49 protein-coding genes are annotated in these 57,671 nt (G+C 65.7%); 19 read left to right on the plus strand and 30 right to left on the minus strand.

What is annotated here, in order from left to right; genetic code table 11:
- A partial coding sequence (locus KF785_13225; protein ID MBX3147721.1) for a hypothetical protein occupies positions 1 to 672 on the minus strand: 672 nt, incomplete at its 3' end.
- Positions 673 to 732: 60 nt separating this feature from the next.
- Here KF785_13225 and KF785_13230 point away from each other — a divergent pair.
- The gene (locus tag KF785_13230; GenBank protein ID MBX3147722.1) at positions 733 to 1,590 is read left to right on the plus strand and encodes an alpha/beta hydrolase; all 858 of its coding nucleotides are present in this window, start codon (positions 733 to 735) and stop codon (positions 1,588 to 1,590) included.
- A 129-nt stretch (positions 1,591 to 1,719) separates the two neighbouring features.
- Here the strand turns inward: KF785_13230 and KF785_13235 are convergent, their stop codons facing one another.
- Positions 1,720 to 2,106, minus strand: a complete 387-nt coding sequence (locus KF785_13235) for a VOC family protein (GenBank protein ID MBX3147723.1) — start codon at positions 2,104 to 2,106, stop codon at positions 1,720 to 1,722.
- Between the two features lie 209 nt (positions 2,107 to 2,315).
- On the opposite strand from KF785_13235, the gene KF785_13240 reads away from it, so the two are divergent.
- Entirely contained in the window at positions 2,316 to 3,737 is a 1,422-nt protein-coding gene (locus KF785_13240) for a serine hydrolase (GenBank protein MBX3147724.1), read from the plus strand.
- A gap of 16 nt (positions 3,738 to 3,753) precedes the next feature.
- Here KF785_13240 and KF785_13245 read toward each other — a convergent pair whose 3' ends face one another.
- Entirely contained in the window at positions 3,754 to 4,911 is a 1,158-nt protein-coding gene (locus tag KF785_13245) for a membrane dipeptidase (protein MBX3147725.1), read from the minus strand.
- The gene (locus tag KF785_13250; protein MBX3147726.1) at positions 4,908 to 5,549 is read right to left on the minus strand and encodes a TetR family transcriptional regulator; all 642 of its coding nucleotides are present in this window, start codon (positions 5,547 to 5,549) and stop codon (positions 4,908 to 4,910) included. The genes KF785_13245 and KF785_13250 overlap by 4 nt, the downstream gene beginning before the upstream one ends.
- 82 nt (positions 5,550 to 5,631) lie before the next feature.
- On the opposite strand from KF785_13250, the gene KF785_13255 reads away from it, so the two are divergent.
- On the plus strand, positions 5,632 to 7,146 hold the full coding sequence (locus tag KF785_13255) for a serine hydrolase (GenBank protein ID MBX3147727.1): 1,515 nt from the start codon (positions 5,632 to 5,634) through the stop codon (positions 7,144 to 7,146).
- Positions 7,147 to 7,185: 39 nt separating this feature from the next.
- Here the strand turns inward: KF785_13255 and KF785_13260 are convergent, their stop codons facing one another.
- A complete protein-coding gene (locus KF785_13260) occupies positions 7,186 to 8,667 on the minus strand; it encodes a DASS family sodium-coupled anion symporter (protein MBX3147728.1) in 1,482 nt (493 codons plus the stop codon).
- A gap of 149 nt (positions 8,668 to 8,816) precedes the next feature.
- Here KF785_13260 and KF785_13265 point away from each other — a divergent pair, with 149 nt between their 5' ends.
- Complete coding sequence (locus tag KF785_13265) at positions 8,817 to 9,896, plus strand: AI-2E family transporter (protein ID MBX3147729.1); 1,080 nt, start codon at positions 8,817 to 8,819, stop codon at positions 9,894 to 9,896.
- A 28-nt stretch (positions 9,897 to 9,924) separates the two neighbouring features.
- On the opposite strand, the gene KF785_13270 is transcribed toward KF785_13265, so the two are convergent.
- Both KF785_13270 and KF785_13275 read right to left on the minus strand, forming a co-directional pair.
- Positions 9,925 to 10,824 (minus strand): Ig-like domain-containing protein, encoded by a 900-nt coding sequence (locus KF785_13270; protein ID MBX3147730.1) that lies wholly within the window; start codon positions 10,822 to 10,824, stop codon positions 9,925 to 9,927.
- A 92-nt stretch (positions 10,825 to 10,916) separates the two neighbouring features.
- The gene (locus tag KF785_13275; protein ID MBX3147731.1) at positions 10,917 to 12,893 is read right to left on the minus strand and encodes a serine hydrolase; all 1,977 of its coding nucleotides are present in this window, start codon (positions 12,891 to 12,893) and stop codon (positions 10,917 to 10,919) included.
- 389 nt (positions 12,894 to 13,282) lie between these two features.
- Here KF785_13275 and KF785_13280 point away from each other — a divergent pair, with 389 nt between their 5' ends.
- Positions 13,283 to 14,131, plus strand: a complete 849-nt coding sequence (locus KF785_13280; protein MBX3147732.1) for a heme-binding protein — start codon at positions 13,283 to 13,285, stop codon at positions 14,129 to 14,131.
- 12 nt (positions 14,132 to 14,143) lie between these two features.
- On the opposite strand, the gene KF785_13285 is transcribed toward KF785_13280, so the two are convergent.
- Both KF785_13285 and KF785_13290 read right to left on the minus strand, forming a co-directional pair.
- Entirely contained in the window at positions 14,144 to 15,223 is a 1,080-nt protein-coding gene (locus KF785_13285) for a DUF3500 domain-containing protein (GenBank protein MBX3147733.1), read from the minus strand.
- Between the two features lie 15 nt (positions 15,224 to 15,238).
- Positions 15,239 to 16,186 carry an aldo/keto reductase gene (locus KF785_13290; protein ID MBX3147734.1) on the minus strand — a complete coding sequence of 316 codons (948 nt, stop codon included), beginning with the start codon at positions 16,184 to 16,186 and terminating at the stop codon, positions 15,239 to 15,241.
- A gap of 231 nt (positions 16,187 to 16,417) precedes the next feature.
- On the opposite strand from KF785_13290, the gene KF785_13295 reads away from it, so the two are divergent.
- The 3 genes from KF785_13295 to KF785_13305 all read left to right on the plus strand — a co-directional run bounded on the left by KF785_13295 (position 16,418) and on the right by KF785_13305 (position 19,447).
- Entirely contained in the window at positions 16,418 to 17,545 is a 1,128-nt protein-coding gene (locus tag KF785_13295; protein ID MBX3147735.1) for a histidine kinase, read from the plus strand.
- Positions 17,542 to 18,336: a winged helix-turn-helix domain-containing protein gene (locus tag KF785_13300; GenBank protein ID MBX3147736.1), complete on the plus strand. Its 795-nt coding sequence runs from the start codon at positions 17,542 to 17,544 to the stop codon at positions 18,334 to 18,336. Before KF785_13295 ends, KF785_13300 begins: the two co-directional genes overlap by 4 nt.
- A 103-nt stretch (positions 18,337 to 18,439) precedes the next feature.
- Positions 18,440 to 19,447, plus strand: a complete 1,008-nt coding sequence (locus tag KF785_13305) for an aldo/keto reductase (GenBank protein ID MBX3147737.1) — start codon at positions 18,440 to 18,442, stop codon at positions 19,445 to 19,447.
- 33 nt (positions 19,448 to 19,480) lie between these two features.
- On the opposite strand, the gene KF785_13310 is transcribed toward KF785_13305, so the two are convergent.
- The 7 genes from KF785_13310 to KF785_13340 form a co-directional block, all read right to left on the minus strand.
- Complete coding sequence (locus tag KF785_13310; protein ID MBX3147738.1) at positions 19,481 to 20,827, minus strand: protein kinase; 1,347 nt, start codon at positions 20,825 to 20,827, stop codon at positions 19,481 to 19,483.
- Positions 20,828 to 21,003: 176 nt separating this feature from the next.
- Positions 21,004 to 21,675, minus strand: coding sequence for a hypothetical protein (locus KF785_13315; GenBank protein ID MBX3147739.1), 672 nt, complete (start codon positions 21,673 to 21,675; stop codon positions 21,004 to 21,006).
- A gap of 40 nt (positions 21,676 to 21,715) precedes the next feature.
- A complete protein-coding gene (locus KF785_13320; GenBank protein MBX3147740.1) occupies positions 21,716 to 22,198 on the minus strand; it encodes a hypothetical protein in 483 nt (160 codons plus the stop codon).
- 122 nt (positions 22,199 to 22,320) lie between these two features.
- Positions 22,321 to 23,058, minus strand: a complete 738-nt coding sequence (locus tag KF785_13325; protein ID MBX3147741.1) for a methyltransferase domain-containing protein — start codon at positions 23,056 to 23,058, stop codon at positions 22,321 to 22,323.
- 78 nt (positions 23,059 to 23,136) lie between these two features.
- Positions 23,137 to 24,366, minus strand: coding sequence for a hypothetical protein (locus tag KF785_13330; GenBank protein MBX3147742.1), 1,230 nt, complete (start codon positions 24,364 to 24,366; stop codon positions 23,137 to 23,139).
- A 21-nt stretch (positions 24,367 to 24,387) separates the two neighbouring features.
- Entirely contained in the window at positions 24,388 to 26,151 is a 1,764-nt protein-coding gene (locus KF785_13335; protein MBX3147743.1) for a gamma-glutamyltransferase, read from the minus strand.
- 37 nt (positions 26,152 to 26,188) lie between these two features.
- On the minus strand, positions 26,189 to 26,686 hold the full coding sequence (locus KF785_13340; protein ID MBX3147744.1) for a hypothetical protein: 498 nt from the start codon (positions 26,684 to 26,686) through the stop codon (positions 26,189 to 26,191).
- Positions 26,687 to 26,925: 239 nt separating this feature from the next.
- Between KF785_13340 and KF785_13345 the strand changes: the two genes are divergently transcribed.
- Together KF785_13345 and KF785_13350 are read left to right on the plus strand one after the other, a co-directional pair.
- Positions 26,926 to 27,327 carry a hypothetical protein gene (locus KF785_13345; GenBank protein MBX3147745.1) on the plus strand — a complete coding sequence of 134 codons (402 nt, stop codon included), beginning with the start codon at positions 26,926 to 26,928 and terminating at the stop codon, positions 27,325 to 27,327.
- A gap of 459 nt (positions 27,328 to 27,786) precedes the next feature.
- Positions 27,787 to 28,062: a hypothetical protein gene (locus KF785_13350; GenBank protein ID MBX3147746.1), complete on the plus strand. Its 276-nt coding sequence runs from the start codon at positions 27,787 to 27,789 to the stop codon at positions 28,060 to 28,062.
- Between the two features lie 124 nt (positions 28,063 to 28,186).
- On the opposite strand, the gene KF785_13355 is transcribed toward KF785_13350, so the two are convergent.
- Positions 28,187 to 29,743 carry a serine protease gene (locus tag KF785_13355; protein ID MBX3147747.1) on the minus strand — a complete coding sequence of 519 codons (1,557 nt, stop codon included), beginning with the start codon at positions 29,741 to 29,743 and terminating at the stop codon, positions 28,187 to 28,189.
- A gap of 1,723 nt (positions 29,744 to 31,466) precedes the next feature.
- Here KF785_13355 and KF785_13360 point away from each other — a divergent pair.
- Both KF785_13360 and KF785_13365 read left to right on the plus strand, forming a co-directional pair.
- Positions 31,467 to 31,967, plus strand: a complete 501-nt coding sequence (locus tag KF785_13360; GenBank protein MBX3147748.1) for an outer membrane beta-barrel protein — start codon at positions 31,467 to 31,469, stop codon at positions 31,965 to 31,967.
- A 215-nt stretch (positions 31,968 to 32,182) separates the two neighbouring features.
- On the plus strand, positions 32,183 to 32,923 hold the full coding sequence (locus KF785_13365; GenBank protein MBX3147749.1) for a DDE-type integrase/transposase/recombinase: 741 nt from the start codon (positions 32,183 to 32,185) through the stop codon (positions 32,921 to 32,923).
- Positions 32,924 to 33,551: 628 nt separating this feature from the next.
- Here KF785_13365 and mgtE read toward each other — a convergent pair.
- From mgtE to KF785_13380, 3 genes are read right to left on the minus strand one after another with little or no spacing between them, the layout of a single operon-like run.
- Positions 33,552 to 34,853 carry a magnesium transporter gene (gene mgtE, locus KF785_13370; protein MBX3147750.1) on the minus strand — a complete coding sequence of 434 codons (1,302 nt, stop codon included), beginning with the start codon at positions 34,851 to 34,853 and terminating at the stop codon, positions 33,552 to 33,554.
- Positions 34,843 to 35,703, minus strand: coding sequence for a magnesium transporter (locus KF785_13375; protein MBX3147751.1), 861 nt, complete (start codon positions 35,701 to 35,703; stop codon positions 34,843 to 34,845). The genes mgtE and KF785_13375 overlap by 11 nt, the downstream gene beginning before the upstream one ends.
- Positions 35,700 to 36,521 (minus strand): mechanosensitive ion channel, encoded by an 822-nt coding sequence (locus KF785_13380; protein ID MBX3147752.1) that lies wholly within the window; start codon positions 36,519 to 36,521, stop codon positions 35,700 to 35,702. The genes KF785_13375 and KF785_13380 overlap by 4 nt, the downstream gene beginning before the upstream one ends.
- Before the next feature lie 194 nt (positions 36,522 to 36,715).
- Between KF785_13380 and KF785_13385 the strand changes: the two genes are divergently transcribed.
- On the plus strand, positions 36,716 to 38,344 hold the full coding sequence (locus KF785_13385; GenBank protein ID MBX3147753.1) for a D-aminoacylase: 1,629 nt from the start codon (positions 36,716 to 36,718) through the stop codon (positions 38,342 to 38,344).
- Between the two features lie 7 nt (positions 38,345 to 38,351).
- Here the strand turns inward: KF785_13385 and KF785_13390 are convergent, their stop codons facing one another.
- Positions 38,352 to 40,373 carry a TonB-dependent receptor gene (locus tag KF785_13390; protein ID MBX3147754.1) on the minus strand — a complete coding sequence of 674 codons (2,022 nt, stop codon included), beginning with the start codon at positions 40,371 to 40,373 and terminating at the stop codon, positions 38,352 to 38,354.
- A gap of 62 nt (positions 40,374 to 40,435) precedes the next feature.
- Here KF785_13390 and KF785_13395 point away from each other — a divergent pair, with 62 nt between their 5' ends.
- Positions 40,436 to 43,579 carry a glycosyl hydrolase gene (locus KF785_13395; protein MBX3147755.1) on the plus strand — a complete coding sequence of 1,048 codons (3,144 nt, stop codon included), beginning with the start codon at positions 40,436 to 40,438 and terminating at the stop codon, positions 43,577 to 43,579.
- Entirely contained in the window at positions 43,576 to 45,465 is a 1,890-nt protein-coding gene (locus tag KF785_13400) for a CocE/NonD family hydrolase (protein ID MBX3147756.1), read from the plus strand. The genes KF785_13395 and KF785_13400 overlap by 4 nt, the downstream gene beginning before the upstream one ends.
- A 104-nt stretch (positions 45,466 to 45,569) precedes the next feature.
- Here KF785_13400 and KF785_13405 read toward each other — a convergent pair whose 3' ends face one another.
- Positions 45,570 to 46,997, minus strand: a complete 1,428-nt coding sequence (locus tag KF785_13405) for a serine hydrolase (GenBank protein ID MBX3147757.1) — start codon at positions 46,995 to 46,997, stop codon at positions 45,570 to 45,572.
- 171 nt (positions 46,998 to 47,168) lie between these two features.
- Here KF785_13405 and KF785_13410 point away from each other — a divergent pair, with 171 nt between their 5' ends.
- The 3 genes from KF785_13410 (at position 47,169) to KF785_13420 (ending at position 49,491) form a co-directional block, all read left to right on the plus strand.
- A complete protein-coding gene (locus tag KF785_13410; protein MBX3147758.1) occupies positions 47,169 to 47,375 on the plus strand; it encodes a type II toxin-antitoxin system VapB family antitoxin in 207 nt (68 codons plus the stop codon).
- On the plus strand, positions 47,372 to 47,731 hold the full coding sequence (locus tag KF785_13415) for a type II toxin-antitoxin system VapC family toxin (protein ID MBX3147759.1): 360 nt from the start codon (positions 47,372 to 47,374) through the stop codon (positions 47,729 to 47,731). The genes KF785_13410 and KF785_13415 overlap by 4 nt, the downstream gene beginning before the upstream one ends.
- Before the next feature lie 119 nt (positions 47,732 to 47,850).
- On the plus strand, positions 47,851 to 49,491 hold the full coding sequence (locus tag KF785_13420; GenBank protein MBX3147760.1) for a beta-lactamase family protein: 1,641 nt from the start codon (positions 47,851 to 47,853) through the stop codon (positions 49,489 to 49,491).
- Positions 49,492 to 49,542: 51 nt separating this feature from the next.
- Here the strand turns inward: KF785_13420 and KF785_13425 are convergent, their stop codons facing one another.
- The 5 genes from KF785_13425 to KF785_13445 all read right to left on the minus strand — a co-directional run bounded on the left by KF785_13425 (position 49,543) and on the right by KF785_13445 (position 54,237).
- Positions 49,543 to 50,034: a hypothetical protein gene (locus KF785_13425; protein MBX3147761.1), complete on the minus strand. Its 492-nt coding sequence runs from the start codon at positions 50,032 to 50,034 to the stop codon at positions 49,543 to 49,545.
- A 35-nt stretch (positions 50,035 to 50,069) separates the two neighbouring features.
- The gene (locus tag KF785_13430; protein ID MBX3147762.1) at positions 50,070 to 50,522 is read right to left on the minus strand and encodes a hypothetical protein; all 453 of its coding nucleotides are present in this window, start codon (positions 50,520 to 50,522) and stop codon (positions 50,070 to 50,072) included.
- 96 nt (positions 50,523 to 50,618) lie between these two features.
- Entirely contained in the window at positions 50,619 to 51,074 is a 456-nt protein-coding gene (locus KF785_13435) for a hypothetical protein (GenBank protein MBX3147763.1), read from the minus strand.
- A gap of 147 nt (positions 51,075 to 51,221) precedes the next feature.
- Positions 51,222 to 52,682, minus strand: a complete 1,461-nt coding sequence (locus KF785_13440) for an amidohydrolase family protein (GenBank protein ID MBX3147764.1) — start codon at positions 52,680 to 52,682, stop codon at positions 51,222 to 51,224.
- Between the two features lie 124 nt (positions 52,683 to 52,806).
- Complete coding sequence (locus KF785_13445; protein MBX3147765.1) at positions 52,807 to 54,237, minus strand: beta-lactamase family protein; 1,431 nt, start codon at positions 54,235 to 54,237, stop codon at positions 52,807 to 52,809.
- Between the two features lie 160 nt (positions 54,238 to 54,397).
- On the opposite strand from KF785_13445, the gene KF785_13450 reads away from it, so the two are divergent.
- Positions 54,398 to 55,747 (plus strand): amidohydrolase family protein, encoded by a 1,350-nt coding sequence (locus KF785_13450; protein ID MBX3147766.1) that lies wholly within the window; start codon positions 54,398 to 54,400, stop codon positions 55,745 to 55,747.
- 12 nt (positions 55,748 to 55,759) lie between these two features.
- Here the strand turns inward: KF785_13450 and KF785_13455 are convergent, their stop codons facing one another.
- The 3 genes from KF785_13455 to KF785_13465 are packed head-to-tail and all read right to left on the minus strand — an operon-like array spanning position 55,760 to position 57,352.
- On the minus strand, positions 55,760 to 56,194 hold the full coding sequence (locus KF785_13455) for a type II toxin-antitoxin system VapC family toxin (protein ID MBX3147767.1): 435 nt from the start codon (positions 56,192 to 56,194) through the stop codon (positions 55,760 to 55,762).
- Complete coding sequence (locus KF785_13460; protein MBX3147768.1) at positions 56,191 to 56,484, minus strand: type II toxin-antitoxin system prevent-host-death family antitoxin; 294 nt, start codon at positions 56,482 to 56,484, stop codon at positions 56,191 to 56,193. The genes KF785_13455 and KF785_13460 overlap by 4 nt, the downstream gene beginning before the upstream one ends.
- Positions 56,485 to 56,542: 58 nt before the next feature.
- On the minus strand, positions 56,543 to 57,352 hold the full coding sequence (locus KF785_13465; GenBank protein ID MBX3147769.1) for a helix-turn-helix transcriptional regulator: 810 nt from the start codon (positions 57,350 to 57,352) through the stop codon (positions 56,543 to 56,545).
- Positions 57,353 to 57,671 lie beyond the last annotated feature (319 nt).

Genomic DNA, 57,671 nt, shown 5'->3' on the forward strand with positions numbered 1-57,671 from the left:
CGTGATGTTGAGCGGCACATGGCCGATCAGTGGCACGCCGGCTTCGCGGCTTGCCTCGGCGATCCGGCGCAACGCATCCCACCCGACCCAGTTGTGGACTTTGAGAAAGTCGACGCCGTGCGCCAGCGTCTCGGCCAACTGGTCTTCGAGCGCCGAACCCGGGGTGAGGAAGCGTAGCCCGCTTCGACTTCCATCGAAGAGCTGTCCGCTCTGGAAGAGGCGAGGCAGCGCGGGCTCAGTGGTCATCCAGGCGCGGATGTCCCGAAGCGCCGCCAACGAGTTGCCGGTATCGCGGGCCCGCGTAACGCCATGGGCAAGCAGAGCTCGCAAGATCCATCGGGCGCGGACCGGCTCGTTCAGATGCACGTGCAGGTCTGAGAGGCCTGGGGTCAGCGTGAGACCGCGGGCATCGAGATGCTGCGCGCCAGCCCGTTCGGGGGCCGCCCCGCGACCCACGGCCGTAATCCGGTCTCCTTCGATCACGACCCAGCCATTGCGCCACGCCGGGGCCCCACTCCCGTCGATCACGGTGGCATTGCTGATGATCAGTGGGCCCTGCTGCGCAGCAAGTTGGGTGCAGAACCCAAGGAGCAACGTCAGGAGGATTGCCGCCGATCGGTAGCCCCAACCATGAGCTGCGCGGATCGAACAGTCGGCCGGTGATGTTATCATTAACGTAGTTTAGTTATAGTGAAGCCCGGACGTCCAGTCCATGCCAAACAGGAGACCACGATGGTCCGATCCGTTCCCATCTTCGCGCTGGCTTCGATCGTGGCCGCACCGGTCGCCGCTCAGACGCGGGCCATCGAATGGATCCAGACCCGCTTCGTCGAGCAGGGTGAACCGGTTCGTCTCGAGGTTGTGATCTACCGACCAGCGGGGCCGGGTCCGTTTCCGACGTTGGTTTTCAATCATGGATCAACCGGCAACGGTCGCGACACCACGCTCTTCCGGAACACCAGCGAGTACCCCTCGCTCGCCAACTACTTCAATCCGCGAGGTTGGATGGTGGTGGTGCCCCAGCGCCGGGGGCGGGGCCGCTCGGGCGGGCGCTACGGCGAAGGCGTTCGCTACGACGGCACGGGATACACCTGTGACGTGGGTCCGACGCTGGCGGGGTTCGAACGCGCCTTGGACGATCTCGATGAAGTGGTTCGCCACCTGGTGACCCGGCCTGACGTCGACACCACCCGGCTGCTGATCGGCGGACAGTCTCGGGGCGGCATTCTTTCCGTGGGCTATGCGGGAACGCGACCGGGGCGCTTCCACGGTGTGATCAACTTCGTCGGCGGCTGGATGAGCGATCGATGCCCCGAGATCGAGGCGATCAACACGGCGACGTTCCGGCGGGGCGCGACTTCAGGCGTGCCGGTCCTGTGGCTCTATGGCGAGCAGGACCCCTACTACAGTCTCCCGCACAGCCGTCGCAACTTCGATGCGTTTGTCGCAGCCGGCGGCATTGGTACCTGGCGGGAGTTCGCTCCCCGGCCCGAGACCAACGGCCATCAGATCCTCCGGACGCCGGAGCTCTGGGAGGCTGACGTGACTGCGTTGCTGGCCGATCTCGAGAAACGTCAACGGCGGAAGTGAGGCAGAAGCGCTCACCAAGGAGCTTCCCAGGCCGGAGCATTCCGAGCCGGCGGCCTGGTATGCAGCCTCGCCCCATCGAGTAACTCGACCCATACAACCTCCTTGCCGGGGTTCTGATTGCCGGTGCGCTCAGCTGCCTGGCTGCTTCTGCTCCAAGCCGGTAAAGTCATCGCCCGGCAACCAGAAGAAGATCTCGTTGCCGTCTTCGTCCCGGAGCCGAAGCGTCGGTCTCCCCCATTCGACCCGGTCGGTCTGGATCCCGTGGGCAATGAAGTGCTGGCGCACTGGCTCGCCCTGGTCGTCCTCGAGCCCGACGAAGACGCGCCCGTGGCCTGCTCGTGCGCGAGTTTGATCGCCCGTCTGATTGAGGATGAGTTCGAAGCCGAGCAGGCTCACCTGGAAGACGCCATCGTTGGAATCCCAGTCCAACGAAAAGCCCAGGCGCTCCGTATAGTATCGGCGCGATCGATCGGCGTCCGTAACGAAGAACACTGCCCTGGCGTACAAGTCAGCCATCGGCGCCTCCGCCCGTTCAGGTCGAGGTCTGAGAGCATCCACAATCTACGCCTTGGCATTCGGTTGGAGCAATCGATCTGCTTGAACGTTTACATTTTGCTGACACCCACACGTCACCAGCACTCTCAACGCGGTCTCACCGGACCGCGGTCATCGTGATTACCCGGGTCAGCGATCGCTGGCGCCTTTCAAGTAAGGAGATGGGGACAATGATGCGTCGAACCCTTCAGACGTTCGGATGGTTGCTTCTTGCGCTGGGCTCGAGCGCTCAGCTTGGCGCACAGGGACGCTTCGATCTCGAAAAAACCAAGACGATCGTCTCCGGTCTGGTCCAGAAGACGCTTGCGGAGAACGGGATTCCGTCGATGTCGATTGCGCTCGTCCGGGGCGACTCCATCGTCTGGGCTGCCGCGTTCGGCTACGCCAACGTCCGGACCAAGACACTCGCGACACCCGAGACGTACTACAGCACCGGGTCGTCGTTCAAGTCCGCCACGGCCACCGCGATCATGCAGCTTGTGGATCAAGGCAAGATCCGTCTCGACGATCCGATCAACCGCTATCTCGGCGATCATCGGGTCATGGATCGGATCCAAAGCGAAAAGCAGGTGACGTTTACTCACATCCTCTCGCACTGGTCCGGTCTTCGGGCCGGTGCGGAGACCAAGCCGATCTGGGGTCGGACCCTGCCGAAGACGCTCGAGGCGATGACCTCATCGCTCTATTCGATCCGGGCTCCGGAAGCCCGTTACGAGTACAACAACTTTGCCTACGGGATGGCTGGCCTCCTGGTCGAGAAGATCTCAGGCGTCGAGTACGAGAAGTACATCGTCGAGAACATCCTCAAGCCGATCGGCGTCACGACGCCGCACCCGGTGTACCCTTCGCCTGAGATGGTCGAGACCATGGCGCTGCCGTATAACGCGGGTGGCTCTCACGGTACGCCGCGTCCGGAGGTTCAGGTGCATTTCGACGTCTATCCGGCCGGCGACATCTATCTCACCGCCTCCGACATGGCCCGATTTCTCGGCGCGCACATCAACGGCGGCGTCTTCAACGGCAAGCGGATCCTGTCGGCCGAGTCGATCAAGGCAATGCATGAGCCGCGCTTCGGCAGCAACTATGGCTTTGGGTTTACGGTCACCAAGGACAGCGCAACCGGCAACACGCTGATTAACCATGGCGGAGCAATTCCCGGCCAACGCGCCTTCATGATCGGCGACGTCGATGCCAAGGTTGGCCTGTACTATATGACCAACTCGGACTTCCTCCCGGACAGCCCGACGCGCTACTCCGAGCTGGTCGAGGCGGCGTTGCGGTTGCTGCGCGGCCAGGACCCGCTGCCGCGAGCCGAGAAGAAGGAAATTGCGGTCGACGACCGGACCCTCAACCGCTACGTCGGTACGTACGAGCTGGAGAATGGAACGATCACGATCAGCCGGGTCGGCAGGGCGCTCGTCTTCCAGCAAGGCGAGAGCCTCGCTCGGCACGAGCTGCTCGCCGAGACGCCGACCCGGTTTTTCCGGCGCAACAGCAACGCCGTCGTCACCTTCGAAGGCGACGGCGGCGCAGTCGATCGCCTCGTCCTGGAGACCGGTAACCAGCGGCGTACGGCGATTCGGCGCAGGTAGCCCCGGTCGCCCCTCGTCAGATCCAGATCTGTCCGAGGACCCGCTGAAAGTTTGCGCCCAGAATGCCGAGGATCTGACCGTTCGTGTAGCCACGGCGGATCAGACCCTCGGTGACGTCGAACATCCGCTTCGGGTGGGCGATCTCGTCGATGTCGAGTTTCTCGCGAAATCGGTAGCTCGAGTCGTAGCTTGCCTTGGTCGCAGCCTGCTCAGCTGGCGAGAGGTCGTCATAGCCGTCGAGGTCGATGTCGCTGCCGATACCGACATGCTCCACCCCGATCATCCTGGCGATGTAGTCGATGTGGTCGAGGAAGTGCTCGATCGTCGTCGGCTCGCGGTCGGTCACGAAGTTGCGAACACCGGTCACGCCGAAAACGCTGCCGGCCTTGCCCACTGCGCGGATCACCTCGTCCGGTTTGCAGCGCGGGTGCCCCGCCGCAAGGTTCCGCACGTTCGAGTGGGTAACCAGGACAGGCTTGGTGGACACCTCGAACGCATCGAGCGTTGTCCGGTCGCCGCAGTGGGAGGTGTCGATGGCCATGCCGACCTTGTTCATCCGGGCGACGAGCTGGACCCCGAGCTCGCTGAGCCCAGGATCTCCACGGTCGGTCGCGCCGCTGCCGAACCAGGTGAGCGTGTTGTAGGTGAGCTGTGAGACCCTTTGCCCGTAACCGTAGAACTCGTCGACCGTCGCCAGCAGATCGCGGGGATCGAGACCCGGCTTGATGAAATGGTCCGAGTTCTGCGCGCCGAGCAGGATGCCGGTCTTGCCGGTTGCCTTGACGCGAGCGAGGTCGCCGGCGCTGTCGATCCGCAGAAACAGGTCCTCCCGCCCCGCAATCAAGGCGTTGTGACTCAGGAAGTACTTGAGCGCGTCGAGATACGCGTCCGGACCGCCCCAGCCTACGGCGGTATGGAAGACCGAGATGCCCGACGCCCGATACCGGGCGGCAACCTCGGCTGAAAGGGATTCTGGCTGCCTGGCCCACGCCGCCCAGGTCGATCGCCGGATGGTGAGCGGACTCAGCATGTCGATCACCAGGGCCTGTCGCATCAGGTCGAGGCAACGGACGGAGTAGCTCTGCCCTCCGAATCGGGTGAACCTGCCCCGGAGAATCCAAGGCCCAGCGGTTGAGGCGCCAACCGCACAGAGAAACGCGCGCCTGGTGGTCATCGAGCCCTCCCACGTCGTGGTCCTGCTGGTGCAACCATGCGTAGCGCGAGCGTTGCGTAGAGACCAGCAACGCGTTCGACCTGAGGCTTGCCGCGCAGTGTGAACCAGGCCGGGGTGAACTCGCCGAGCGCAATGATTCCCATAGCGGTGACCATTCGGTCCTCGATGTGGAACTCCCCCGTCGCGAGACCGCGCTCCAGGATGGCGTCGAGTCGTCCGCGGAACCGTTGTCGCAGCGCGGTAATTCTTGCCTGCTGGCTCCGCGAGAGGGCCGCGTACATCGTGCTCGTCCCGAGGAACATCGCGTTGTAGACCCGCGCCCCGGCCACACCCTCGAGCTGAAATCGGGTATGCTCCCGCACGAATGCCGTCAGCTCCTCGGTGGCCGTTGCCGCGGTGAGGCTCTCGATTCGGCTCACGATCCGAGCCAGGTTCGATTCGATCACCTCGAAAAGGAGATCCTGTTTCGAGTCATAGTAGTAGTAGAGGGCAGGGGCGGTCATTCCGATGCTGGCCGCCACGTCCTGCATCGTGGCGGCTTCATAGCCGCGCTCGGCAAAGAGCGCGACCGCCGCATCGAGAATCCGGGCCACGACGGTTTCGCGCGGCGGGCGGCGAAGGGTAACGGCGCGGGGCATGGGCTCGCTTGACAGGGAGTAATGTTGAACCTTCATTCAATGATAAGTGAATGACTATTCAACGGCAATTCGCGAGACTTACATGCGCCTTCGTTCGCTGGCGGCCCTTGGCCTGACATTGCTCTTCGGGTCCGGTACCACGTTTGCCCAGGGGGCAGGGCGGGAGCGGGCGCCGTTTGCCGGGTTCGATCAGTATGCTGCGTCCACGATGCGGACGTGGCAGGTGCCGGGGATGGCGGTCGCCGTCGTGCGGGGAGACTCGATCGTGTTGGCGAAGGGATACGGCGTCCGCACGCTTGGCGGGACCGATTCGGTCGGGGTCAGGACGCTCTTTGCCATCGGCTCGACCACCAAGGCCATGACCGGAGCCGCGCTGGCGATGCTGGCGGATGACGGCGTGCTCCGATTCGGGCAGCGGGTGACAGACTACCTGCCTGAGTTTCGGGTCGCCGATCCCTGGGTCACCCGCGAGCTCACCGTAGCCGACCTGCTGCTCCATCGCAGCGGTGTCGCGCGGGCCGACGGATTGTTCTACGGCACGACGCGGTCGCGAGACGAACTGGTCCGAGCCCTCGGGAACGTGCCGATGGCTCGAAGTTTCCGAAGCGAGTTCGAGTACCATAACCTGATGTACGTTGTGGCGGGCGAGGTCATCGCGAGGGTCTCCGGCACGTCCTACGATGACTTCCTGCGTCGCAGGCTGCTCGACCCGTTAGGCATGCGGGAGGCCACCCTGTCTGTCCGAGACCTCGTGGGTCGCCCGGATGTGGCCACGCCACACGCCGTCGTCGAGGGCGCCGTGCGGCCGGTACCGTGGCGAAACCTGGACGCGCCGGCCGCGTCCGGCGGGCTCAACGCCAATGTGATCGAGATGGCCTCATGGCTGCGGCTCTGGGTCAAAGGTGGCGTGGTGAATGGCCGCCGCCTTCTCAGCGAGGCCCGGGTGGCTGAGGCGTCCAGCCCGCACATCCTGATTCAGGACCCCGCCTTCGTGGCCCGGCTGATGGCGCAGGAATACCTCGGGTACGGCTACGGATGGTTCGTGACGATGCATCGTGGCCGGCGCTGGGTCACCCACGGGGGGCACATCGACGGAATGGCGGCGCTCGTGAGTTTCATGCCATCCGAGCGTCTCGGTGTCGTCATCCTGACGAACATGAATCAGGTGGACATCGGGGTGCCCCTGACCCGCTATCTGCTCGATCAGGCGCTCGGCCAGGCACCTCACGACTATTCCGCCGAGTACCGCGCTGCGGAGCTGGCATTCGAAGCCGGGTCGCGGAGCAATCCCGGTGTCTCCCGCGTCGAGGGCACTCGGCCCAGCCTGCCGGAGTCGGCCTACGCCGGCACCTATCGCAATCCGATCTTCGGCAGCATCGTCATTGCCGCCAGTCAGGCGGGTGGACTGACCCTCCAGGCAGAACAGGGGCCAACCATTCGCGGCCCACTCGAGCACTGGCAGTTCAACACGTTCACTGCGAAGCTGGAGGACATCATCTTCGGCCGGCCGCGCGTCAATTTTCAGCTCGGCGCCGATGGCAGGCCTCGATCGTTGACCTTCTCTCTGGTCGGCGACAGCGAGTGGATCCGGCAATGAGCCGCGATCGGGCAGGCATGATCCGGCCTGCCCGCCGCGTCACGCGCCGAAGACGAGCTCGACCAGGAGGTAGCCCAGCGTCGACAGCAGCCCGACGAACAGGATGTTGAGGGCCAGCCCCGCTCGCGCCATCTGCGGTATGGTGAGCTGGCCGCTGCCGTAGACCACCGCGTTCGGCGGCGTCGCAATCGGCAGCATGAAGGCGCAGCTGGCGGCCACCGCCACCGGCACCATCAGCACGAGCGGATTCAGGCCCATCCCGGTCGCCATCGAGGCGGCAATCGGCAGAAACGCGGCCGCGGTGGCCGTATTGCTGGCCAGCTCGGTCAGGATGATGATCGCGAGGCTCAGCAAGGCAACGACGACGGGGGCGGGCAGCGCGTCGAGACCGGACAGCGCCTGCCCGATCCACTCGGCCAGGCCGCTCCGGCTGATGGCCGCTGCCAGCGAGAGCCCGCCTCCGAAGAGCAGCAGCACGTGCCACGGCAGCCGCCGGGCCCAGTCCCAGTCAAGCGCGAAGACGCCGCGCCGGGCGTCGACCGGAATCACGAACAGCAGCACTGCCGCGGTAATGGCAATGCCGGCGTCCGACAGACCCGGAATCCAGGCCGATAGCAGCGGTCGAGTGATCCAGGCAATCGCGGTGACCCCAAAGACGCAGGCGACGATCAGCTCGCCCCGGGTCAGCGGGCCCATGGCCCGGAGATCCGCTTCGATCGGCTCGCGACCATCCAGCAGGGCGCCGTCGGCGTGGACGGGGTAGAGCCATCGAGTCAGCAGCAGCCAGGCGAGCGGCAGGCCGACCACGACCAGCGGTACCCCCAGCATCATCCAGGCGCCGAAGCCGACCTCGATGCCGTAGCGCTCTGCTGCGAAGCCGGCGAGGAGCGCGTTCGGCGGACTGCCGATCAAGGTGCCGAGCCCGCCGATGCTGCAGGCATAGGCAATGCCCAGCAAGAGCGCCACGCCGAAGTTCGAACTCGCCGGGGGAGCGCCGTCGAGCGCGGTGTCGCCCTGGACCCGCTGGATTACCGAGAGCCCGATCGGCAGCATCATCACGGCGGTGGCGGTGTTGCTGACCCACATGCTGAGAATGGCGGCGGCCGCCATGAAGCCGGCAATCAGCGGACCGGGCCGAGTGCCGGTTTGCCGAATCACGAGCAGGGCCAGCCGCCGGTGGAGCTGCCAGCGCTGCATGGCCTGAGCAATCAGGAAGCCGCCCAGGAAGAGGAACACGATCGGGTTGGCATACGGCGCGGCCGCGCCTTCGAGGTCTGCAACGCCGAGTGCGGGCAGCAGCACCAGTGGCAGGAGGGCCGTAGCCGGGATGGGAATGGCCTCGGTGACCCACCAGAGCACCATGAACGCGGCTACCGCCGCGACTCGCCAGGCCTCGGGGCTCAGCCCCGCGGGTTCGGGCAGGGCCAGGATCGCGACAAAGGCGGCGGGGCCGAGTGCCAGCCGTATCCAGGTCCAGCGTGGCCCGCCGCCGGTCACTGCGGGGCTGCGCGTCCCTTCCATTCACCACCTCGAGTCAGCAGTCGGTGCGGCCGGGTGCACGCCGCGAGGTCCCATGCCGCGAACCGGCGTACCAAGGTTGGCCCCGGGGCGCCGTAAGTCAACGTAAACAGACCACTTGTGGCGAAACGGCGCTGAGACAATACTCCGGCATGCGCAGCCCGAGAGACCTCGCCGAGGAACAGGCTCGGCTGATTGCCGTTTCGTTGATCCTGATCGCCACGGTGGCGGTCGGGGCGGGGCTTGCCTATATGCGACCGGCCCTGGTGCCGTTCGTGCTCGCGGTCTTCGTCTACTACCTCGTCTCCCCTCTGGCCGACCTCCTCGAGACCAAGGCGCGGTTTCCCCGCTGGGCCTCGACCGTTACCACGCTCCTGGTGGTGGCGGGGCTGATTGCCCTCATGGCGGTCCTCGTGACGACCTCGGTGCGCGGCCTCCTCAATTCGGCCGATCTGTACCAGGAGCGGCTGCTACGCATCACCCGGCAGGTCACCGAGCTTCTCGACCGTCGGGGGCTCGAAGTCGGCCAGGACGCTTTGCTCGAATCCATTCAGGCGTTTCCGATTTCCCAGGTCGTGCCGGCCGCTGCGGGAACTGCGCTGACGGTGGTGAGCAACGGCTTTCTCGTGATGATCTTCGTGATCTTCCTGCTGCTGGGCCGGCAGCCGGGACGGTTCCGGTCGCAGGTGTTTCGGGAAATCGACGCCGGAATTCGCCGGTTTCTGGGCATCAAGCTCGCGATCTCCGCGGCGACCGGTGTACTCGTCGGCGCGATCCTGGCGCTGCTGGGCCTCGAGCTCGCCCTGGTATTCGGGGTGCTCACCTTCCTGCTCAATTTCATTCCCTCGGTGGGGTCGATCGTGGCGGTGCTGTTGCCGCTTCCGGTCGCGCTGGTGCAGTTCGAGAGCTATTGGCCGGTGGTCGGTGTCTTCGTGCTGCCGGCCATCGTGCAGCTCGTAATCGGCAGCGGGATCGATCCCAAGCTGACCGGTCGCGGCCTCGATTTGAGCCCGGTGACGGTGCTGATTGCTCTGGTGTTCTGGGGTCTGATCTGGGGTGTGGTCGGGATGCTGCTCGCTGCGCCGATGACGGGCATTCTTCGGATCGTGCTGGCCCAGTTTGCCACGACTCGTCCGATGGGCGAGATCCTGGCTGGGCGGTTTCCTCAGGGCACCACGGGTACCTGGCCGGTGCCTGGGCAGGCAACGGCAGCCGAGAAAGAGCCCGCCTAACGCCGCCTGCGGGCGCGGTGGGGGTACCTCAGGGTGCGACTGTGAGCGGCATCGCGACCTCGAGCTCTCCCGCAGCGAGCTCGGCGGTGACTACGATCGTGGTCGTACCCGGGGCCACGGCCCGAACCAGCGCACCGGCAATATCGATCGAGACGACGGCAGGATCGAGCGAGCGCCATTCCGTGGGCCGGAACCCGATGGCACCACCGCAGGTGCGGATCGTGGCATCCATCGGAAACGTCATGCCGACTCGAAACGGCAGCGCCGGTGGTGTCGCCAGCTTCAACTGGAGTTCAGCGGTGCAGACGGCGACCATGCGCACCGAGTCGGCCAGCTCCCCGTACGTCGTGGTCGCCGAGGCGATGATGTACGCCTCGCCCGGGCCAACGGCCGAGACGGTGCCCCCGGCGTCGACCCGAAAGGCCGTGGTGTCGGTCGATCGGAGCGACACAGGCACTGGGGCGGCGATCGGGTTGCCGTTGCGGTCGAGCGTAGCAACCGTCAGCGGCCCTGATTGCGGTACGGTGTAGTGGTTGGAGCCCCCTGATAAGGACAGGCTGATCGTAAAGCCTGGGTCGATCCCGACGATGCGCACCGAGTCGGCCAAGGTCCGTCCCTCGATCTCGACGCTGGCAACGATGAAGCCGCTGCCCGAGTCCGCGACGGTAACCAGGCCCGCCCCGTCGACGGTCAGCGCCTCGGGTCGGGTCGAGCGAAAGGCGACTCGGCCGGCGACGTCTACCGCCAGGCCACTCTGGCGCGCCGCGGTCACCTCGAGCGCGACCGTGCGGCCCATCAGCAGGTGATCAGGCCCGGCGAGGTTGATCCGCAGTGAGGCTGGATCGACTGCGGCTGGCGGCTCCTGCGGAAGCGGGTCGCCTCCGCAGCCGATCAGTGCGGCGGTAAGGAAGACAAGGGGTCGGCGCATGGTCCAACATAGCCCCGACCGAGGTTTCGGGCTGTGAGGCAGCGCACAACTCGGTGCGCTGCCCCTGGCTCGGGACCCTCGTGGCCCGCCGGCTAGCGCAGGACTCGTTCGAACAGGATGCCGCGCGCCCGCCCGTTGCCGGCCTCGAAGCCGGTCACGTTGCCTTGCGCATCGCGGCGGAAGGCCACACTGCTCACCGGCATCGTCCCGGAGAAATTGTCGCCGCTGGTGTGCGTCAGCGCAGCTGGCCCGAAGCGGCGATGCCGAATGACGAGCTGGTCCTTCTCCACGCTCAGGTCGTAGTAGGTTTCCAGCTCTTCGCTGAAGTAGCGACCTGCGAAGCTGGCAAGGTCCACCTTCTGCTCTTCGACGCGCTTGCCCGGGTGTTCGCCACTCTGGTGGAAGGTGATGCCCTCGACCGCTCCGTCCGCGGCGGTGTTGAAGGTGATCGAGGCCGGCGCGCCAACCACTTCGAACGAGGTCGTCGAGGTGGGCCGGAGCGGCAGCGGCGGCTGACCGGGAACCTGGAGGCGGAGCTGACCGCCCTGCTGCTCGACGGTCAGCTGCATATCGCCGAGCGTGGTCATCTGATACTTGCCCGCGTAGCGCCGCAAGGTCGCGGGTGGAACCGTGACGCTTGAGCCTGCAGTCGCGGTCGGGCGAGGTGCCGCCGTCATGTGCTGACCGAAGTATGCATCCGCCACGACGCCGGCCAGGCCGCCCGGCACGCCCTGATAGTTGCTGAACACGACATACCCGGCGTCGAGGTCAGGGAAGTACACGAACGTCGAGCTGTGGGCGATGTCGTTGCCGCCGTGCTGCCAGCGTTTCACACCGCGGGTCGAGTCGATGAAGATGCCGTAGCCGTAGTTCGTGGCCGCGCCGCTGTTGAGCACGAACGACGTCGTCATCTCCTTGATGACGGCCGGCCCGCCCAGGGCGCCGGTCTTGAAGTTGTGCATCCACTTCGCCATGTCTCCCGGCGTCGTATAGATGCCGCCCGCGCCCGCGGAGCCATGGAGATCGCGCACCTCGCGGAAGCCGTAGGAGCCTGCCTGGTAGCCCACCGTTCGGTTCGGAATGATCTGGCCCGGACTCGCGCGAACCCAGGTCTTCGTCATGCCCAGCGGCAGGAATACCTCGTCACGCATCCACTCGGCGAAGGGGCGGCCGGTGACGCGCTCCACCACGATCGTGGCCAGGCTGAAGGCGGAGTTGTTGTAGTTGAACTCCGCGCCGGGAGCGTTCTGCAGCGTCGGCTGCCGGTTGAGCACCTTGATGACTTCATCCGGCGCGATGTAGTCACCCTCCATCACCTGACGCCCTTCGATGAGCAGCAGATTGATGAACTCGCGGTACCCGGTGGTGTGGGTCAGCAAGTGTCGCAGGGTGATCGTCGTGCCGAAATCCTTGAGCTCGGGAATGTGCTTCCGAACGTCGTCGTCCATGGAGAGCTTGCCTTGTGACGCCAGCACGGCAAGCGCAAAGCCCGTGAACTGCTTCGAGGTGGAGCCGATGTTGGTCGGCGTCTCGGCCGTGAACGGCAGGCTGTTGGTCAGGTCCGCAGCGCCATATCCCTTGACGAACGTCAGCTTGCCGCTCTGAATCACGCCGACCACAGCGCCCGGGGTGTCCTTGTACAATTGCGCGGCGGCCTGGTCGACCTTGCCTGCCGGCGTCGTTGCCGCTGCCTCGGAACGAGTCAGCTGGACCCGCACGGCGCCGCTGGTGCCGGCCGTCGCGGGCGCAATCGCGATGATATACCGGCCCGCGACACTGTCCGTCGCGAAGGCAAACGCCTCAGGGCCGCCGCGTCCAACCCGGGCTCCTCGAAACACCTGGTTGCCCGTCGGGCCCCTGACCGTCACCGTGGCGTCCACCCCGTCCTGATCGATTCGACCGGCAACGAAGTGCCGTGCCGGCAGGTCGAGCTCGTATCGGACGGTATCGTTGGCCGCGAGCGTCGCAGGCACGGGCTTGCCGACCTGAAGCCGCGTGGCTTGCTGAGCGTTAACTCCGTTCGCGCCCAGGAGAACGAGCACGACACTACCAGTGATGCAGGCTTTCATGATGATTCCTCGGGAGACGGCGCCCCAGGCGGTGGGGAGGTTGCCATGGTTTGTATACAATTTGAGGTGCAAACTGCAACAGCGCAACCGGGGGCAGTCTGACACGCCCGTTGCCGGCTTACTCGCCCTGTCTCGTGGTCCGACGCCAGTCTCTGAAAAAGAAGACCCCCAGGAGCCTGGGTGACCCCGGCGCATTCGTACCAGGCAGACGTTGTTCGTGTACCTCGATCTGCTGTTGGGATCAACTTCATCGACGGGTAAGGGCAATCGTCTCATACTTCATAGGCGCTGCGAACGCACCGACTGGTCGAGGTCGTCCGGATCGGCGTTCGTGTGTTGAGCAGGGCGTCGCGAAGGCGCCCTTCGATTCTTACCAGCGGAGGCACATCGTGAGGGGACGTACAGGGGCTGCACTTGCCACGGCCATACTGGTTGTGGCCACCACCGTTCAGCCGATGGAAGGGCAGCAGGGGGCGCCGGCAGCCGCCAGGATCACGCTCGACGAAGCCCGGACCGCGGTGGACGCGGCCGTAGCGGAGGCGCGCCGCAACGGTTGGAACCTCGCCTTCGTGATCAGCGACGCCGAGGGCACCCCGATCTACCTGGGTCGGATGGACGGAGTGCCGAAGCGGAACTATGACGTTGCCATGAACAAGGTCAACACGGCCATCACCTCCGGGATGCACACCGCCGAGTACGTCGCGGGTGTTCGGGCCGGTACCGTCAAGGCAATCGAGGGGGCGTTGCCGTTCGAGGGGGGCCTGCTGTTGCGGCGGGGCGGGCAGCTCGTCGGCGCGTTCAGCGCTAGCGGTGCCAGCGGTGCGGACGATGCCCGGGCCGTGCGCGCCGGAATGGCGGCCATTGGAATCGAGGCGACCCCCACGCCGGGGGCCGCGGTGGCGTCAGCACCGACGCCGACGCCGACTGCCCCAGCGGCCACCGCACCAGCTGCAGCGCAGGCAGCGGTGCGTGTTCCCGTGGAAGTGCTCGATCGGTACGTCGGTGAGTACGAGCTGGGACCCGATGCCTTTGTCGTGGTACGTCGCAAAGGCGATACGCTGACGGGGCAGCCGCCGGGGCAGCCGGAGTTTGTCCTCGAGCCGATCTCACAGACCCGGTTCAATGTGCGGGGGACCTCGGTGAAGCTGGAAGTGGAGTTCGTCACCGATGCTGCGGGCGCGATGTACAAGGTGCTGCACCAGAACGGTCAGGAAATGCGGGCGCCCAAGCGTAAGTGATCCGCTCGGCGTTCAGTGTCCGTGCGAAGGCGGGGCGGTGCGATAGTGCTCGCGCAGCAGGTCGCGACCGAAGTCGCCGTCGAAGTCGCGCCAGACGGTGTGGATGTGGTTGGCGCCGTTCTGAGTATTGTCGTACTCGACGAGAAAGGTCGGCCCCTGGATGCGGTAGTAGTGCCCCGCGCCGCGCTGGGTCGAGCCCGCCCAGGCGAACGCGACCCGGCCGAAGTCGGTTCGCTCGAGAGAGGCGCGACGACGCGCAGCAAGCGGCTCAGCCATCCGGTCGAGATAGAGATCGAGCAGCCGGACCAGGATCGCGGCCTGGTCCGGCCGGAGCTCGGTGGCGCGGATCCCGATCGGCGCGAGCGGATCGACCCGCGCGGCATTGCCGGTCACAATATCGCTCGGCGCCACCGCCGCGATCAGCGCGACGCGACGCTGGCGCTCGTCGAGCGACAGAATGAGCTCACGGCCGATGTCCTCCTCCGCAGCCAGCGCTCGGAGCCCCCGCCGTGTCCCGCTCCGCACTTCGGCCGGGTTCGCGCCCAGGAACGCCGGAGCGGTCGCGATCAGCGAGTCCCGGACGAGCGTGAAGTTGAGGGAGAGGTGGTGACCTTCGGCTCGAAAGCCCCACGGGGTCGTATCCGAGGGTGTGCCAAAGATGCTGAAGAAGTACAGCTCCGGGTCGCGCACCCGCGGATTCTCGCCCATCTCACGCAGCACGAGTTCAAGCTCGATGATCGTACTTGCCGTGAGGTAGCCGCGCTTGCTCAGGCCCACCCGGAGAATACCGCGCGCCAGGCCCTGCTGCTCCGGGGTCATCTCCTTGAGCGACAGGCCCCGCCGCGTCCGCGGTACGAAGTGCCAGTTGAGGCGCTCGGCGTCCTCGAACGCGAAGACCGCCCTCGAGCGTTGCCCCGGTTCGAGACTGGCGAGGAACGAGTCCGCCGCCTGCCGCAGGTCCGCAAACTCAGGTACGTGTACAGGCCCGGTCGGTTCAGATGCGGCCCCGCCGCGACGGTCGGCGGAGGCGAAGACGCCGCCCGCGATCGTCAACAGAAGGATGAACGTGGCCGCCCGTCTGCCGCTGCCCATACCGCCTCCCTGCGTTTACGCCGGCAGCGCCTCCACGTGTGCAATCATCCGCTTCCGCATGGCCGCGTCCGGGAGTCGACCCACCGCCGCCCCGAGGTTGTCGGTCATGTTCGCGGCGCGGCTGGTGGCCGGCGTGATGACGGTGACCCGCGGATCGGCCGCGACGAACTTGAGGAAGAACTGACCCCAGGTATGCGCGTCGAACTCCTTGGCCCACTCCGGCACGGGCCGACCCGCGACCCGCTTCCACAGCCGAGTGCGGCCGAACGGAAGGTAGATCAGCGTGCCGATGCCGCGGTCCGCTGCTGCCGGAAGAATGCGCTCCTCGACGCTGCGGTTGTCGATGGCGTAGTCGATGCCGATGAAGTCGAGCGGCTCGCTCCGCATCAGGCGCTCCATCTCCTCGTACTGCGATTTGGAGGTGCTCGTCACGCCGATGTAGCGAATCCGTCCCGCCTTCTTCACCTCTTTCAGGACGCCGAGCTGGGTCGGCATATCGATTGGGCCGTGGACCTGGATCAGGTCGACCGGCCGCTTGCGCAGCCGCTTGAGCGAGGTCTCGACCTGCTCCCGCGCTCGCGCCGCGTCCGCAGGCGCGTTCGGGCCCTGGGCCACGTTCATCTTGGTCGCCCAGAAGACCTTGTCGCTGATGCCGAGTTCCGCTGCAATGTCACCGGCAACCTGCTCCGACGAGCCGTAGGAAGGCGCGGTATCGAATACGGTGGCGCCCTTGTCGGTCATGGCGCGGAAGACCTCGCGCAGTGCGGAGCTGTCCTCGCTCCGGGCGACCTGCGCGAACGTGGCGGAGCTGCCCAGTCCGATCAGCGGCAGACGCTCGCCGGTGGACGGCACGGCCCGGGTAAGGAGTTGCTGGCTACTGAGGGCGGCAAGCAGGCGCGGGTTGAGGGCCAGCGCGGCGCCCGCGCCCCCCGTGATTCCCAGCCAATGGCGTCGATTCATCATGGCGTCTCCAGGACGGTCGGTGATGCGAAGAGTTCGATATTCAGTATGGAACGGGCTTGCCCATCCGGCAAGAGAACGGGTACCAAGTCCAGGCATGGCGGTACGAAGAGCGGAACGGTGAGTACGCCTCGGCCGGGCGTACGGTTAGCCGCGCGACAACAGGCGCGAGAGAGCATGAGACGGGCGTGGCCAGAGGCTTCGCAAGCGAAACACACTGGGGTATTCTGACCAATGCCAGAGATCACGGAACGAAGCGGCACGGTACGCTTTCGCGGGCGCGGCTGGACCGTTCTTGCCTGGTGGCTGCTCGCGTGGAATGCCGCCGTTCCGATCCGCCTCGTCGGCATGCTCGCCGGCCCTGCGCGCAGTCCCGCCCCCATGGACGAAGCCGTCGTGATGCTGATCCTGGATCAGACGTCCTGGGCCCTGGCGACCTACCTGATGTACCACCTCGCGCTTCGGGCTCGTCACCGTCCGCTCCGACAAGTGCTGACAGTCCTCGGCGTGCTGGCCGTTCCGCTCATGGTGCTGCGGCATTGGGTCTACACCGCCTCACTCAGTACTCTGCTTGGCTGGCCGGCGCCGCCGCCCATGCGCGCCCTCTGGTTCCAGGGGCCGCTCTATCTGTTCCTGCTGATTGCGGCCGCTGCGCTTGGCCTGCTGGTGGTGTATATGCAGCGCGAGCGCGACAACGCCGTGCTCCAGGCCAACCTGCAGGCCGAGCTCGCCTCGGCGCGGCTGCAGACGCTCCGGCTCCAGCTCAACCCGCACTTCCTGTTCAATGCGCTCAACTCGATCGCGAGTCTCGTTCCCTCCGATGCGGCCAAGGCCGACACCGCCATCGCGGCCCTCTCTTCCTTTCTGCGCGCCTCGCTGTCCGTGACGCGCGGTGAAGAGACGACCCTGGAGAACGAGCTTCGCCTCGTTGATGCCTACCTGGAAATCGAAGCCCTCCGGTTCGAGTGGCTGACCGTCGATCTCGACGTGCCGGACCCGCTGCGCTATGCCTGCGTGCCGGCGTTCGTGCTGCAGCTCCTGGTGGAGAACGCGATCCGCCACGGGTTGGCGCCGCGCCGCGCACCGGGGCGAGTCCACCTTGCCGCGCGGCGTGATGGCGACGCGCTGGAGCTCTGCGTGACTGACGACGGCGTCGGGCTCGGCGCCGAGCTGAGCGCGGGGTCGGGTGACAGCTCGCTGGGCATCGGCTTGCAGAACGTGCGAGCGCGGCTGGCCCAGCTGTATGGCTCCGGGGCGACCCTGACGCTCGGGCCAGCCGATCCGCAGGGGACCGTCGCGACGATGCGCATTCCCTATCGCATCTGCCCCGCCGAACCTGTGCTAAGGGGAGCTGACGTATGACGGCTCTTCGGGTGCTGATCGTGGACGACGAGCCGCTGGCACGTCAACGGTTGCGCCACCTCCTGGCCGAGCTGCCTGGTGCGGAGGTCGTCGGCGAATGTGGTGACGGTAGCGATGCGGTCAGGCTGATTCGAGACCTCGATCCTGACGTCGTCCTCCTCGATGTGCAGATGCGCGAGACGGGCGGCTTTGCGCTCGTCGATGCGATTGGCGCGGACCGGATGCCGCCGGTCGTCTTCGTCACCGCGCACGACCAGTTCGCGCTCCGGGCCTTCGAGGTCAGCGCGGTCGACTACCTGCTCAAGCCGGTTCAGACCTCCGAGCTGGCTCGCGCGCTGCACCGCGCTGCGGAGCGCCGCCGGGCCACGAATCCGGCGCTGCATCGCAACCTGCGCGCCCTGCTGGAGACGGTGCGGACCATGCTCGGTGAAACGCCTGGTGCGCAACTGCCGGTGCCGCTCGGGTCGATCAGTGCGGCCGGGTCAACGGTCACCTTTTCCAACGTCGTCGTCGACCTGCGCGCTCACACGGTCCACCGGGACGGGGTCGGTGTCGCGCTCTCGCCCCGAGGGTACGCCCTTCTGGTGACGCTCGTCACGCGGCCGGATGAGGTGATCACCCGGGCGCAACTGCTGCGGGAGATCTGGGGCTACTCGTCCGACGTGATGTCCCGCACGGTCGACATGCACATCATGGAACTGCGCCGTAAGCTCGAGGCGGACCCGGCGGACCCGCGCCACTTTCTCACCGTCCGGAAGATCGGGTATCGCTTCACGCCTGGAGGCTCTTGACGGAACCTGAACGGAATCTTGACGGACGCTCGTTGCGCTGATCGGGACCCCAGACCCACAATCCAGGATAACGTACTGTCGGGAACCTCAACCTGAGCGCACCATGATCAACCGCCGAGAGTTCTTGGGGGTCACCGCCGGCGCCGGCGCTACGATGGCGCTGACACCGGAGCTGCTGCGCGCCGTCCAAGCTCTGCAGGGCCAGGGTGCCCTGATACACCGAGCGATTCCATCGACCGGTGAGACCGTCCCGATGGTTGGGCTGTCGTTCTCGAATCACGTCTCGTGTTCGGATCCCGCCGCGCTCAAGGAGGTCGTCAAGACGTTTGCCGACGGTGGCGGCAGGGTCTTCGACCTGATGCATGGCAACGCAGCCGCCGAGCAGTTCCACGCCACGGTGGCCAACGAACTCGGCATTCAGAACAAGCTCTTCTGGTCGACCCGGGGCTCTCCGTCGGGCGGCCCGGGTGGCCCGCCGGTGCACAACGCCGCCAACGCGAGAGCGCAGATCGAGACGACACTGGCGCGGCTCAAGGTGTCGAGGATCGACCTCGTCATGGTCAACCCCATAGCCGACCCCTCGTACATCGGTGTGTTGCAGGAGGCGAAAAAGGCGGGGCAGGTCCGGTACATCGGCGCGCAGGTCATCAGCGACAACGCCTATCCCCAGCTCGAGGCCGCCATGCGCAACGAGCCGATCGACTTCATCGGGGTCGACTACGATATCGGAAATCGCGACCGCGTCGAGGACACCATCCTGCCGCTGGCTCAGGAGCGGAAGATCGGCGTGATGGCCTTCTTTCCGTTCGGCAACGCTGGAGGAGTCAGTTGCGCAGGTGGCACCAGACTCTTCCAGCGCGTGGCCAGCACGCCCCTTCCCGAGTGGGCTGCCGGCTTCGGCGCCACGACGTGGGCGCAGTTCTTCCTCAAGTATGTCATCAGCCACCCGGCCGTTACGGTCGCGCGGGTGGGCACGACCAAGCCGGCGCACATGCTCGACAACCTGGCGGGTGGCATCGGTCGCCTGCCTGACGAGGCGACCCGGAAGCGGATGGCGGCGCTGATCGATGCGCTGCCTCTGCCACCGCCGCCAGCGCCCAGGCGCCAGTAGGGCATTGGTTGGGGCCTTCGGTGTGTGGGGGCGCTACCTGTACACGATGCAGGACTGGCTGGGATCGTCCGGGTCGTAGAGGACCGCGACGGTGTCCGACGCGATCCAGTACCGGGCCATTTCTCTCGGCTGACGCATGTAGCCTCGGTAGGTAGCGCCGTCGACCTCGAACTCATACTTGATGGTCGTAGACATGGCCACGTCTGAGGTCGGAATGCTCAGAATCGTGCCCGTGGTGAAGGTACCCCGCCGGAACAGATCCTCGTACGTCTTCCGGCGCCGGTGGACGATCCAACTGTAGACGGCGGGCACAACACCGAGCGTGGCCACGGATGCGAACCCGGCAAACCCGACCCAGAAGAAGTGCTCGACATCCGACCAGGGTCGGCGGGCGGGGAAGAGCGGGTGCATCAGGTTCCGATAGACGTCGCTGAGCTCCCCTTTCGGATCGCGGGGCGGATTGCCCATATGGACGAACCGCGGTTCGCCGCTCTCGCCCATGGCGGTCTTGCGCGGCGCCGCCACGGCGGTTGCCGGCGCCGGTCGCCTGGCGACCGCCTGGGTCGTGGTCCGTGGCGCAGGATTCATCAGCAGGTCGCGGGCGGCACTCGCCGTACTCGGCCGGTCTCGCGGGGCAGGGCGCAGCAGTGCCTCGAGCAGGCCGATCAGCGGCTTGTCGCCCGGCAGGTCCTCGGGCACTTCGATGCGCCCGGTCTCGGAGAAGAACTCGCTTGGTGGGCGCCCCGTCACGAGGTGAAGCAGCGTCGCGCCGAGCGAGTAGAGGTCGGACTTCGGCCCGGCCTGCCCGGCGAAACACTCGGGCGCCATGTATCCGAAGGTACCGACCACGGTCGCGCCCGTCGTACCGCCAGCCTGCCAACCGGCGCGCACGCCGCCAAAGTCGATCAGAGCTGGGGTTCCATTCGTGCGTAGCAACACATTGGCCGGCTTGATGTCGCGGTGAACGACCGGCGGCGCCCGACCGTGCAGGTAGTCCAGCACGTCGAGCAACCCGACCGCAATGCCGTGGATTTCCTGCTGACCGAGCATCGGGCCGGCGTCCAGTCGTTGCAGCAGGGAGGGCGCCTCGATGTACTCCTGCACGATATAGAAGGTTGCTGCCTCGCCCTCGCCCTGGAAGTAATCGAACACGCGGGGAATGCTCGGGTGCTCGAGGCGGCCGAGCATCTTGGCCTCGCGCTCGAAGAGTTCGAGGTGCTTCCAGTCGGTCAGGTGAGCAAAGTGCAGCTCTTTGACGACGACCTGTCGGCTCTCGCGCAGGTCGGAGCAGAGGAGTGTGCGCGCCGATGATCCCTGGCCGATGACCGAGAGCACCTCGTAGCGATCCGCAATGACGCGGCTGGGTGTGTCCCCGCTCACGTTGGCAGCTGCTCGGCGAGTGGTATTACGAATGCCTTCGTTGCCTTGGGATCGTCGACGACGATCAGGGTGTTGTTCATTCGGCTGACGATCACGTGGAGCTCCCCCCTGTCGCGTAAAGGTACGTGGGCAGGCGCGTGGCCGGGAGCGTCTATCGGGATCCGCTGCCAGGGCCACTAGATCGCGGTTGGACCTAAATCCCCGAACCCATGCGCCTCCAACGCCGCGAGCAGGGGCAGCGTCAGGGCCCCGCCGGGAACATCGGCAGGGAGGATGGCGTCGATTCCGCAGTGAGGGCAGATCGCGGTGCGCTGAACTCCAGCACGCAGTGACGGAATCCATTCCGTGATATCGTCAGGTGGAAACAAGGTAACGCAGTGATAACACCCCACGATCGGACTGGCCCGCACTCGCTGCTCGTGTGCTCCAGCATGGCCACCAATGGCCTCGAGATCGGCCTCGGACCATTGAGTACGAGGTGGTCCAACTGCGGCGACTGCCGCCTCCCAGTCGGCAAACGCGTCGCTCGGCAGTACCGCGAACAAGGCCGGGCCGAGTCGATGGTGGTCATCGACAAAGTACGCCGCTAGGGCGAGCCGGAGGGTGGGGTCTGCGGCGAGATGCCGCAAGTAGTCTTCGACGACTGCCTTTCGGATCGATCGGTGCCTGTCGGGATGATAGCAGTAGGCTGCGAAGGCGCCCGCACGCAGGAAGAGTTCTGACTCTGGCCCGGCAGCGCGGACAGCGAGCACCAGCTCAAAGCAGAAATCCGACAGGCGGTGCTTCCGCTTGTCGGAGAACAGCTCCGGAAGGAGGGCTTCTGCTGCCCGCCGCCAACGGCGGATCATCGGCGGTACTCAGGGGCGGTAGAGGAGTCGATCCGGTGCACTACCGCCCGATCGGACCGGTCGCGTAGCCGGCCCAGTCATAGAAGATCGAATCACTCGGGAAGCCTAGCGGCTTGCCAGTGAGGGGGATGGCGACTGTGCCGCCGTAACCGGGAATGTCGCGGTTGGGGAAAAAGGTCAGTCGATAAGTGTGGTACTGCTCGACGGGAAAGCCGAGGTCTGTGTCGACGAGCGTACCGTTGTCCCCTAGGAGGACCAATCGAATCGCCAACGGTGTGGCAGATGGAATTGGTACGAAATCCGAATAGAAGGTGCGTGCGCTGTTGGCGTGCGGGTGGAAGTCCCCACCGCGGAGCGTCCGGCTCCACGAGCCGCTGGATAGCTCGAGTCGGAGGCCATCGACACGCAGGCTCTCATCGCTGACGAAGCCTACCAGGACCTCGCTTTGCAGCCGAGGATCGGTAACCGGTTCAACGCAGGCAATGAGTGCCAAGCTGACAGCGATAACGCTGGTCCGCTTCATTCGCTCCTTCTGGTCGTGGGACAGAGCCGGGCGGCCCTTAGACGATACTGGCCGTCTCGGAGGAGCGCAACTTCCGCCATCCGCAGCGGCTAGGGTATCTGCCAGTATGCGCCAGCGAACGATCAGACTCGTTGTAACGCGAAGAAGACATAACCATAGGCCCCATCGGACCGATCGAAAATCTCGATCTCCCTCAGGGTTTCAGTTGCAAAGTCCCTGACAGATTGGTCTGAGTGGTCAACCAAGGCCTTTGCTCGCGACTCGAGGATGTCGTAATAGCCCTCGATCCAAGCCTCCCGAGGTAGCGTATAGGTCGCGAGCACTCTAAAGCCCGCGGCCTCAGCGATCGCCAGATTCTCTTGAACCGACTTCATCTCCGGGTACCCGACTCTGAAGTACTCCGTAATGGCCGCAGGCGCCTGCGGCGTGAGCCAGCATAGTTCGCTGACAACCGCGAATCCCTGGGGCACGACCGCAGAAGCCCAGGTAGAGAGCGCGTTGGCGTAGCCGATGTTGTAGGCTGCGCCTTCGGACCAGAGCAGATCGATGGCTGGAAAGGCATTCGGGACGCTTTCCATGTCCATGCAATGAGTTTGCACCAGCGAGTCGACCCTGGCTTCCCGAGCGCGCCGGGTCAACTCACTCAAGAATGGCTCGTAAGTGTCGACTGCGTGAACCAGCACGCCGAGTTCCGTGGCCAGGGCCAGGGTCTGACGGCCTGTTCCGCATCCGGCGTCGACAACGACCTGGAACGATCGCGTTGGAAGGAGACCAAGCACATGCAGTGTATGGGTGTTGCCGCCGGGCCCAAGCTTCTCCATGCCGCTGAAGAGCAGGCTGATCGGATCCGGTGTGCTCATGTCAGTCCCTCGCTCATTCACATCACCACTACCGTTGTGACCTCGCAAAGTCGCCGCCGAGTGCTTGTGCTTGTAGCCTTAGCGCGCGCTTCGGAGCGGCCGAACCTGAACGAGGACACCATCATTCTCATCGGTCAGTGTACCGACGACATGCTCACGCGAAATCGCATAGGGCATGAACGCGGCCGGCAGCGGGACGTCGCAAAGCCACTCGCCCTTGGCAGAGAAAACGGACCACGTCGAGAATCCGCCGCCCAACGCCGAGACTGTGAACTGGCGGATCCAGATCTCACCCGCATCGCTGAGCAGAACCCGGTCATACTCTGGCTTCGTCGACCGATGCGGGGTCTCGCGAAGCCGCTGTCCCATCCTCTCGTGAACACCCGCCGGCAGGCTGGCAAGCTGCGCCGTAATCAGCACCTCGACCTCGGCCGCCGTCACGGGATGCGCAGCCGCTGGACGCCGAAACTGTCCCACGAGTTCGCCGGTCTCCCGGCGGATCAGGAAATCAAACCCGGCGCCATCCCCGATGACGATCGCAGAGTCCCGGGCCGTCACGATGGCCGTCCGTCCGAAGTGAATCGGTGTCATCGACATCGCTTGGGGGGTAGCCTGCAACAGAATCTCGGAGCCAGAGATTGCGCCGATCGAGTCGACTGACGCGCCATTCAGCGGTACCCGGTACAGCGGTGTCAGAGCCTGAAGCTCACCGGACTGCCCACCCGTGACTACGCTAGGACCAGCAGTGCCGCTGGGCCTGAGCGGGAAGCCGTCCCGGATCAGGAGCGCCCCATCGTGGAACGCACCAACCGGAATCGGCATCCCGGTGCCAGCCGTGAACGAGCCGCTGCGGACGAATCCGCCCGCGCCATCAAAGACTGAGTACCGCCGCAGTAGCACGTCATAGGCGACAAGACTGTCCCCCGCGAACCGGGCAATCGAGGTGATCGACTCAAACTCCCCAGGACCTCGGCCCTTGCGTCCAAAGGTATTGAGGGGTTGCCCCTGAGGGCTGAAGAGATGGATCTCCCACGCGCTCGGGTCTGCCACGACGATGCGGCCGTCAGATAGCTTGGCAGGAATAACATTGGTATCAAACTCGTGCCCCTCGCCGCGAGAGGAGCGAATCTCGACGGTGGCGACGGAGTCGACCCTGTACCGCGGGCTGTCACCGTCGAGGGGTGCTTGATTCTCGACGATCGTGACGCCCGCGCTGTCCCGGGTTACCGATGCTGGCGCTCCGTCCGCGCGGCCGCAGCCCATCAACACGAGCGTACTGAGCAGTACTGGTACTATCGCCAGTTTCATGGTGCCCCCGAGGCAATTGTCTTACTGGCCCGCTGCGTACCCGTCCCGCCGCGGATCCGCTGCGCCGATCCGCCGCCCGTCGGGCGTCACGTACACCGCGTGCACCCCGCCGAACATGATATCTCCCACCCGCGACCGCGGCCGGAAACCCCGCGCCACGAGGGCACTGTACACATCGGGTCCAAACCCGGGCTCGACCTCGACTTCACGCGAGTTCCAGTTCGGATGGAGACGGGGCGCCGCGAGCGCCATGGCCGGATCCTCCCCGAACGCGAGCATCCGCACGCTCACCTGCGCAATCGCCGGCTGGATGTACTGCGAACCTGCCGCACCCACCACGAGCCGCACGTCCCGCCCGTCGAGCACGATCGTGGGCGACATGGTCGAGTTGCTGTACCGATCCGAGCCCCGGGTGCGCCCGTCGAAGTTCCGGCCGACCGAGTTGAGCCAGACGCCGTCGACCCAGACGCCAGAGCCGAACAGCACACCCACCGTGGTCGTCATCGAGACTGCGTTGCCCTCGCTGTCCACCACGCTCAGGTGCGATGTGAAGCTGCTGTCCTCACCTGCCGACCCGCTGCCGAGTCCGTCGAAATCCCCGGCTGCCGAACGCGGTGCCGCGGGATACGGGTCGAGCGCTGCGCAGGCACCTTCCGGCCCCTCGGCGTCGGCGCTCCACGGATCGGCCGGGGAGAGCGTGTCGCGCATCGGGGCGGTGAGCTCGCTCGCGCGTGCCGCGGCGAACCGCGCGCTGGCCAGGCCGCGCGCCGGGACTGGCATCACGCCCGGGTCGCCCCGCCAGCGCTGCCCGTCGACCTGGGCGATCCGGATGAGCTGCGCAAACGACGTCGCGGTCGCCGGCGATTCGGTGTAGCCGGTCGCACTCGTGAGCCCCGACTGCTCCGCAAGGTGAAGCATCTGCAACACCACGGCCCCGCCCATCGGCGGTGGCGCGCCAAGCACGGTGAGTCCGCGCCAGGGGGTGCAGAGCGGGCGAGTCCAGGTGCTGCGGTAGGCGGCCATGTCGCGCGTCGTAATCAGCCCGCCGCGCGCCTGCACATGCTGCGCAAGCCGTTCTGCAAACGGGCCGCGATAGAAGGCGTCCGGTCCGGTCGCCGCAATCCGTTCGAGGGTCGCGGCGAGCTCGGGCTGAATGAGTCGGTCGCCGGGGCGGAGGGGCTCACCGTCGGGCATGAACCGCGCGGCGGCGCCGGGCTCCTCGAGCACGCGCGCGCGTGAGGACGTAATCGTGCGGGCGAGCAGGGGCGACACCGTGAATCCGTCGCGGGCAAGCGCGATCGCCGGCGCCATGACCTGTTCGCGCGAGAGCTTGCCGTGCTTCTCATGGAGCGTGAGCAGGCCGCTCACCATACCGGGTACGGCAGCGCCTCGCCCCGGCCCGCGCGATCCGGTATCAGCCGTGCCCCACTCGGGCCGTTCACCCGCTCGGCCATAGAACGACAGATGGTCCACGCGCTGGCTGGCAGGCATCCAGACGGTTGCTGCGCCGCCGCCGCCGATGCCGGTCTGTGAGGGATCGGTCACGGAGAGGGCGAACGCGGTGGCGACCGCTGCGTCCACCGCATTACCGCCTGCGCGGAGCACGGCGACGCCGACCAGCGTGGCCTCGGGCTGCGAAGCCGACACCATCCCGGCCCGTCCTTCCGCCCGCTTGCCAGCCAGCGGCGAAGCCGCCGACGGCGGTGCGGGCCGCGTGCAGCCAGCTGCGAACATCACCCCCACCGCGAGGGCAATGCGCGATCGGAACATTGTGGTGCTCTTCATCTGTGTAACCTTTCGTCTCGTGCTGAGCGAGCGTCCGCTACTTGCGGAGGACCTGAGACAGCAGCATGCCGCGCCGGTCCTCGATATCGTCGATGTACCAGCGCTCATCGTTGCGCTCCAGGTCGTTGCGCAGGAGGTATGTCAGCGTCCACTCGTTAGTCCCGTCGCTGAACCGGACCGGTACCCGGGCCTTCTCGACGCGGACGCGTGCGTCGCCGATGGCATAGGTCGTGGCGCCCTGACTGCCGGTGAACGGGTCGGTCACGAGCGGAGGGGCGGAATCGGTCTTTGCGATGCGCTCGAAGAAGCTGTACATGCCGCGGCGGAAGCGCCGGGAGAGAAAGCGCTCTTTCCGATCGAGCCCGCGCGCCGTGAAGTCGCGCGACCCTGCGAAATGGATCTTGAGGAACTCCCGGACGGGGCGCTCGGCGTAGTCCAGCCGCGGCGCCGCGACGACCGACGGGGCGAGCGGCAGGGGTGCCCCCAGCAGGAGCCCGGCAAAGGCGAGGGACCGAAATCGGCGTGCTTTGCGCATGATTCGTCGGGGTCGAGTCTGAGGTTGTATAGGCCAGAATACGCACATTCAGCGGTTGTCGCCAGGCTTGCACTGTCGTGCGTGTCCATAGCCATCGCGCTCATCCCGCGCTCAGGGGTGAGATTGCGCGGCCTGCGGCCGGAGCTAGCTTGGATCTATCACCGAACCTGGGATTGAGATACTACGCAGCAGACTCGAAGGGTATGGCTTCGGATGAGCCAGAACGCGAGCTGGTTACCATGACGAACCTGCGCTGGGGTTGGGCGTTGCCGCTAGTCTGTGCAGCAGGCGGCCATGGAGATCGGGACCAGGTGGTGGCTCGATCCCTCGGTACGCCTGACGCCACAGTTTCACGGCCGTTCGATCGTCTGCGCGGGGTGCATGAACTGCGTGATGGTCGCGTGGTCGTTGTGGATGCGAATGAACAGGGCGTCATGGTTGTCGACCTTGCTCGCGATCGGGTTGTGCCGCTGGGGCGGATCGGGTCGGGGCCGCGAGAGTACCGGTATCCGACGGGCCTGCTCCGGTTGGGCGGTGACAGCATCGGGATCATCGACAACGGTAACAGCCGAATCCTGGTCGTAACCGGCGCAGGGAGGCCAGGCGGCACGCTGGGGCCTCACGGTCTGCCGCTTGCGTAACAGACCGCCCTGATAGGCCAACCCGCACAGGCGGGCGATTCCCTCGGTCACCTGTACACCCTCGCGTTCTCGAACTTTACCCCAGAACATCTCCAGCCGACGGATTCCGCACCGATCGAGCGCTGGCGTATAGGTGCGGTTCGCAAGGACACGATTGCGTACCTGCCACTCGTGCCCGTCCGGGATCGGACCCTTCCTCCAGGAGAAGGCACGCGGGCCTTCAGGACAGGTCCGCAGTGGGCTGTTGGTCCGGATGGGCAGGTGGCGATCGTTCGGCCCAATCCGTATCGCGTGGAGATCATCGATCGGAGGGGCGTTCGGAGGGTGGGTAAGCCGGTTGCCTATCAGCGGGTACGGATAAGCGAGGCCCACAAGCAGCAATGGCGACGAGATCAAGAGCGTCCGATGCCCGTCATGATCCATATGCCAGGGTCGGCGGCACCTCACGCGGGGTTACGCGTGCGGAAGCCCTTTGAGCCGGTGCAATGGCCAGCCTACCTGCCGCCGTTCGTGCGCGATGCGGTCCAGTTCGATCATGCCGGCCGGCTTTGGGTTCATCGGACGAGCCAGCCGGGGACGCCTGAGACGTTCGATGTCTTTGACGGCCAGGGAGCATTGGTAGAGCGGGTCCTGGCTCCGCCTCGCACCCGAATCGTTGGGTTTGGCCGCTTGCACGTGTATCTCGCTAGGCTCGATCCCGATCATCAGGAATTCCTCGAACGCTACCGGCTGTAGCCCAGGATCGATCGTGATTGGAGTCGCCCTCACCCCTATCAGGCGTCTCCGGCTAGTCGGGTTCCGTGTTACTGGTCCGTGCGGAGCGCGGCGACCGGTCGGTTATGGTGGCGTCGCGCCGCCGTTAGACCGACCAATCGCAGTCCTCCTTGAGAAACGGTGTTTCCCACGCAGCCCTGTATCCCTTAGGGTTCTTGGGACTGGCCACGACAAATGGTGCGGAGAGTCGCTGCGCTCGAAAGAATGTCGCAAAGTCGTTCCAAGCCTGTGCGACGACCGCCCTCGGAAGCTCGCGGCACTTGAGCTTTTTCGGATTCTTTAGGTCACGAACCGCGAGAACAATGGTTGGTGCAACGCCCGCCTCGTCGGGACGGAGCACGTCGACGTTGTATACATAGTAGCCCTGATCTGCGACGTCCTTGAGCGAAACCCACTGATTGTCTACATACGCCTTTGTAGGTGCGTGGCCGCCTTTGATGGGCTCGACTCGCTCACCGTTTCGGTACAGGTATGCAGCGCGAACGTCACCTTTGAACTTGTACGTAGCCTTCAGGTTAGGTCCTAGCATCACCCGAGTGAATAGGGAACCACCGGTCTCACCGACCTTCGGGATGATCGACATTGATACTACGGGTGCGGTGAGCCCTCCGACGTACTCTCCCCAGTCGCGGTAATCCCTGACTTCAGAGTACCTCTCGGCGTCCGCTAACCCGGCTATGGCCTCCCGTTTCTTACGATCCTTGGCGATGTCGTTCTCAAACGCCTTTGCCGCTACGAAGGTCTGTAGTGGCGTCTGAACTGTGATATCGAACCCTCCAACGGCGATTCCACTGAACTTTCTGTATGCGCGAACATCGGCGGTGTCGGCAGCACTTTTCAGGGCGGCGATGTCGATTCGCAGCGAGGGCATTACTGGCAGGCTGTCTGCTGGCGGTGCCTCGCGCGAATCAAGCTCCGCTGCTGCTTTAACGAGGACATCCGTTGCGCGGGAGATAAGGACTGATCCAGAAATACCTGGACCACCTGAACGACCAACGTCGCCGAACGTGTTGACGGCTATGGCCTCGCCTAAGGCGTTTAATAGCGGGCCACCGGAGTTGCCTTGGTTGATGTTTACGTCTGAGATAATTGCGCCAGTCCTGATACTAGAGGCGATCCCAGAAGTGATGGTTAAGTCCTGGTTCAATGGAAAGCCCATCGCGACCAAGCGCTCTCCTGGGCTTGCGGCTGGTCTGTCTGCCGCTGCTTGCAGAGGGATCCGCGTGCGGTCAACTAGGTGGGCGGGATTGATCCGGAGGATGGCGATGTCGGCATCGTTATCCCTGCCAACCACCTGAGCCGCAACACGCACGAGCGAGTCAAGGACAACTGAGATACCATCGTCCTCGACGCCATCTACCACATGTGCATTCGTGATAATGACGCCGTCCAGAGTATCCGCGAGGAAACCGGAGCCGTGCCTAAGGCCGGCCTGGATTTTGAAGACGGAGCTCTTGAAGCGAGAGAACAAGCTCGCTACGAAGTCGCCCGATGCTGTTGCAACACTTTCCTGAAGCGATTTCTCCGGGGCATCAGCATTGTCATTTGTAAGGGCGACGTCTGTCGCTGCCCCTGTTCGAACAAGGACATCCACAGTCCAGCGATATGGTCGGCCCTGGAACTGAACGGGTGCACGGCTCATGAGCCTATATCCGCCGGCGGGTAGGGTGATGGATGCTTTCCCATCGACCGCCGTCCGCATGGTCGTCGAGTCACCTTGATCGGACGTTAGGAGCAGGCTGTGAAGTGGCACTGGGCGCAGTTGCATCTCGCCGTCAAGGAGGACCGCTGTAACCGTAAGGGTCCCCAAGCTGTCACTTTGGCGTTCGCCTTGCTTCGTAGCGACCTGACCACGCATGGATAGGGGTGCTGTAACCAAGGCGACTAATAGAACCAAGCGCGGTGTCAGCATATTGCTCCTTGCAGATTCAAGCTGGATCCATGTGATGCCTCAAGCGATCCAGTTGGCCCCGGATGTGTGCACACCTAGACCCCTTGTACTGGCCGCGGCTGCGGACCGCCTTGGCAAGCAACCACGGCTCGCCCCGCGACGGTCTTGGCCGTGAAGTTCGACCACCGATTCGAGATGACTACTCGATAGCTTCCTGGCGACGTTAGTGGCGTTTCAACCGATGTCACTGTCTGCCGAGGACCGTCGAATAGTGCGGTATGGTTCCCATTCGGATTGTTCTTCCAGTTTGTAAACTGATCTTCCGTCATGACGAAGACCTGAACGTCCTTGTTGCCGCCCGAGAGCGTCTCAATCCTGCCCTTCAGGAAACAAGACCCTCCACCCGACAGCTCGAAAGCTGTGCTCCAAATCTGCGTGGCTGGTAGGGTGATTCCGGTACTGGAGAAGACCTCAAGGGCCCGCGGCTTCACGCGCTCCTGTTCGGCACGCGCCTTCTCCTTTGCCTCACTTTGAGCGAGGGCCGCTGCCAACGAATCCGCCCGCTGGAGCGCAGCTCTTTCGCCACCAGATTGACAACCAAGTACAAGTAAAGCGCTCGTAGCAGCCGAAAGTCGCCACGGATAGCTCGGCATGACCCCTCCCTTTTGGTACCAAGCGTCTTATCACACAAGATTCGTGCCACAAGGGGACAGATGACGCGGCCGACATGGCTTTGCTTGATCCCGCTTGAGCGATTCGTGCCCGAACGCTCGGTTGTCTCTGTCTGCCCTCGACTCATTCAGGTAACCGGATGAGGTCGCTCCGAAAGCTGCGCCGGGCAATGTGGGAGCTAAGGATCGGTCATGATGCTAAGGTAGCGTGTGGTACTGTCATGGCAGTTCTATTGGGCGGGCCGACGGGGGCTGCTGCGGGGGTGGCCTGGAAGTACCTCAGCCGCCCCACTCGCTCAAACGTGTGCTGGGCACCCGAGAGCTTGGGCCCACTGTTCGTTCGAGCACTCAGCGCGCAAGCTGGAGTCGTGCAACTCTCGATAAGCACGTTTCTGTGTGGGATCTCCCGGCTCGATAGGCGCGAGTCATGATTTCTAGTCGCTCAATGGCGGCTGTGTTCCCACCCCTCCGCGATATCGGAATGCTAACCAACCGAGGTATCACAGCAGGTCCCGCGTGATACCTCCACCAAGGTGAAGTGCGCATCGAGCGAACTGTTGGCGGGCGAAAGCGAAGGATGTCGTGTCATCCAAGCAAGCGCATGAATCACATAGCCTTAGAGGATCCAGGTCGGCACGAGAGCGTACCTGGCATGGTGCTTGCGTAGGAAGTGTGGTGATGCCGGAAATCTATCATGGGGAAGCGCTCCCGCATTCCCATGGATGGTGGGCAGTCGATGTGAAGGTCCCCATTAACAACGAGGCGATATGCGTACGCAAATATCAAGGATTCTGGTAGCCGGAGTGTTCGCAGCACTGATGACCGTATCGGCAAGTGCGCAGGAGCGGACCAGGAGCGGATTCTGGTTCAATGGTGGGCTGGGCGTTGGCTCGCTTGGCTGTGATGACTGTTCCTCTCGCGAGACGGGCTTAAGTGGCGGCATCGCGCTCGGTGGGTCAATTAGTCAGAATGTCCTTCTTGGTGTCGGAACTACTGGTTGGACGAAGTCAGAGAGCGGAGTTACGCTCACGACGGGTACGCTCGATGCTCGGCTTCGGCTGTATCCTAGCTCGACCGGTGGATTTTTCATTACCACGGGTATCGGGTTGGGTTCAATTAGCGCAGATATTGCCGGGTTTGGCGGAGATGCAGAGACAGGTGTCGGGGTTTTGGTCGGGTTGGGTATCGACATCCGGATTGGGCGGAATGTGAGCCTCACTCCTTTCTGGAACGGGTTTGCCGTGCGGACAGAGAATGCTGACGTGAATGTTGGCCAGCTTGGATTGGGAATAACTGTCCATTGAGCTGAGTGTGTTGCCTGGCCGTTGTACTTAGTGTTGGGCGCCAGAGCGTCCGATGCCCGAATCATGAGATCTATATGTGGAGGGCGGCGACTCCTCAACGATCGCGGTTGGTACCCCTTGGTCCCAACCGCGCGTCTTGAGGTAGTCGTCGGGTTTAGTGTGCGGGGCGCCCGGGGCGGTATGCGAAGGCCACCGATCGGGTGGTCACCGCCCAGGTGCGCACGATCATTCGGACCGGGTCGTCGTATGGCGCGCGTCGTGTCCACGCGCTCGTCAATCAGCGCTTTGTGACCGGCTACAATGTGAAGCGCATTCAGCGCGGGATGGCGCTCCATGGCTGGACGCTCTCGTCGGTCGTCCATCGCCGCACGGGCCGGGCGCACCGCGGGCGCATTCAGCGGGACGTGTCCAATGAACGCTGGTGCAGCGACGGCCTGGAGATCGCCTGCTGGAACGGGGAGCTCGTGCAGGTCGCCTTTGCCCTCGATTGCCATGATCGCGAAGTGATGGCCCACGTCGCGGTGCCCCGCGACCTCGTGGCCGCCGATATCCAGCAGCTCATGCAGGACGCGGTCGCGGCCCGTTTTGGGCCTGGACGCCGCCCGCCCACCCCGATCCAGTGGCTGAGTGACAATGGGAGTATCTATACGGCGCTGGCGACCCAACTGATGGCGGAGCGCCTGCACTTGGTGCCCATTACGACGCCGGCCGCGAGTCCGCAGTCCAACGGCATGGCCGAAGCCTTCGTGCACACGCTGCGGCGCGACTACCTCGCGGGGGCGGACCTCGCGACCGCGGCGCAAGTGCTGGCCCAGCTCCCCGCGTGGATGGCGGATTACAACGGCGTCGCGCCGCACTCCGCGCTCGGGTACCAGTCACCCCAGCAATATCGGCGTGCGCAGTCCCTGGCAGGTGAGATCAGTGCGCCCAAAGTGCCTCACGAATTGGGGTACTAAGCAAGTGACCCATATATAACCCTCGCATCACGGACAGACCGGCTAGCCCGGCCTTGACCTTGCAGATGAGCGGATGGCGCTCCAAGCCATCGCGCCGCTGCAGCCGGGCGAGGGCGGCGAACTCGCACCTTTAACGCCCCGTTTCACAGGTTGCCAACTCGGCTAGCAACACCAACGGGCTCGATGTCAGCGTTCCCGGTCACGTGGGCAGCCCTCGCCAAGCCGACTCCGCTGCGGTACGCCCCGATACCGGAACCCACCGCTCTGCCACCCCCATTCCCCATACCGCGCGACGCCCTCACGTCCTGATGGTTGGGCCTTCCCACTCCGCTATCCACCTTCGAGGCGCGAAAGGACTCATTCGCCGCGAGCCAACTTCTTGTTGCCACGCACCCAGCTCGACTGGCGCCGGCTCCATCCGTTCTTCCTTTCGCGTCGTACACCCTTGACCCATCGTGATCATGTACTGGAACGACGCCAGACTCTCTTGTCATAACCTCATCGTCGCTCTCCCCTCCGATTACGCTCCCCTTCCAGGACGATCGCGACCTCGCGCTATGACCGAAGCCCTATGCAGTCACCAGGCGCGGTCCCGCATGCTTAACCCGTTCAGGCGCGCACCCGCGACCTACAGCCAGGCGCTCGCCAGAGCGGCAAAACCGAGGAAGGTCAGAAACCCCAATACATCCGTGATGGTCGTGAGTACGATGGACGACGCCGCTGCTGGATCCTGACGCATTAGCGTCAGCGCCATCGGAACGGACGCTCCGGCCACCGCCGCAATGACCATCGACAACACCATCGCGCTGCCGATCACCGCGGCCAGGCCAAGCGAGCCGCTCCACACCAGCACGCCCAACGATGTGACCAGCGCAACAGCCACGCCGTTGACTGCGCCGACCAGCAGTTCCTTGCGCGCCACGCGGAACCAGTGGCGCAGCCGGATCTCGCGGAGCGCCAGCCCTCGCATGGTGACCGCCAGCGCCTGCGCCCCAGTGTTTCCCGATTGGCCGGCCACCACCGGCAACAACACCGCCAGGGCCGTGAACTGGGCAATCGTCCCCTCAAACAGTCCGACCACCGTCGCCGCGAGGAACGCGGTGGCAAGGTTGATCTGCAGCCACGGCAGCCGCTTGCGCACCGCAAACCAGGGACTGGACAGCGCCCGCTCCTCGGGGCTCACGCCAACCATGGTCTGGAGGTCAGCCGTGGCGTCGCGCTGACTCGCTGCCAGGATGTCGGCATGGCGGATGACGCCCACCAACCGATCCGTGGCGTCCACCACGGGCAGCGTCGAGAGCCGCCCCTCCTCCGCGAGCGCGACCACCTCCTCCTGCGGCGTCAACGCCTGAACCCGCGGCGAATCCGGTTGCGCCAGGTCGGCAAGAACCGTCTCCGGCTCGGCCAGCGCGAGGTCCTGAAGGGCGACCGCGCCAGTGAGCACGCCGTCCTCATCGACGAGAAAGACCGTCAGGATGCTGCGATTCCGCAGCGAGCGCAGCCGTGCGAGCGCCTCGCGCGCGGTCGCATCGGACCGAAACGTGGTCGCGCGCGGGTCCATCATCGAGCCGGCAACCCCGGGGGGATATGACATGAGTTCGCCAAGCTCGGCAGCCAGCCGGGGGTCGAGCGCCGCCAGTCGAGCGGCTCGCGGACCGGGCTCGAGACGGGCGAGGAGGGCCGCCGCCTGCGCAGGCTCGATGGCATCGAGCACCGTCGAGGCGGGCGGGTCCGGAAGCAGCACGATCACATCGGCGGCCAGATCCGGCCGGAGCCGCTGGCACACCTGCGCAGCGAGAGCCGGCTCCAGTCGGCCGAACAGATCCGCGATCTCGGCGGCGCGCATCGGCTCGAGACGGAGCGCCGCCTCCGCTGGATGCAGTGCCATGGCGCGCTGCGCCAGCCGGCTCACCAGCTGATTACGAGACATCGTCGGCCCCTTTCCGAGCTGCGGCGTCATCGCCGTCGGCATTCCCGCTCACCTCGAGGGGCCCGAGGCTCCGAAGGATCCGGGTGAGGCCGGCCCAGTACAGTTCGGACAATCCCACGAACGTGGCCATCACCGGACGCGCCGCCGAGCCGGCCAGCTGGCGCACCTCCTTATGCTGGATGGCGCCGACCAGGCGCTGCCCCGAGTCCACCACCGGCAGCGCATCGTAATCGCGCCAGGCGGGATGCGCCTCGACGGTTGCGAGGTCGGCGTATCCGTCGAGCCGGACGACGTCACGGTGCATCACGGCCGCAAGCGCATCCTTGCCGCGGGCCGCCATGAGCTCCCCGATGCTGAGCACCCCCGTCAGAACACCGTCGCGCGAGATGACGTAGACGTAGTAGTGCAGGTGCAGGCCTGATCCGCGCAGCCGCCGCTGGGCGTCGGCGACGGTGATGTCCTCAGCGACCGCCAGAACCAACGGGTCCGCCATGGCGCCCGCCGTGTTCTCGGGATATCGCAACATGAGGCGGAGCTGGTCGGCGAGCTCGGGCGCGAGGAGCGGAAAGAGCAGCTCACGGCGGGCGGGATCGACCTGGCGGATCAGCCCTGCAGCGATGTCCACAGTAAGTTCGGCCACGATCGCGGCAAGATCGTTCGGCGCCATCGCCACGGCACACGCGGCGGACGGTGTGGGGCCGATCGCGCGGAAGACCCGGGCGGCAACGGCCGGCGCCACAGCAGAAACGACCGCGGCAGCAGCACTGGGGTCCGCGCCTTCGATGATCCGCGCGGCCTCCTCCGGATGTGATGCCATGAACGCGAAGGCGAGGCGTTCTTCGGCAGTCATGACTGCGGCGCCTCGGTCACCAGTACCGAGGTCGCCTCGCTGAACAGGCTGGCCGGGACGAGCACGCGACCCTCAGCCGTCGCGATGAAGACGGCCGCCGGCGTGATCTGAATGATCTTCCCCTCGACACCCCCAACCCGAACGGTCTGGCCGACCCGGTACGCCTGGGCGACGTAATGCGAGGCGACGATGTTGCTAACGGCGCTCCGGGCGCCGAGCCCGAACGCGAGTCCCGCGCCGGCCAGGGTGGCGCCGACGACCACGGCCACCATCACCACAAGGAGGTCTGCCTGGATACCCACCTGCTCGATGGCAACCACGATGGCGACCAGCACGATGGTGCCCCGCACGGTATTGCCGATCACCGAGCCTAACGCCATGCCGCTTGCGGTGGCGGCGCGGGTCACGGCGTTGCCGACGATCTTACCACCCACAACGCCGGCAATGACCAAGAGCAGCGCAGCGAGCACGTTGGGCAGGTAGTTGGCCGCCCGACTGAGGGAGGCGGTCACGACCGGAAGACCGAGCGTCTCCATCGCGGCCGCAAGGAAAAGGACGAACACCACCCAGAATGTGAAGGCGCCGACGACGCGGGGTAGCTGTGTCGCTGCCCCGCTGCTTTCCATCGCCCCGGCGAGTGCGGGCTGTTTCGCCAGCCGGGTAACGATCACAGCGATGCTGCGGCGGGCTGCCCACGAGACGAGGCGACCGATGAGCCACCCGGCCAGCACGAGGGCCGCCGCAGTCAGCACCATCGGCAGCATGGCAGACGCCGTATCGAGCGTCTCGCGAAGGGAAGCGAACCGGTCCTGTTGCATGGGGGTCTCCGCAGTGGGGTCGGCACGGTGGGGCGCGTCTCCGATAATACCCGCAGGGCGGCGTTTCGGAATCCGCGTTGCCGGCCGGAAATGGGACACCCGGGCTCGAGCGAGCGGCCCTCGATCTTGCCAGCCTCTGCCGGTCGGCGTATTGTATCCAATTCCGCCCTGTTCCCCTCAAAATGCAAACGCCAATGAACGCTCCATTTCTCGCCAGCCTCCTTCTGACCATCGGGCTCGCTGCCTGCGGAGCTGGCAGCGAACCGGTCGACCTCCTGATCCGCGGCGGCACGGTCATCGATGGCACCGGCGCACCGGGCCAGATCGCCGATGTCGGCGTTCGTGACGGCAAGGTCGTCATGATCGGCTCCGGGCGCGGTGTGCGCGCCGCCGAGACGATCGATGCCACCGGTCTGGTCGTGGCACCCGGCTTCATCGATGTGCACAACCACAGCGACCGTGGAATTGGCGAGCCCGAGCACCGGCTCAACGAAGGGTTCATCCGCCAGGGCGTAACGCTGATCGTAGGAGGCCCGGATGGGGGGTGGGCGCCGGATGAGATCCGCAAATTGAAAGCGGCCTACGAGGCGAATGGCGTGGGCACCAACTACGCCTTCTACGTTGGGCACAATGGGATCCGCCGAGCCGCGATGGGCGAGAGCCAGCAGCGGCCGCCGACCGCGCAGGAGCTCGACGCCATGCGCGCCATGGTTCGTGAAGGAATGGAGCTGGGCGCCATCGGCCTCTCCACTGGCCTGATGTACGAGCCGGGGATGTTCAGCACTACGGACGAGGTCGTCGAACTTGCCCGGGAGGTCAAACCGTTCGGCGGGATTTTCGACTCGCACGTTCGTGATCCGGTGAAACGCCTGATCGAATCTGACGCCGAGGTGATCGAGATCGGTGAGCGCGCCGGGGTCCCGGCGAACATTGCCCACGAGAAATCCGTTGCGCTGGAGAATGAGGGCAAGATCCGCGAGGTCATCGCCATGGTCAATGCGGCGAGGGCGCGCGGCGTGACGGTGACGTCCGATCAATACCCCTACGACGGGGCCGCGACCAGTTCGGTCCAGGCGATCGTCGTCCTTCCGAAGGACCTGCGGGGCCGTGACAACTTCGACCTCAAAGCCGCGCTCCGCAACCGCGCGATGCGGGCGCGCCTCAAGCAGACGAGCGAGAATGGCGTCGACGGCGGCTTTGCCTGGATCAAGGCGACCGGCTACAGCTCGATGCGCATCACCAGCAGCCGCGACTACCCCGACCTGGTCGGCAAATACCTCTCGGAGTTGGCCAAGGAGCGCGGGTTGAGCGGCTTCGACCTGGTCAGCGATCTCATCCTGCGCGCCGAGCATCCCGTCGGCATCACGCTCGGCGCGATCAAGGAGCACGAGGTGCGAGAGCTGATGACGCAGCCCTGGAACATGATCGCGAGCGATGGCGCCGTGATCGCGCCTGGGAGCAACCGCGGCCATCCCCGCTCGACAGGTACCTTTCCCCGGGTGCTCGGCCACTACGTCCGCGAGGAAGGCGTGCTCTCGCTCGAGGACGCGATCATGAAGATGACTTCCCTGCCGGCGGTCTATGCCGGGTTCACCGATCGGGGCCGGCTGGCGCCGGAGATGGTCGCGGATATTGCGATCTTCGATCCGAAGACGATCATCGACCGCTCGACCTGGGACGAGCCCGGACTCTATTCAGAGGGCGTCGTTCATGTGCTGGTCAATGGCGTGTTCGTGCTGAAGGACGGCAAGATGACGGGTGAGGCGCCAGGGGTCTTCGTTCCGCGGAGCAAACCGGCCACGACCCAGACGGCCAACCGTTGAAGAAAGCCTAGAACACGCGGAGCAGGAGTCGAAGCGACCGGCCCGGAAGCGGCAGACCACATTGATCGAAGACGGCGCGGTCTCCCAGGTTCTCGAGGGAGACCCGCGCCTCCAGGCGTGACAGCATCCCGCCCCTCCGCACCGACCACCGCCGGCTCAGCTCAGCCCCGAACAGCGCGCCGCCATCGAGTCGGGTATCCGCTCCGGTGCCCGGATCGATGCAGAATTGCCGCCCCGTGAAGCCGAGATCGACGCCGCCGAAGAGGCCGACCGGCAGCGGAAAACGGGTCCGAACACTGCCGTACACCTCCGGCAGACCCTCCGGCTGCCGAGGCACCGCCGCCGTGTCCGAGATGCCAATCGACTGGAGCGTCAGGTCCGCAGACAGCGTCACCGCCCCGATGGGCACCGTGCCGAGCAGCTCGACACCGGTACTTCGGATCCGGTCACGGTTGACGCGCATGAACCGGCGGTCCGGCGCCGGCAGGGTCACCCGCACCACCGCGTCGTTGACCTGATGCCGGAAGGCGACGACCTGGACTTCCCCTCTTCCGATTGGCGCGGTGACGCCGGTCTCCATCCCAACCAGATTCTCGGGCCGAAGCTCCGGATTCGGCGCGAAGCGATCGAGGGCTCCCGAGTAGAGCTCGCGCAGCGCGGGAAATCGGGCACGGCGACTGACTCCGCCGTGGATCCGAGTGCCTCCGTCCAGGCCTAACGTGGCGCCGAGCCGGCCGCCCCATTCCGAGTACCGGGGAAACGAAGGGCGCCCACCGGTCTCGGGCGTGCGGGCGTTGTCATACGCACCCCCGATCGACAATCGAAGCGACTCGATCGCACCGCGACCCTCGATCAATCGCCAGACCGTTTCAGCCCCCAGACTGGCAACGCGCTGGCGATAGCGCGCCGACTCACCCGGCAGCCGCTCGTCGTGCCGAGTCTCGGCGAGGGTAAAGGCGCTGCGCAGCTCGCCTCGGGAACCAAGCGTGTGGTCACCGAGGAGACGGAGTGTCAGGGTTCGGTCGTGACCGTCTTCGAAGCCATTGACAGCGGTATAGTCCCGGCCGGTGTAGGAGTCGATCTCGGTCCGTCCGACGTCCACGCCGAGGCTCGCCTCGAGGTCGCCGCGGCCCCCGAAGAGCGCAGCACGATCACCGGTACCGCCGGAGGCGACAGCCACCGCGCGCGAGAGGTGCGGATAGCGCCAGAAGCGTGCGTTGCTGTTGCCGAGCTCCGCCGCGATGCCCCGCGATCCCCGAAAGCCGAACCCTGTCACCGACCCCCAGGTGCCGGAATGGCCCTGAAACCGAACCGCGGCAAAGCCATCGTAGCTCCTGCTGTCGGTATTGACGCGGGTGTCCCTTGTGCCCGGGATAGGCTCTACGATCCCTCGAGCCAGCGGGTATCCCGGCGAATCGGCGAAGCCCGCGCCTGTGCGTACCAACCAGCGACCGGCCCCGGTCTCGAAGGGAAGCGAGAGGGTACCCGAGGTGCTGACACCACCCAGCGCGTCGGCGCCAAAGGCAAGCTGCGCCGATTTGCCCGACGGCTGCAGCATGCTGCTCCCGACCCGGATGTCGAGGACCCCGCCGAGCGCGTTGGGTCCCTGGAGCATGGTGGCGAGGCCGCGAGTATACTCGAGCCGATCGACGGCCGTGGCGGGCACCACTGAGAGGTCGACCCGGGCATCCCAGGCCAGGTTGAGGGGGATGCCGTCGACCAGCACCGCAACCTGCCGCGAGTCGGAGCCGCGTGCCGAAAGCTCGGCCTCACCGCGGGAATTGCGCCTGACGCGGAGTGCCGGCAGCTCCCGCACGACGAGCTCGAGGCTCGGCGCCGGCGGCACCCGGAGGGAATCGAGCCGAAGCTCGAACGCGCTCGCACCCCCGACCGTGACGATCGGTTTGACCGCCCGGACCACCAGCTCCTCCAGCGCGGCGGGCTTCTTCCTGACTGTATCGGCCGGCTCCTGGTAGGAGAGGCCGACGGAAGCGGAGAGCCCGAGCAGCAGACAGCAGAAAGCAAGCATTCGGCGTAGATTTGGTGTGACCGGCCCCGGCCGGCCCCCCGACCTCAACGGAGATAGTTTCGATGATCCACGGCGTCCCCGCCCGCGGGCTCCTCACGGCGTTCTTCCTCGGCGCGACGGTGTTCCCTGCGGTCGGCACTGCTCAGCCGGCGGCCCATGCGGTCGACTCGATGCTCTTCCGCGGCCTGGCCTGGCGCAACGTCGGCCCGAACCGCGGCGGCCGGTCCATCACGGTCGCCGGCACCGTCGCCCGCCCCCTGGAATACTACTTCGGTGCCACCGGCGGCGGGGTCTGGAAGACGACCGACGCCGGCGCCACCTGGGATCCCGTCGGCGACGGCCAGTTTGCCACGTCCTCCGTTGGCGCCGTGGCCCAGTGTGAGGCCAATCCGGACGTCGTCTGGGCCGGCTTCGGCGAGGTGCAGTTCCGGGGCAACGTGATACCGGGCGACGGCGTCTACAAGAGCACGGACGCCGGGAAGACCTGGACCCACAAGGGCCTCGATTCGCCCACCGGCCAGCAGATGGTAGGACGAATCAGGATCGACCCCGCCGATTGCAACCGAGTCTATGTGGCGGTCCTCGGCGATCCGTTCGGACCGAATGAGGAACGCGGCGTGTTCCGGACGACCAACGGCGGCGACCGGTGGGAGAAGGTCCTCTTCCGCTCCAATCAGGCTGGCGCGGTGGACCTCGTGATCGACCCTGGCAACCCGCGCACCCTCTACGCCGGATTCTGGCAGGCGCACCGGAAAGAGTGGAAGCTCGAGAGCGGCGGTCCCGGCAGCGGCCTCTTCAAGAGCACCGACGGGGGCTCGACCTGGAGCGAGCTGACGAAGAAAGCCGGGCTGCCCACCAGCACCTGGGGCAAAGTCGGCGTCAGCGTCTCGGGAGCGGACCCGAACCGGGTCTACGCCATCATCGAAGCCGATTCCGGCGGCGTGTTCGCCTCCAACGACGCCGGCGAAAGCTGGGCACGGGTGAGCGACAACCGCAACCTGCGCCAGCGCGCCTTCTACTACACCCGGATCTACGCCGACCCCAAGGACCGGGAAACGGTGTACATCGTGAACGTTCAGTTCTGGCGCTCGAAGGATGGCGGCAAGACCTGGAACAGCATTGAGGTTCCCCACGGCGACAACCACGACCTCTGGATCGATCCGACCAACAATCAGCGGATGATCAACTCGAACGACGGCGGCGCCAACGTCTCCTGGAACGCGGGGCGAACCTGGACCGGGCAGCCCTACCCGACCGCTCAGATGTATGATGTCCGAGTCACCAACCACTTCCCGTACCAGATTTGCGGTGGGCAGCAGGACAACAGCACGGCGTGCGTGCCGATGGATGGCGACGGAACCTACATGTACGCTCCCGGTGGCTGCGAAACCGGACCGGTCACGCCGCATCCGGCCGACGTCAATCTCTTCTATGCCGCGTGCTACGGCGGCTACATGAGCTTCATGAGCCGGGTCACCGGCCAGAATCGCGCCGTCACCGTCTGGCCCGTCAATCCGATGGGCAACTCGGCGCGCGACCTGCGAGAACGGTTTCAGTGGAACCATCCGATCACGGCCTCGAGCCATGACAGTCGAGTCGTCTATGTCGGCTCGCAGCACGTTTGGCGCTCGGACAACGCCGGGCAGAGCTGGCGGCGGATCAGCGGTGACCTCACCTGGGCGGACCCGGAGACCCTGGGGCCCTCTGGCGGCGACATTACCCGCGACCAGACCAGCGTCGAGTACTACGGCACCGTGTGGCGGATCACCGAATCGCGTCACGCCAAGGGCGAGCTGTGGGTCGGGTCGGACGACGGCAAGCTGCATCTGACGCGCGATGACGGCGGCACCTGGACCGATATCACGCCGCCGGGGCTTCCCAAGTTCAGTCGCATCCACGAAATCGACGTGTCGCCGCATACGCCAGGCAAGGCCTATGTCGCTGCGGTGCGGTATCGGAGCCAGGACGTGGCGCCGTATCTCTACCGGACCACTGACTACGGGCGAACCTGGACCACAATCGTGAACGGCATTCCAGCCGGGCACTACGTTCGCACGGTTCGGGAAGATCTCGTTCGTCCAGGGCTGCTCTACGCAGGTACCGAGCGCGGCGTGCTGGTCTCGTTCGATGACGGGGCCCGCTGGCAGTCGCTCCAGCTCAACCTCCCGACCGTGCAGGTGCCGGGCCTCGTGCTCAAAGGCGACGACGTGATCATCGCCACCCACGGGCGGTCATACTACGTGCTCGACAACGTCACACCGCTGCGGCAAGCCTCCGCGGGGCTCGCTGCCGCCCCGGCGCATCTCTACCGCCCGGCAACCGCCGTGCGGACGCTGTCGCGGCCGGCCGAAAATTATGAGCGGACCCGAGCGTTCCTGCCCGAAATCGACTACGTGCTGCGACAGCCGGCCGACACGATAACCCTCGAGATTCTCGATGCGGATGGTCGGGTGATCCGCACCTTTGCCACCAAGCGGCCCGACACGACTCGGCCTGATACACTTCGGCGGCGGCCCGACAGCCTGTCGATCGCGGCGGGTCACCACCGGTTCCGTTGGGACATGCGCTATCCGGGTCCGCGCGACTTCAAGGGCCTCATCTTCTGGGGAGCCAACACGCAGGGACCGCTGGCGCCTCCGGGGCGCTATCAGGCCCGCCTGACGGTCCACGGTCGGTCGTTCACGGAGCCGTTCGAGATCGTCAAGGACCCGCGGCTCGCCGATGTGGCACAGGCCGACTTCGAGGCGCAGTTCCGGCTTTCCTCCGAGATCACGACCCGGGTGGATGATGCCCATCGGGCCGTGATCCAGGTGCGCAGCGTGCGTGAGCAGGTCGACGACCGGCTCAAGAAGAGCAACGATCGGACCCTTGCCACCCTGGCCGCTCGGTTCCGGACCGGAATCGGCGCCGTCGAGGAAGAGGTGTACCAGGTCCGCATGCAGGCGCGTCAGGACCCGCTCAACTTCCCGATCAAGCTCAACAATCAGATCGCGGCGCTGAAGGGTGTGGTGGAAAGCGCCGACGCGCGCCCGACCGACCAGGCGGTTGAGGCCTTTCAGTTCCTGTCGGGCGAACTGGCTGCGCGGCTGACGCGGCTCCAGGTGCTCTTTACCGAAGACCTGTCACAGCTCAACGAGCAGCTCCGGCGGCTGGGGCTCGAGCCGATCGTGGTGCCGGACCGTCAGGCTCCGCCGGCGACCACATGAAATCGGTGCTGGAGGGTGGTATAAGGCGACTGCGGAGGGCCCGCGTCGGGCTGGTCGTCCTGCTCAGCTTGAGCTCGACGGAGACCTGGGCCCAACCCGCGGCCGCTGCCCGGGTATCGCGACCTGGCGAGTATACCGGCTGGTCCTCGCCCACGTACGATGGTCACGAGCGAACCTCGTTCTACCTCCCGATGCGCGACGGCGTACGCCTCGCGGTGGACCTCTTTCGACCCACCCGAGGCGGCGCATTGCACACCGAGCGACTCCCCGTCGTCTGGACCCATCATCGCTACAACCGCGCCTTCCGAAGCGGCGACCGGCTGGTCGACTATCTGCAGGGCTTCGGGCGCGGCGTGGACCGGCTGCTCGCGCACGGCTACGTGGTCGCGGCGGTCGACACCCGGGGCGGCGGCGCGTCGTTCGGGACCCAGCAGGGTTTCTTCATGCCGGAAGAAACCCGGGATGCGCACGAGATCACCGAGTGGCTGGCTTCCCAGCCCTGGTCCACCGGGAAGATCGGCATGACCGGGCGCTCGTACCTTGGCATTACCCAGTTCTTCGCAGCCAGCACCAGGCCGCCGCATCTGGTAGCCATCTTCCCCGAGATGTACGTCTTCGAGTGGTATCCGATGATCTGGCCTGGCGGGATCTTCCGCGACGACTTCTTCGCCAAGTGGCAGTACCTGACCCACCAGCTCGATAACGCGGTGTCATTCACCTGGGGCCCGATTCAGTTCGGCGGTGTCGCCCCCGTCGACGGGCCTGGCGCGCTGGCCCGCCGTGATTCTGCCATCGCCGGGCATCGTGCCAACCGTGACATGCTGGAGATGTGGCGCGGGGTCCCGTTCCGCAACAGCATCGATCCCGTGAGCGGAAAGCCGATCCACCACGAGCGTGGCCCGGCCACCTACCTCGACGAGATCAATGCCTCGGGCGTCGCCGTCTATGGCCTGGCCGGATGGTACGACGCTTTTCCACGCGACGCCTTCCTGTGGTTCGCCAACCTGAGCGTTCCCCAGAAGCTGATCGTCGGCCCCTGGTTCCACGGACAGACGGACGGTTTCGATCTCGGCGCCGAGCGGGTCCGCTGGTTCGATCGCTGGCTCAAGGGAATCGACAACGGCATCGACCGCGAGCCGCCGATCCGCTATTACGTGATCGACGGCGAGCCGGGGCGCGAGTGGCGGACGGCCACGACGTGGCCGCTGCCCGAAGCGCAGCCCGTGGCCTACTACCTCCGTGAAGGTCGCTCGGAAAGCAGTGGCTCCCGAAACGATGGACGGCTCCTGACCGCCGCACCGACGGTCGCCACGGCGGCGGACAGCCAACGGGTCGACACCACGGCCACACTCGGTCCAGGCAACCGATGGGCCAACACCTACGGTGGAGCCGTTGGCTATCCCGACCTCGCGGCCAACGACGCCAAGGGGTTCACGTTCACGACGGCGCCACTCGCGAGGCCCGTCACGGTGGTCGGGCACCCGGTGGTGCACCTGTGGGTGACGTCCAGCGCCCACGATGCCGATGTGATGGTCTATCTCGAAGAAGTGGACGCCGCAGGCCGTTCAACTTACGTGACCGAGGGTGTGCTCCGCGCGTCGCACCGCAAGCTCGGCATGCCGCCCTTCAAGAACTTCGGACTGCCGTGGCCAAGGAGCCATCGTGAGGACGTCGCGCCGCTTCCTGCGGAGCCGACCGAGCTGGTATTCGATCTCCATCCAACGGCCAAGCGGTTCCGGGTCGGCCACCGGATTCGGGTTACCGTTCAAGGCGCCGACCGGGACACCCATCTTGCGGTGCATCCGAATCCGCCCCCGACCGTGGCGGTATGGCGCGATGCCAGCCGCCCGTCGCGCGTCATCCTGCCGGTCGTGCCCAGCTCATAGCCGCCCGGCCGAGAGGTTGAGCGACGCGCGTCCGACGCCCTATCCCAGGACCCGGCGGAATCGGTCGATCAGGTCGCGCACGGGCACCACAAAGCCGCGCTGGTTCATCGGGTCGGAAACGCCTTGAGAACTTCCCGCGTCAGATCCCAGGCGTCAAATCCCTGGCGTCCGTAATCCAAGCCACGGCGCACGATCACCAGATCATGCGAAGGAACGATGATCGTGTACTGTCCGCGATTGCCGCGAGTGGCGTAAGCATTGGCCGGGATCTCACCTTTACGGTTGTCAGGCACCAGCCAGAACTGCCCGCCGTAGTCGTGCCCGCGCACTGCGCTCGAGGGTGCCGGCGTGCGCACAAAGCGAATCCAATCCTCCGAGATGATTCGCTGCCCGTCCCACACCCCGTTGTTCAGGTAGAGCAGCCCAAAGCGCGCCAGGTCTCGCGCGTTGGTGTAGATCTGGCTGCTCAGGATGAAGTCGCCGAAGCGATCGGTGCTCACCAGCGTGTTTCGCATCCCGATCCGGTCGAACAGCGCCTTGCGCGGCCAGTCCAGGTAGGCCTGCTCGCTGCCTAACGCGAGCTTCATGCGGTAGGTCGCCAGGATCGTATCGTAATTCTCATAGTCCCAGCTCGTGCCGGGCTTCCGGATCAAGGCTCGGTCGCGCGCTTGGTCGACGGAGCTCACGCCGGCCCAGTACGACATGCCCGAGCCCGTTGCGTACTCGAGCCCGGCGTTGTCGATCGGATAGAGGCCGCTCGCCATGTTGAGCACGTGGCGGAGGGTAATCGCGTTCCGCGGATCGTCGGCCGGGCTCTCCGCTTTGGGCAGCCACTCGATACCGAGCGGCTCGTCGAGCGCGAGCTTGCCCTGATCGACCAGGATGCCAATCAGGGTGGAGGCAATGCTCTTGGCGGTCGACCAGGTGCGGGTCCGGGTACTCACATTCACGCCAGGTGCGTAGCGCTCGTGGATGATCTGGCCCTTGTGCACGACGAGCAGGCTCAGGGTAATCTGCTCCCTGCTCGACCGATTGAAGGACCAGTCCGAGGCCGCCTGGAGCGCGGATGCGCTGATCCCCGCCGGGAGCGGCCGAGACTCGACCTTGTCGCCGTTAGGCCACGGAATCGTGGCGGGATCTCCCGACAGTGGCGGCGTGGACAATCTGGGCAGCTCGTCGATGCTGTCGAAGGTCTGGTCGGGTGCCATGACGACACAGCCGATGCCCTCACGGTACGCGGCCCGCACCGTCGGGGCGCCCCCCGCCGGCAACCCGATCGCGACGGCCTTTCGCACCTGATCCACGGTATAATCCCCGCCCCTTGCAGTACCGACAACGCCCGAGACGAGCTTCAGCTCCTGATCGAAGATCTGCTCCAGCGTCCGATGCGATGTGAAGAGGCCGTTGCACATCAGGACCGCCTGCTGACCGCGCTGGATCATGACGCGTTGCGGGGTCCAGTAGTCGAATCGGTCGGGCGTCTGGGCCAGGAGCGCCGAAGGGACGAGAGCCGCAATGAGGAAGGAGCGCATAGCTGGCCTGGGTTCTGAGTTGGTTCCGGACGCGGGCGTGAGGGGAATCCGCCGACCGACAAATGTCAGTCTACGCGCCAGCCCACGCCAGTCCCGGCGGCCGGGCACCGATCGGGCGCTCCTCCCTGTGGTTTCTTGCCTGATATGTACGAATTAGCCATATTCATACATATGAAGACGACGCTGAACATCGATGACCATCTGCTGACCGAGGCCCGCCGGCTCACCGGGATCGCGGAAAAGACCGAACTGGTTCGCGCCGGCCTCGAATCATTGATCGAACGGGAAAGCGCTCGGCGGCTCGCCCGCCTCGGCGGGTCCGAGCCAGGCCTGCGCCCGGTCCCTCGGCGACGCTCCCGGGCGCGCCGCGCCTCGTGATCCTGGTCGACACATCGGTCTGGATCGATCACCTCCGCCGGGGCAACGACCAGCTGGCATTGCTGCTCGAGGCAGGCACCGTTGCCTGCCACCCGTTCGTCATCGGGGAGATTGCCTGCGGGACACTCCGAAATCGGAGCCGCGTGCTCGACCTGCTGGCCCGTCTCCCGTCGACGTCGGTAGCCACGCATGAGGAGGTCATGGCGTTCAACGAGGTCCATCGTCTGATGGGACTCGGACTGGGGTACATCGATCTTCACCTGCTGGCCGCGGCATCCCTCGATCGAGTCGCCTTCTGGACCCTGGACAAGCGCCTCGAGGGGGTGGCCCGCGCCCTGGGCCTGCCCAAACCGTAGTGCTGCCCGCTTCAGCACGTACCGGCTTCTGCCAGCGTGCAACCGTTCTTAGCTTTGAACTGTCCAAGACTGAGTACTATCAGGTCCGTTGATCCACCAGTCAATCCCGGAAAACTGCTATGCTCCGTCCCGCTGTTGTCGCGCTGTTGACCTCTCTCGTCGGCACCACCCTCGCCGGCCAAGCCCCCGAACCACGCGTCGACTCGCTCTTTGCCATGCAGCGTCACAATGACCGAGCCGGTTGCGCGGTTGGAGTCGTCAAAGCCGGCAAGCAGATCTTCGCCAAGGGCTACGGCATGGCGGACATTGCGCAGGGTCTCGCGATCACGCCGCACTCGGTCTTCCACGTTGCGTCGGTGTCGAAACAGTTTGCCGGCATGAGCCTCGTGCTCCTGGCCCAGGCGGGCAAACTCTCGCTCGACGACGACGTCCGGAAGTATCTCCCCGACCTTCCGTCCTATGGGGCGCCACTCACGATTCGTCAGTTTCTCAACCACACCAGCGGCATCCGCGATCAGTGGAACCTATTGATGACATCGGGTTGGCGGCTCGGTGACGACCTCGTGAGCGAGCAGGACGTGGTCGACATCGTCAATCGGCAGCGGGGCCTCAACTTCGCGCCGAACACGTCCTGGAACTACAGCAACACGGGCTTTACCCTGGCCGGGCTGATCGTCAAGAAGGTGACCGGACAGACCCTGCGTCAGTTTGCCGACTCCGCGCTGTTCAAGCCGCTCGGCATGACCCAGACCCATTTCCACGACGACAATCTCCATATCGTGCCGCTCCGGACCCGGGGTCACACCTTCCGCAACGGCGAGTGGAAGGAGACCAATCCGAACTACTCGAACGCCGGCGCCACCAGCCTGTTCACGACCGTGACCGACCTGACTCGCTGGCAGGATCAGCTCACCAACGGCGTCGTGGGCGGCCGAGCCGGCATCGACATGCTCGCCACCCGCGGGGTCCTCGCCAACGGCGACACCCTTTCCTATGCGTTAGGCATCTTCGTGGGCACCTACCGCGGCGCCCCGACGCTCAGCCACAGCGGCGGGGACCCGGGCTATTCCTCATACCTTGTCAATTTCCCGCGGACCGGCTCGGGCGTTGCGGTGCTCTGCAATAGTTCCGGGACGACGAACCCCGGTCGTCTGGCCGAACAGATCGCGGACATTCTGCTCGCCGACGAACTGGGCCCGGAACCGCCGGTGCCCGCGCAGGCCACCGCCGCCGCAGTTGCGAAACACCTCGGCCTCTACTGGAGCGACAGCACCGAGGGGACCGGCTCGATCGTGGTCGAAAGCGATGGCGCCGGGTGGCGGTCGCTGGGCGGCAACGTCACGAGGCTTCGAGTCTCGGGTACCGAAGGCAAATTGCTGCTGGGCAACGGACCCGCATCGCTCACGCTCCGCCCCGATGGCACGGTCCTGATGCGTGCCGGCACCGGCGAAACCAGCATCTATCGCAAGGTGGCGCCGTGGACCCCGACCCCGGCCGCACGCGCCGCGTTGGTGGGCCGCTACCACAGCGAGGAGCTCAACGTGACCTGGGAAATCAAGGCCGCGGGCGACACCCTGACCCTGCACCGCTGGAAGTTTCCACCCGCACGACTCAATCCGGTGTTCGAGGAGATGTACACGTCGTCCGGTCAGCTCGGCTTCGTGCTTCGACCAATCCGTGGCAGGGATGGCAAGGTTGCGGCGATCACGGCCGGCTCAGGGCGCGTCGTGGGCATGAGGTTCGATCGCGTCGCGAAGTAGCTGAGCCCGGGCCTGGCATCGAACCGGAGGGTGGCTGATTGGACCTGAGCGTTATTGAGTTGCGGTCGCCTCGGGCCCCCGCGACTCGGCGCTGATCTGCCGGATCGCGCCGAGATGGTAGCCCAGGTGAATCACGCTGCCGAGCACCCCGTCGAGCTCGATACCGCTGATCTCGCGGGGCGAGGCCAGGGCCTCCGCCCATCCGGCAAGTTCGCTTGCCAGCTCGTCGCGCAGTGCGGCCCAGCGCGCCTCGCTGACGGTGGTCGTAGCCCAGGCCGCGGTCCAGTCGGCGTCGCCAAATGGGTTCTCCCCCGCGGCCCAGCGATTCAGCAGCGAGATACCATAGCGGAGGTGGTCAACGTGCCCGGCAATCGTAGCACCGCCGCCTGACGACCGGGACGCCTCCATCGCCGAGAGTTTGTCGAGCGAGTCGAGCAGGCCGGGATCGCCCGGGTTCAGCACGAATCCGGAGCCGTCCCGGGTGCCGTGCACCAGCTCCCGGAGCAGCGACGAGAGGCTGCGGGCAAGATCATTCGAATGCATGGTGCGACCCTCCCTCGACCCCGTGACTCGTCCGGTCAGTCTATGCGCAGCGTTCCGGCCAGCGCCGGCAAGCCCTCATCGAAATTGAACTCGACTCGAAGGTCGAAGGTTCCGCGTCGCTCTCGGGTGGTCAGGGTTTGACGAAGCGAGATCGTCGCACCAGGCAGGATGGTCTCGATCGCGCCGAGCGGGGTGCAGAGGTCCAGCCGCTCGAGGACCAGGGCGCCGGGCTCCGACCCGCCGCCGTTGCCGACGGTGACCTTGAGCGGACGGCAGCCGCGGGTCTGCAGATCGATCGACTCCTTGCCGAGGTTCGTCAGGTCGACTCGGACGTCGAACTGCTGGTTCGTTGTCACGCTCCCGGGCTCGATCGACAGAACGGCACGCAGGTCGCCGTTATCGAACGAGGGGCCGGCAGAAGCACAGCCGACCGCGAACCCACCCCCAACCAGCACGAAGAGTGTACCCAACACTGCGCGATTCGACATCTGCAAGCCGCTCCTCTCACGCCTCAGCGAACTACGGTTGAACTGACGGCCGCCGGACCCGCCATACGGTAACCGAACCGGGGGACATCAGCCTCGTCATGGTCGAACCTTGAGTTTCGCCGCGAGGGGTCGAAACGGCGGCTGCGAAATCGTCCAATCGATTTCCACCACGAAGTCGCCAGGTGGGACGTTGGCCGTCACGACCGGGCCACCCACATATCGTCCCCTAGCTGGGATTGTGATCGAGCTGCCGATCGCGAGACACGGGTACCCAGCCCCCGGAAAGCCCTCGCCGGGAAACGGGCCGTTCAACGGATTGCCTCCCGGCCGAACCGCCACATAGAACGGACAGCTCATTCCCGTCGCGAGCACGATTGGCTCGTCGCTTTGATTGATCAACTCGACTCGTACCGTGAACTGCTCGCCAGGTCTGACGATGGCCGGTTCGAGCCTGAGCGCCGTACGAACCGGTCCATAGGTCAGGTCGGACGGTCCGACTGACTCGCAACTCGCAATCAGCACCGCCAGGCCAAGTACGCCGGCTGCGCGCACCAACGGGGTTCCACGTCGCGCTCTGTGACATTTCGTGCTCATCGAGACTCCCCACTTTGCCGGGTTCATCCCACTCGACACACGTGTCAGCGGTCCCCACGACAAGCCAGACGCGCAGCTGGCTCACCAGATTCCTGCATGGTCGCGCTACTGTCGCGCGGCGGTCTCGGCAGTTTGCAGCAAGCGGTCCAGGACCGAACGTTCGAGCAGCTGACCCCGCACGACGACCGTCTCGATCGTACGGGTATTGCCGATGTCTGCCAGCGGATCGAGCCGCAGCAGCACCAGGTCGGCAACGTTGCCCTCGACTACGGTACCGCTCTCAGGCCGGCCCGCCGCCTGCGCAGCGTTCCGGGTCGCGGCCTGCAGGGCCTCGAGCGGCGTCATGCCGAGGTCGACCAGCACCTGCAGCTCGCGGTGCAGGCTGAACCCCGGCACCAGCGGCGTCACCGGCACATCGGTGCCAGCGATAAACTTGGCCCCGGCCCGGACCAGCGGCCTGAACGAGGCGAGCAGCCTGCTCCAGCGAGCTCGTTCCGCCTCGCCGGCAGCGCGATCGATTGGTGACGACGGCGGGCGACGCCCGCCCAACAGATAGCGGTGCTCGGGCAGGTTGCGCAGCGACGGGTCGTTTGGTCTATACCTGTTCTCCGCCACCACGAAGGTCGGGTCGAACCAGACATCCTTCCTGGCCGCGTATTCCGCAAACTCCCATGCGGCGGCCGAGTCGGACACGGCAATCGCTGAATCGATTGCTGCGATCTTACTGGCAAAGACACGCTCGACGATTTCCCGCCCCGACTCGACCGTCGCCCGGATCTCGGCTGCTTCGGCCTGAAAGGCCGCTCGGACCGCCGAGGCTTGGGCGCCATTCTCGAAGGCGAGGCCAAAGGTATGCTCGATCGTCCGCTGCCCGGAGTCGATTGCTTCGCGCGCGGTGACCTCATCTGGAACGTGGCCGATCACGGCGAGGCCGTGCCTGCGCGCCTGACGCAGGGTCGCAAAGTACGGCTCTCGTGAGAGCAGCGAGTGGACCTTGATAATGTCGACCCCAAGGGCCGCGAGGGAATCGACGACTCGCTCCGCATCCGCCGCGGTGCTGAGCCCCACCCGACCACTCGGCGCCACCTCGACCACCTTGGGATCATCGAGAATCGGGCCCGCCATCAGAATGGTCGGACCCAGGGTTCGACCGGCCCGTACCTCCTGACGCCAATAGCCTATCTGCTGGGGGTCGGTGCCCACGTCGCGCACCGTGGTAACGCCGTTGGCGAGGTAGAGCGGGAAGCCAATTTCTTTGTAGCCGCCCTGGTGGGTATGCATGTCCCAGAGGCCCGGGATCAGATACATCCCCTTCCCGTCGACCCGCACGGCGACGGAATCGTCCTCGAACCCGCCCGTCGGGCGGATCGCGACGATGCGATCGCCGCTGATGGCAATCGACATCCCGGGCACGGCGCCGCGATCGGTGCCGTCGATCAGGACGACATCATCGATCAGGACCGAGACCCGGAGCGGCTCGCGTCCGCATCCGGCCAGCCCGCTCACCCCCGCGAGCACCAGCAATACGGACCACAATCCACGAGCCCCACGACGCGTCTGTCTCATATGGTTTCGAACCAGGAGGGAAGCAAGGTTGATGTCCCGTCAACCTAGCAAGCGAACTGGTGGGGTGCAACGCGAGGCGCGCTTTGCGCCACGGGCCGGGGAGGCCCGCGGCGCTGGGGCGGAATCAGGGGTTAGCGGCCACCGGGAACCGGTTGGCGGTGTACATCGACATCCGCTCCGCGGCGGGCGGATCGAGGTTGGCCAGAGCCGCGACCACCCAGCCCGTATCCCGGAAGATCTCGAGATCGCCGTTCATGCCGGGTGCCCCGCCGCCGTGGCCGACAGCGCGCTGGCCGTTGATCGTCCTTTCGATGAACCCATAGGCGTAGCGCCCGCCGAAGGCGTCGACCTTGCCGGTCAGCAGCAGATCGGTGTGCTTCGCGTCGAGCAGCTTGTTGCCCGTGATGGCGTTGCCAAAGCGCACCAGGTCGCCGACGGTGGTGTAGCCGCCACCAGCCGCAGTACCGCGCCAGGGCAGCGTTTCGGTGTTGGGCTCCCAGTCGCCGCTCTGGCCACGCAGGTAGCCGATGGCCCGACCTTCGACCGCTTCGCTCTCGGGCTCCAAGCCGGTCCGCGTCATGCCGACCGGGAGAAAGACGTGGTCGCGGACATAGTCGTAGTAGCTCTTTCCACTGACCCGCTCGATCACGATGCCGGCCAGAACGAAACCGTAGTTGCTGTACTGAAATCGGGCGCCGGGTTCGTAGAGCAGATCGCGCTCGCCGTAGAGCTTGAGATAGTCGTCGTGAGTGCGCAGGGTGTTGCGGTTGGCCATGAACTGGGGCCCGAAGATGTCGCCGGTGCCGCCGGTGTGGGTCAGCAGGTGATGGACGGTGACTTTGGTTGCCACGTTCTGATTCGGGTAGTCCTTGATATAGGTCCCGATCGGCGCGTCGAGCTTGACCTTCCCTGCCTGGACGAGCTGCATCACCGCGACGGCAGTAAACATCTTGTTCATCGAGCCGTTCCGGAAGCGGGTGTCCGTCGTATTGCGGGTACCCTTGGCGCGATCGGCCAGGCCCCAGACGCCGGAGACCGCTTCCTTGCCATTGTGCGTAGCGAGCACTGCCCCGGTGAAGCGATCCTCAGCGGCTCGCCGGTCGCCTTCGGCCTTGACGGCTTTTGCCAGGTCGGCGGTGCTGCCGGCACGGGCAATCGGGGTCTCGAGCGGTACGCCGGGCTGCAACTGCAGGCTGGTGAGGCGATGCGGAGCTTCCGCCTCGACTTCGGCGGTAGCGCGCACCAGGGAGGCGTCGTTGTCACGCGCCTGCAGCAAGGCGACGGCGCGCGTCGGAGTGGTCTCGGTCAGACGAATGAAGGTAAAGCCGCCGGTCTGCCGTCGAAAATTGAGTTCCTGCCCGGCGTTTGCTGCGCGGGACGGGAAACTCTCCTTGAGAAAGGCTTCGTGCGCTGCACGATCGTTCGCGTTGAAGCTTTCGAGCCAGCGCGCCAGCTGGCGGGAGGCGGGCGTTTCCTGCTGGGCTGCGGCGGGGGCAACGATCGCCACGAGGGCGACGAGGGCGAGGGCGCCAAGGCGCCGAAACGGATTGGTCATGCTGGAGAACATAGCGCCCCTGTCGCCAGCCGTCTTGAACGCCAGCAAGCCGGCTCGAAGACCCCGGCCGAGTCGCCGGAGGCGACGGAATGACCCGTCGCGGCGCCAGGGGGCATGGGGCGAAACAGAGATGGGTCGGGGCTCGTAGTTACCACATATCATGACATTACTGCACTCGATCGTCGTCGCCCTTGCCGCGGTGGCCCCTGCCCCCATGCCTCTCGCCCCGGCGGCTCAGACTCTGCCGGCCTCCGACACTTCCGCGCTTGCGCTGGTCGGCGCCTCGGTTCGCACCATGCTGGACGACCGGCTGGCGCCGGATCAGACGGTCGTGATTCGCGGCGGCCGGATCGTGGCGGTCGGGCCGCGCGTCTCGACCCCGATTCCGGCCGGGGCGCGCCGAGTCGAGGTGCAGGGTCGGACCGTCATACCGGGGCTGACCGACGCGCACGTGCACCTCGAGGGCACGCCCGAGCAGTGGCTACCTCTGTTCGTCGTGCACGGCGTCACCACCGTCTTCAACCTCCAGGGCCGTCCCGAGCATGTTGCCCTCCGCGAACGCGTCCGCCGAGGGGAGCTGGTCGGGCCCGCGATCTACACGACGGGCCCGTATACCAACAATCCCGCGATCGGCACGCCCGAGGAGGCGGTCCGCGCGGTCGAGGAGCACAAGCGGGTCGGCTACGACATGGTCAAGGTTTACGGCAACATGACCGCGGAAACGCATCGCGCGCTGACCGACGCGGGTCGGCGCCATGGCATTCCGGTCATGGGTCACGCGCCCCGCAACCTGCCGTTTGCCGCAGTCATCGATGCGCGCCAGGCAATGGTGGCGCACGGTGAGGAGCTCATCTACACCCATTTCCGTGATGGCGATACGACTGATCTGGCCGCCGTTGCCGCCCGGATGGTTGCCGCCGACGTCTGGCTGACTCCGAACCTGGCGATGTTCCACGGTATTGCGGCGCAGTGGGGTCGTGCGACGGGTGCGGACTCGTCGCTCGCGCTGCCTGAGGCGGCGTACCTGAACGGATTCCTCCACGGCATCTGGACCGCGTCCAACCCCTACACCAGGCGGGACCCTGCCGGCGCCGCGAACGTTGCGACGCGGTACCAGTTCCTCCGCACCCTGACCCGGACGTTCGGCGCGGTCGGGGTTCGGATGCTGGCGGGCACCGACACGCCGCTGCCGCTGATGTTTCCAGGCTACTCTCTGCACGATGAACTCGCCGAGCTTGCGGCGGCTGGGCTGGGTGGACATGGAGCTCTGCTCACCGCCACCCGTAACCCGGCCGAGTGGATTGCGGCGGGCATTGATCGAGGCTACAGGGGTGGTGTGGTGGCGGTGGGTGCTCGTGCGGACCTGCTGGTGCTCGAACGCGACCCGGTTGCCACGCTCGAGGCCGCCCGCCGGCCGATCGGGGTGGTGCTCGCCGGGCGCTGGCTCGATCGGGCGGCCTTGGACCGGCTCCACGCTGGGGCAATCCAGGCGAGTCGAGCCTCGCGCTAGGGTGATAGACCGTCAGCTCTGACTGTCGGGCAGCACGTCCAGTCCGAGCGCAGCGGCGTTGGCCCGAATCCGTTCATCGAACGACAACACGGTCACGGGACCGAGGGTTTCGAAGAAACGGATCGCGGTGGCCAAGTGGAGTGCGTCGAGCGTGCGGACCGGCTCAACCGGAAACCGGACGCGAGCCCGGGCCAGGACCCGGTCGGTAAGCAAGTGGACATCCCAGCTGGCCGCCGCAACATCGAGGAGGCGGAGTGCGGCTAGCTCGTCCTTTGCGGTGATGCGGCCACTGGCACGGGCGCGCACCAGGCCGCGAGCGCACTCTACGGCTGTGAGCGATGACGCAACGACTCGCTCCGCACTCGTCAGGGTCGACCGCACCGCTTCCGCAGTCGGCTCACCCAACAACCAGGCAAGGATCCCGCTCGACTCTGCATAAACGATCATTGTTCGCCGCGATCCTCGGCTAACAGCTCGAGGGCGGTCCCAGGGGGAGATGTCACGGGTGAGGGCGGATATGGGTCGGGCGATGGCTCGGCAAGCCGAAGTTGTCCCTCTGCCGCCATCCCGGCCAAGGTGCGGCGCAATGGCGAGTCTATCCAGCTGGAGCCCCCCGGACGCCGGAGCTCGGCAACTACCCGTCCGCGATCGGTAACCAGCACAGCCTCACCCGACTGCACCTCCCGCAGAATGCGGCTCAGATGAGCCTTGAGCTCTCGAACCCCGACCGTACGCATGACAAACAATGTAGTTACATGTGACTACATTGTAAATCAGTTCACTGCGGAATGCGGTTTACGCCGAGTGGCGGGCCAGCGAGGTGCGGTAGGCACCGGGAGTCATGCCGGTGTAGCGCTTGAAGGCGCGGGTCAGATGGCTCTGATCGGCGAAGCCGACGGCCGCCGCTACCTCGGCAAGCGGGCGATCGAGTTCGGCCAGGGAGCGCCTAGCCTGTGCTACGCGGCGGCGGCGGAGGTAGTCGCCGACGGAGCAACCGTAGCAGCGGCGGAAGACGGCCGCGAAGTGCACCGGGTGGACCCCGGCCGCGGCGGCGAGATCCCGAAGCGAGCGCGGCGCCGAGTTGTCGCCATCGAAGAGATCCGGGGCGTCGGCCAACCAGCCGGGTCGGCGACCGCACTCGGCGGCCTGGAACCGGCAGAGCGCCGCGACGACCTCGGCTGTGAGAGCATCGACGGTCAGCGGGTCTCCCCCCTGCTCCATGGCGGCGGCGAGGCGGGTCCCGGCCTCGGCGACCGGGCCGCCCCGGGTGTCGGAGGGGGCGTCGGTGGCAAAGCCGTGATCGAGCATCCAGCCGAGCCAGGCCGGCCCGGGCTCCAGATTGAGGGCGTTGACCGGGCGCTCGAGGGTAATCGTGTGCTGCATGCCGGGCGGGTGCCATGCGACAGTGAGCGACTCGCAGATCCGCTGGCGGCGGCCGAACCGTTCGGTATAGCGGCCGCCGTGGATCAGGCAGAGGTAGGGTCGTTCGTGGGCGTGCGCGGGGGCGCCGGCGGTGTACCGGATATCTGTCAGCCGGAGGTCCGGGGTGACATAGGTTCGGAAGGGGTGCCCGAGGAAACGCCCCGGCGGGAGGGCCGCGCGCATAACCTAAAGATGCACCGGTCGGGGCGAAGGTTGCGTCTCCAGACCGAGGGATGCGTGTTGGCCGCTCGACGGGGCCGCTCCTATCCCAGGGCCTCGATGGCAGCCGCTTGGCCGTGGGGCGAGCAGCGGACGGTCCTGCTGATATGACAGGGGGGCCGGGCCTGGTGTTATGCGGGGGTCTTGTGCCGCAGTAACGGCGCGGTTGTGGCAGTCCGGCGGCGAAAAGCAGCGGTACCTGCCGTGTTATACCGCACCAAAGATTGCCGCAAGCGGATTTGGCGATCAGACCAGATCATATGTACATTATATCGTACATTTT

The sequence above is a fragment of the Gemmatimonadales bacterium genome, from assembly GCA_019637315.1.
Taxonomy (GTDB): domain Bacteria; phylum Gemmatimonadota; class Gemmatimonadetes; order Gemmatimonadales; family GWC2-71-9; genus SHZU01.

Excerpts from the sequence above, each read along its gene's own strand:
- KF785_13230 (MBX3147722.1), top strand. The coding sequence starts at position 733 with ATGGTCCGATCCGTTCCCATCTTCGCGCTGGCTTCGATCGTGGCCGCA.
- KF785_13235 (MBX3147723.1), bottom strand. The coding sequence starts at position 2,106 with ATGGCTGACTTGTACGCCAGGGCAGTGTTCTTCGTTACGGACGCCGAT.
- KF785_13240 (MBX3147724.1), top strand. The coding sequence starts at position 2,316 with ATGATGCGTCGAACCCTTCAGACGTTCGGATGGTTGCTTCTTGCGCTG.
- KF785_13245 (MBX3147725.1), bottom strand. The coding sequence starts at position 4,911 with ATGACCACCAGGCGCGCGTTTCTCTGTGCGGTTGGCGCCTCAACCGCT.
- KF785_13250 (MBX3147726.1), bottom strand. The coding sequence starts at position 5,549 with ATGCCCCGCGCCGTTACCCTTCGCCGCCCGCCGCGCGAAACCGTCGTG.
- KF785_13255 (MBX3147727.1), top strand. The coding sequence starts at position 5,632 with ATGCGCCTTCGTTCGCTGGCGGCCCTTGGCCTGACATTGCTCTTCGGG.
- KF785_13260 (MBX3147728.1), bottom strand. The coding sequence starts at position 8,667 with ATGGAAGGGACGCGCAGCCCCGCAGTGACCGGCGGCGGGCCACGCTGG.
- KF785_13265 (MBX3147729.1), top strand. The coding sequence starts at position 8,817 with ATGCGCAGCCCGAGAGACCTCGCCGAGGAACAGGCTCGGCTGATTGCC.
- KF785_13270 (MBX3147730.1), bottom strand. The coding sequence starts at position 10,824 with ATGCGCCGACCCCTTGTCTTCCTTACCGCCGCACTGATCGGCTGCGGA.
- KF785_13275 (MBX3147731.1), bottom strand. The coding sequence starts at position 12,893 with ATGAAAGCCTGCATCACTGGTAGTGTCGTGCTCGTTCTCCTGGGCGCG.
- KF785_13285 (MBX3147733.1), bottom strand. The coding sequence starts at position 15,223 with ATGGGCAGCGGCAGACGGGCGGCCACGTTCATCCTTCTGTTGACGATC.
- KF785_13290 (MBX3147734.1), bottom strand. The coding sequence starts at position 16,186 with ATGATGAATCGACGCCATTGGCTGGGAATCACGGGGGGCGCGGGCGCC.
- KF785_13295 (MBX3147735.1), top strand. The coding sequence starts at position 16,418 with ATGCCAGAGATCACGGAACGAAGCGGCACGGTACGCTTTCGCGGGCGC.
- KF785_13300 (MBX3147736.1), top strand. The coding sequence starts at position 17,542 with ATGACGGCTCTTCGGGTGCTGATCGTGGACGACGAGCCGCTGGCACGT.
- KF785_13305 (MBX3147737.1), top strand. The coding sequence starts at position 18,440 with ATGATCAACCGCCGAGAGTTCTTGGGGGTCACCGCCGGCGCCGGCGCT.
- KF785_13315 (MBX3147739.1), bottom strand. The coding sequence starts at position 21,675 with ATGATCCGCCGTTGGCGGCGGGCAGCAGAAGCCCTCCTTCCGGAGCTG.
- KF785_13320 (MBX3147740.1), bottom strand. The coding sequence starts at position 22,198 with ATGAAGCGGACCAGCGTTATCGCTGTCAGCTTGGCACTCATTGCCTGC.
- KF785_13325 (MBX3147741.1), bottom strand. The coding sequence starts at position 23,058 with ATGAGCACACCGGATCCGATCAGCCTGCTCTTCAGCGGCATGGAGAAG.
- KF785_13330 (MBX3147742.1), bottom strand. The coding sequence starts at position 24,366 with ATGAAACTGGCGATAGTACCAGTACTGCTCAGTACGCTCGTGTTGATG.
- KF785_13335 (MBX3147743.1), bottom strand. The coding sequence starts at position 26,151 with ATGAAGAGCACCACAATGTTCCGATCGCGCATTGCCCTCGCGGTGGGG.
- KF785_13340 (MBX3147744.1), bottom strand. The coding sequence starts at position 26,686 with ATGCGCAAAGCACGCCGATTTCGGTCCCTCGCCTTTGCCGGGCTCCTG.
- KF785_13345 (MBX3147745.1), top strand. The coding sequence starts at position 26,926 with ATGACGAACCTGCGCTGGGGTTGGGCGTTGCCGCTAGTCTGTGCAGCA.
- KF785_13355 (MBX3147747.1), bottom strand. The coding sequence starts at position 29,743 with ATGAGCCGTGCACCCGTTCAGTTCCAGGGCCGACCATATCGCTGGACT.
- mgtE (MBX3147750.1), bottom strand. The coding sequence starts at position 34,853 with ATGTCTCGTAATCAGCTGGTGAGCCGGCTGGCGCAGCGCGCCATGGCA.
- KF785_13375 (MBX3147751.1), bottom strand. The coding sequence starts at position 35,703 with ATGACTGCCGAAGAACGCCTCGCCTTCGCGTTCATGGCATCACATCCG.
- KF785_13380 (MBX3147752.1), bottom strand. The coding sequence starts at position 36,521 with ATGCAACAGGACCGGTTCGCTTCCCTTCGCGAGACGCTCGATACGGCG.
- KF785_13385 (MBX3147753.1), top strand. The coding sequence starts at position 36,716 with ATGAACGCTCCATTTCTCGCCAGCCTCCTTCTGACCATCGGGCTCGCT.
- KF785_13390 (MBX3147754.1), bottom strand. The coding sequence starts at position 40,373 with ATGCTTGCTTTCTGCTGTCTGCTGCTCGGGCTCTCCGCTTCCGTCGGC.
- KF785_13395 (MBX3147755.1), top strand. The coding sequence starts at position 40,436 with ATGATCCACGGCGTCCCCGCCCGCGGGCTCCTCACGGCGTTCTTCCTC.
- KF785_13400 (MBX3147756.1), top strand. The coding sequence starts at position 43,576 with ATGAAATCGGTGCTGGAGGGTGGTATAAGGCGACTGCGGAGGGCCCGC.
- KF785_13405 (MBX3147757.1), bottom strand. The coding sequence starts at position 46,997 with ATGCGCTCCTTCCTCATTGCGGCTCTCGTCCCTTCGGCGCTCCTGGCC.
- KF785_13410 (MBX3147758.1), top strand. The coding sequence starts at position 47,169 with ATGAAGACGACGCTGAACATCGATGACCATCTGCTGACCGAGGCCCGC.
- KF785_13420 (MBX3147760.1), top strand. The coding sequence starts at position 47,851 with ATGCTCCGTCCCGCTGTTGTCGCGCTGTTGACCTCTCTCGTCGGCACC.
- KF785_13425 (MBX3147761.1), bottom strand. The coding sequence starts at position 50,034 with ATGCATTCGAATGATCTTGCCCGCAGCCTCTCGTCGCTGCTCCGGGAG.
- KF785_13430 (MBX3147762.1), bottom strand. The coding sequence starts at position 50,522 with ATGTCGAATCGCGCAGTGTTGGGTACACTCTTCGTGCTGGTTGGGGGT.
- KF785_13440 (MBX3147764.1), bottom strand. The coding sequence starts at position 52,682 with ATGAGACAGACGCGTCGTGGGGCTCGTGGATTGTGGTCCGTATTGCTG.
- KF785_13445 (MBX3147765.1), bottom strand. The coding sequence starts at position 54,237 with ATGACCAATCCGTTTCGGCGCCTTGGCGCCCTCGCCCTCGTCGCCCTC.
- KF785_13450 (MBX3147766.1), top strand. The coding sequence starts at position 54,398 with ATGACATTACTGCACTCGATCGTCGTCGCCCTTGCCGCGGTGGCCCCT.
- KF785_13455 (MBX3147767.1), bottom strand. The coding sequence starts at position 56,194 with ATGATCGTTTATGCAGAGTCGAGCGGGATCCTTGCCTGGTTGTTGGGT.
- KF785_13460 (MBX3147768.1), bottom strand. The coding sequence starts at position 56,484 with ATGCGTACGGTCGGGGTTCGAGAGCTCAAGGCTCATCTGAGCCGCATT.
- KF785_13465 (MBX3147769.1), bottom strand. The coding sequence starts at position 57,352 with ATGCGCGCGGCCCTCCCGCCGGGGCGTTTCCTCGGGCACCCCTTCCGA.